Genomic DNA, 57,453 nt, shown 5'->3' with positions numbered 1-57,453 from the left:
CAAGGGCAGGTGCGCTTCGGTCCACTTGCAGGGTCCGAATGGTTCGCTGCGGAAGTCCGCCGCCAGCTGACATCCCTCTATAATGAGGAACAGACAACGGAAGGCGGGCTGGACGTCCATACCAGCCTCGACCCGCACCTCCAGCAGGTCAGCACGAAACTGCTGCGGGAAGGGCTGATGGCCTATGCCCGCACCCATGAGGGCTGGCACGGGGCTGTCGGCCATCTGGACGGTGACGCCATGGCAGACTGGCAGGGCAGCATGGCCCGGCAGAAAAATCCGGCTGGCATGCTGTCCACATGGCGTCTGGCCGTCGTCCTCTCCACAACACCAGCACCCCGTGTCGGCTGGGTGAAGGCGCATGAGGCCCACACTGCCACGCTTCGCAAGACAGACGAAACATGGAGCCGCCGCACCCATCCGCTTCAGACGGGTGACCTCGTGATGATCGAGCCGCAGGATGACGGCTCCGCCGCCCTGGAGCAGATTCCGCAGGTGGAAGGGGCGACCGTTACGCTGGATGCCCATACGGGGCGTGTCCTGGCCCTCGTGGGGGGCTGGTCCTTCCAGCAGAGCCAGTTCAACCGTGTCACGCAGGCGCAGCGCCAGCCGGGGTCTTCTTTCAAGCCGCTGGTCTATCTGGCAGCGATGGAACGGGACATTTCCCCCTCCGAAACATTCGATGATTCTCCCATCAGTTTCGGAGACTGGAAGCCACAGAATTACGAACACGACAACTGGGGCCCCACCACCCTGCATGATGCCCTGCGGGAAAGCCGCAACCTCGTGACCATCCGTGTGGCGGCCCATCTGGGCATGAAGGCCGTCAGCGACATGGCCGTACGGTCCGGCATGGTGGACAACATGCCACCCTACCTGCCCGCTGCCCTCGGAGCCGTGGAGACCACCGTCCTGCGGGAGGCCGGGGCCTATGCGGCCATCGCCAATGGTGGCCACAGCATCACCCCCAGCCTGATCGACTACATCCAGAATCCTGATGGCACCATCATCTGGCGCAACCAGGCCAACCGGCGTACCGTGACAACAGAAAACGGGATGCCCGTCATCCATGATGGCCGTCCGGTCCTGGCCTCGCCGCAGAGTGCCTTCCAGATCACCACCATGATGCGGGATGTCATCGCCCGAGGCACGGGCGTACGGGCTGGCGTGGGAATCGACCGCCCCATCGCCGGGAAGACCGGTACCAGTCAGGACTATCATGATGCCTGGTTCGCCGGGTTCTCTCCCGACACCGTCACCGTGGTGTGGATCGGCTATGATGCGCCCCGCAGCCTGGGCAAGAATGAAACAGGCGGCCATCTGGCCGGGCCGATCTGGAACGGCATCATGAAGGCCGTCTTCGCCACCCGGCCCCGGCTGGAGTTCCCCGCACCGGACGGCATCACGCTGGCGGAATATGATACAGGGCGCATCCGTGCCACGGATGCCTTCAAACCGAACCAGATTCCGGGAGCCTCCGTGCCGCTGCATGGTTTCGGAGCCGGGACACAGGCCCTTACCGCTGCTGACACCGGTGCGGACATGATTCCTGATTCCGAGACGGACATGCCCAGCTCCAGCCCGTCCAGCAGTGGTACCATCACCGACCCGCTGGATGGAACCATGCCCTCACATGCCCCTGCTTCCCTGCCTGCGGCACTGCCCCAGGAGAAAGCAAACCCGGCAGAGGGAGGTGACATTGGCGTCGGTGGTCTATACTAAGGCAGCAACATCAACCTGAAGAAAGCAGGAGAACGCCTGATGTCGGCTGAGACCGAAGCCCTCTCCGAACAGATCAAGCAGTCGGTGGCACTGCTGAGGAGGCATCTTTGACTGGGATGTCGCCAAAACACGCCTTGCCGAACTGAACCATCTCTCTGAAGACCCGGACCTCTGGAACAACCCGGACGCCGCCCAGAAACTGATGCGTGAGCGCACGATGCTCGCCAACCAGATCGAAGGGGTCGAGGCTCTGGAAGCCGACGTGCAGGACACGCTGGACCTTGTCGAGCTGGCCGAGATGGAAAATGACGACACCGTGGTGCAGGAAGGCCTCGCCACCCTGCGCAGCCTCGCCGCCCAGGCCCAGCAGCGTGAGACGGAAAGCCTCCTCTCCGGTGAAGCCGATAGCAATGACTGCTATCTTGAGGTCAATGCCGGTGCTGGCGGTACGGAAGCGCAGGACTGGGCCGAGATGCTGCTGCGGATGTATACCCGCTGGTCCGAAAAGCATGGCTACAAGGTCTCTCTGATGGAAAGCAGTGAAGGGGAACAGGCCGGGCTGAAATCCGCCACGATCCTCGTCAGCGGTCCCAATGCCTATGGCTGGCTGAAGACGGAAGCCGGGGTGCATCGCCTCGTGCGCATCTCCCCCTTCGACTCCGCTGCACGGCGGCAGACCTCCTTTGCCTCCATCTACATCTCACCTGTTGTGGATGATTCCATCGAAATCGAGATCATCGATTCCGACCTCCGTGTGGATACGTTCCGGGCCTCCGGGGCTGGTGGGCAGCACGTCAACAAGACGGACTCCGCCATCCGCATCACCCACATCCCGACAGGTATCGTCGTGGCCTGCCAGACGGACCGGTCCCAGCACCGCAACCGGGCTACGGCCATGGAAATGCTGAAGGCCCGCCTCTATGAGGCCGAACTTCAGAAGCGGGAGGCCGAGGCCTCCGCCGCCGAGGCCGCCAAGACGGACATCGGCTGGGGGCACCAGATACGGTCCTACGTTCTGGCGCCGTATCAGCTCGTCAAGGACCTGCGGACCAACATCGAGAAGGGCAACCCTGATGCTGTTCTCGATGGCGATCTGGATGAGTTCATGGCAGCATCTCTGGCCCAGCGTGTGAGCGCCACACGCTCCGAGGCCAGCGCCACGGCACAGTAAACCCGTCTGACACGGGGGTACTCACCCGGAACAGACCGCAAGAGAGGGGGCATGACATTCTGGTTCATGTCCCCTCTCTTAATGGTAGCTTTTTCCGCCAATAAAACGATTAAATATCGTATTTAATGTCAATCATCAAAAAAAATCTGTTTTTTTCATAAGAAGGACCAACCAAAACAATTCACAGGCCGGGCATCATCCCAGCCACGAAAAACCTTTCAAAATCGTCCATAAACTGCCGTTTTTCCGATTTCCTCAAAAAATATCCACAGATATGCCCCTGTTTATGCACAGGCGATCCTGCGAAAGAGTCGCATGAGAGCCCTTGCATCAAAGGGGCGGCTTGGGCCATTGGTAAAGGAACCGATACGGGAACGTTCCCGTGCTGCTTTGCTGTCTCCCCTTACCGGGCAGGGCCTGACCGCCAGGGACGAGGAGAAGGAATCGGCATGGGGCCGTGCCCGTGATGCGGCACAAGGTTTTTCCCCTCCCCCGTACGGGCACGTCCCGTCTTGTGAGGGTACCAGTCATGCTGGCAGGCCTGCCCTGCCGGGAAGAAGCGCCGGACCTGCGGCGTGGAAAAGGGTAAGAAGGTTTTGGAATGAGAAGCTATGCCGCCCAGCAACGCAAACCGACGGATTACATCGTCGCTGTTGTCGTGGCTTTTCTGGCCATCGGGCTGGTGGTCTATGCCTTGACACTTACCAGGATGGAAAAGCAGGAACCCTCGCATCCTCCCATCCAGACACGTGTCATTGCGGAGGCTCCCCCACCACCACCGCCTCCACCACCACCACAGCCGGTGATGGTGCAACCGCCGCCACCTTATATCCCCCCTCCCAAGATCAGGGTGGCCCCCCCCCCCAAACCGCCGATCCAGCACAGCCACCAGAAGGCCCCCAAACCGAAGGCGGCGGCACCCCAGCCTGCACCATCGGCCCCGGCCCAGTCTTCAGCAGCGGCACCGTCGGCAAGCTCCAGCAACAGCTCGTCTGAAAGTGACCACTCCGCTGGTGCCATGCCCATCAACAATGTGCGGCCGGAATATCCAGAGGAAGCACAGGAGGAAAACCGTGAAGGCTCCGTGACGGCCTCCTGCGACATCCTCACCAACGGCAAACCGGCCAACTGCAAGCTGCTGAGCGTCAAGGGCGGGCACGATTTTGCCGAAAGTGCACTGGACTTCCTCGAGCGTTCACCAGTCCGCTACCAGCCAGCCGTGGTGGGTGGGCAGCCAGTCGTGGAACACAACCACGTCCTGCATGTGGACTTTACCCTTGGTGATGAATGAAGCCATTCTGAGCCAGCACAGACCAGCATGAAGCTGCCCTGCCCCAAACGGGCCACCCCTGCGGGGGCAGGGTAGCAGACGTTTTCACATTGTCCCGACCTGCCATGGATGGCAGGAATGACAGGGAGACCGATACGGGAGGTTTCTCCCACCGGTGCAGCACCTACAGACTGGTGCTTTTTTAGACAAGGATATGGGATTCATGACCAGACTGTTCCGCCTCCCCGTAACTGTTGCTGCGCCCCGGGCGCACGCTGTCTATGGCACGGCCCTGGCCCTGACTCTGGCTGCCATGCCGCTGGCCTCCACCGCTTTTGCGCAGGACGCTGCCCCGGCCGCTCCGCCCGCCGGGACCACGATGACAGCCCAGCCTCCCGCAGGCACCACACCCGCTGCTCCGCCAGCTGGTGCTGAAAGCGGCACCCCGGTCACCGCTACGCCGGTCAGTGAAAAACCGACCGAGGAAGCACCGAAGGAAAACCCCTACGGGCTGGGTGCACTCTGGAAAAACGGTGACATCATCGCCCGTGGCGTCCTGCTCATCATGGCCATCATGTCTCTGGGGACATGGATCATCATGATCAGCAAATTCCTTGAACAATCCCGCCTCTTCCGGGCCTCCAGGGCCGTCAACCAGACCTTCTGGACACAGAAGACCATCCAGGAAGGGGCACAGACACTGAAGGCGGATTCCCCCTTCCGCTACATTGCCGAGACCGGCATCGTGGCAGCACGCCATCATGAAGGCTCCATGCGGGATTCCATCGACCTCCAGTCATGGACGAGCATGTCCATCCAGCGGGCGCTGGAGACCATCAACACACGTCTTCAGGGCGGGCTGGCCTTCCTTGGTACGGTCGGCTCCACCTCCCCCTTTATCGGGCTGTTCGGTACGGTCTGGGGTATCTATCATGCCCTGACAGCCATTGGCATTGCCGGCCAGGCCTCCATCGACAAGGTGGCCGGTCCTGTCGGTGAATCCCTGATCATGACAGCCATCGGTCTGGCCACGGCCGTGCCGGCCGTGCTGGGCTACAACCTGCTCGTCCGTCGCAACAAGGGTGCGATGGACCGTGTCCGCAACTTCGGGTCCGACCTTCATTCCGTCCTGATCGGCGGTTACCGTCATGACGCCGTGTTCAACAGCACGAAGGATAACAGCCCGACCACGACAACCACGAACGAGCGGATCTGAACCATGGCATTCAACACCGGAGACATGGGTGATGATGGCGAGGTGGTATCAGCCATCAACACGACACCGCTGGTTGACGTCATGCTGGTGCTGCTCATCATCTTCCTCATCACCATCCCGGTGGCCACGCACACCGTAAAGGTCAAGCTGCCGGTAGACCGCAACCAGCCAACCCAGACCAAGCCTGGCAACATCGTGCTGGCTGTCACGGCGGATGGGCAGACCTACTGGAACACACAGCCCATCGGGGACCACAAGGTGCTTGTCGGCCGTCTCATGGAAGCAGCACGCCAGCAGCCCCAGCCGCAGATACAGATCCGCGGGGACGGTTCGGCCCAGTACATGCCCATTGGCAAGATCGTGGCGGCCTGCCAGGAGGCAGGCATCCAGCACGTTGACTTCATCACAGAGCAGCCGCACGACTGACCTGTGGTCTTTCCGGCCCCTGCCCTGCCGGGTGGGGCCCTTCCTGCCGGTTCTCCCCGGCCCGGTTCACCGGGGCATGACGCCCGAGGCAGACAGTTTTTGGAGATTCCTCATGGCCATGAACGTTGGTACGGGCAGCACTCATGAAGATGAAGCCATTGTCGACATCAACACGACACCGTTGATCGACGTGATGCTGGTGCTGCTCATCATGCTCATCATCACCATCCCGCTTCAGACCCATTCCGTAGCGATCGACCTCCCCCAGGGCGATCCACCACCCTCTGCAATACAGCCACAGGTTGCAACAATTGGCATCAGCTATGACAATACGCTGAGCTGGAATGACACGCCCATCACCTCGGAGGAGGACCTTCAGGCCCATCTGAACGGGGCCGTCCATCCCGTGACAGGTGAGCAGCCGGAGATCCATATCCGTCCCGACCGTCTTGCCACCTACAAGACCGTGGCCCATGTGATGGCGGACGCCCAGCGCCTTGGCGTGACGAAGCTGGGCATTGTTGGTCTGGACCAGTTTGTGGAAGGACAGTAACCCATGAGCCTGCCAAACCCGAAACACCCGCACGGCTGGCTGCTGGCTGGCATGTTTGGCCTGTCTGCCCTCTCCTGCCTGTCCCCCATCTCCGGGCATGCTCCCACCCGCCTGCTCATCGGGGCAGCGCAGGCAGAGGATGAGCTGGGCCGGGAGGTCGGCACGCAGCTCCAGAATGCACAGTCGGCTCTGTCCAGCCATCAGCCAGCCAAAGCCCTGGAGTTCGTCAATGCTGCTGATGCCGTGGCAGGAAAGAGCGACTATGAAAGCTACGTCATCGCCCAGATGCGGGCAGCGGCGGCCAGCCAGGCGGGCAATGTCCCTGTCGCACTGAAGGCCTATGAAACCCTCATCAGGAACAGCCGCACCACTCCGGCCGCACGGCAGCAGATGCTCATGGCGCAGGCCAGTCTGGCCTATGGAGCCCGTGACTATGCCAGTGCCGCCAACGCAGCCAGCCGTTATCTGAAGGAAGTCGGCCCGAACCAGCAGATGCAGACCCTTCTCCTCCAGTGCCACTATCTCCAGCAGGACTGGAAGGGCACGGTGGAGGCAGGCCGGGCCATGCTGGCCGCCGACCGGAAGGCTGGACAGATTCCGGCGGAAAACCAGCTCCAGATGCTCGCCGCCGCTTACGACCAGCTGCATGACACGTCGGGCAAGACAGGCATCTATGTCAAACTGGTGAAATATCATGCCCGACCCCAGTACTGGCAGATGCTGATCCATGACCTGACAACCGACCATTCCCTCACGCCACGCATGGTCTTCAATCTCCAGCGTCTGCGCCTGGCCACTGGCCTGCTGACCAGCCCGGCCGAGTTTCAGGACATGGCAGAGCGGGCCGTGCAGATAGAGCTGCCCCAGCTGGCCCTGAACCTTCTGGATGAAGGCTATGCCCGCCACCTGCTGGGAACTGGCACCGGGGCAGAAGCCCAGGCGCATTTCCGGGCTTTCGTGGCTCAACGTGCCGCAGAAGCCCGCACCAGCCTCCCCGCCATGGTAGAAAAAGCCAAAACCTCCACCGAGGCGGGCCCCTCCCTGACAGCCGGATACAACCTTGTCCTCAACGGACAGGTGGATCAGGGTCTGGCCCTCATGCAGCAGGGGCTGGGAAAACAGCCCCACCAGCCGGACCTCGCCCGCCTCTCCCTGGGCATGGCCATGATGGACGCCGGACGCCGGACAGAAGCCCTCCAGCTCTTCAGCAGCATGGATGGCGAGGGGACTGCCAACAATCTGGCCCAGCTATGGGCCGTTCAGCTCTCCGCACGTCCATCCCACTGAAAAACGGGCCATAAGGCCTTGCATACTCCGCCATTCCATCTCCGATACCGGGACGGGATGGCGGTACCCCTCCTGCCTGAAACAGGGGATTTCAGAAAATTAATCCTCCTTTCACCAGAGCGTGCCTTAAAATCCTGACACTGTTCTGCGAAAACGGCCCGGACAGAAGGCATGCTGCCGCCTCACACCAAAAAAGGAGATGCGTATCTACATGACTGACAGAATACCGCACCCCAACACGGGGGCCGCTCCGTACCGGCATTTTACCGGTCTGTTCGTACGCAGCCTGTTGCCAGCCCTGCTGGTGGCCTGTCTGGCCCTGTTCGGGTCCCTGCCCGCCCGGGCACTGGCCGCAGACGCCCCGGCACCAGCCACCACGACAGGTCTCTCCGCTGACCAGGCCCGCCAGCTCATTTCTGTCCTGAGCGATGATGCCCAGCGTCAGAAATTCCTGACGACCCTCCAGAACCTGACCCAGGCCGCGCCACAGGCGAAACATGCCTCCGTCATTGATCTGGCCCGGGAAAACATTGCCCTTTTCGGTGACCGTGCCCTCCAGCAGCTGCACATCCTGCATCAGAGCATCATCGATTTCGGCGCCATTGCCCCGTGGGTTCAGGCCCTTGTGCATGACCCGGCCCTACAGGCCCGTGTCGGCCACATCGCCCTGCGTGTGGTCATCATGCTGGTGTGCAGCTACCTGCTTTTCTTCGGCGTGCGCATCATCCTGCGCCCTCTCTACCGGCGCATCAGCAGCATGGCGAAAAAGCACGACCACATGGTTTTCCAGCAGGAAGCTGAAAAACTGCACAAGACCCGTGCCGAAGCAACGGAAGCCGCCACGGATACAGCCCGCACGGCAGCCACCCATAATGAGCAGACCAAAGAGGAGGCCGCCGCCACCCAGGCCAGCCTTGAGGACAGTCTCCGCCATCAGGGGGCACTGACACAGCTCATGCTCTGCCTGCGCCGCGCTCCCTATACGCTGGCCTGCGCCCTGCTGGAGCTGATCACCATCTGCACCTTTCCCCTGATCGCCCTGCTGATGGGCGTGCTGGACCCTGCCCCTTCCACCGAAGCGGCCCATGCAATCTGGAGCATCTCCTGGCTGATCGGCATCGGGCTGGGCGTGTGGACCCTGGTCCTGCGCATCTTCCTCGCCCCACAGACCCCATGGCTGCGGCTGAGCATCCTGCGGGACAGTTCCTCAACCTTCATCTTCCGCTATTTCCGCCAGATTGGTGTCATTCTGGCCTGGGGCTTCTCACTGCTGGCCATGCTGCACGCCATGGCCATGCCTATAGCTGTTTCCAGCGGTCTCCAGAAGCTCCTGCTGCTGGCCGTCCACCTCTTCCTCGCCGTCATGATCATCCGCTCCCGCAAGCGGGTGCAGCATGCCTGCCAGCATATCGGTGCAGCCAACCGCCGCCTCCAGTCCATCATGGCGCTGGTCTCCGGCAGCTGGTGGATTGTGGCCCTTTTCTTCGACTTCGCCCTGTGGCTTGTCTGGGCAGCCGACATTGATGGCGGATACCAGCTCATCCTCCAGATATTCGTCCGTACCCTGGTGGCGCTGGTGGCTGTCCGCATTGTCAGCATTCTGGCCTATGGCGGGCTGGAGCGCTTTATGCGGGCACTGGACAGCTGGAATCTCAATGAAGAGACGCTGTTCCGCATCCGCCGTTACTACCCGGCTGCCACGACGGTCATCCGTCTCGTCATGGCCGTCCTGACCATTCTGGCCCTTGCTCTGGCGTGGGGCGCTCCGGTTTACATCCTGCTCGGCCATGACACGCTTGGTCCCCGCATCTTCCAGGCAGCCTTGACCATTCTGGTGGCTCTGGTCATCGGGATTCTGGCTTGGGAGGTCGCCAATGTGACCATCGAGCATCATATCCGCCGTCTGGGCGAACAGGACAGCCGGGATGTGCAGATCCGCATTGCCCGCCTGCAGACACTGACACCGATGTTCCGCATCCTGTTCCTGCTGGTTCTGGCTGTCATCATCGGGCTGACGGTCCTCTCCCAGCTTGGAATTGATACAGGCCCGCTCATCGCCAGTGCTTCCATCTTTGGTGTGGCGCTGGGTTTCGGCTCCCAGAAGCTGGTGCAGGACTTCATCAGCGGAATTTTCCTCCTGCTGGAAAATGCCCTGACTGTCGGCGACTCCGTAACGCTGAACGGCACCTATGGCGTGATCGAACGGCTCTCCCTGCGCTCCGTTCATGTCCGGGCCAATGACGGGTCGATGAACATTTTCTCGTTCAGCTCGCTCAGCCAGGTGACCAACTACAACCGTGACTTCTCCCGTGCGATGATTCTCGCCACGGTGGACATCGACAGCGATACGGACCAGGTCGCTGCCATCCTTGTGGAAATTGGCAAGGAAATGCGGAATGAAGAGGCCTACAGAGACCTCATCCTGGCAGATTTCGACCTTTGGGGCGTGTCTGCCATCGGCACATCCTCCGTCTCCGTGAAGGGTGTCTATCCCACCACGAATGCCGGACGCTGGACGGTGGAATGGGAATTCAACCGCCGCATGAAAAAACGGTTCGAACAGGCGGGTATCCAGTACCCCCGTGATGTGGTGGACATCCAGGGCCCGGCGCTGGAACATTTCATCAACAGCAGGGGCGTGCCCGATACAACCACCGGGCAGAACAAGGCCTGACCGGCCTCTGCCCTTCCCCCCCTTCTGCCATGACAGGCAAGGGGGGCTGATACAGAAAAGCCCCTGCCTTTACGGACAGGGGCTTTTTTCCGGCCAGACTGAAAGCTCAACGAGCCTCATCATAGGAGCGCAGAGCCAGAAGCGCCCAGATGGTTGCCGGAATCCAGCCCAGAAGGGTGACCTGCAACACCAGGCAGATGATCCCTGCAATCGGACGGCCAATGGTAAAGAACGTCAGCCAGGGGACGAAAAAGGCGATCAGAATACGAATCATGGCTATTCCTCCATGCAATACAGGTATGACTGCAAAAACAGTGGGTTCCCAGTACGGAAAACCATCTCCTTCATCCTTAAAAAAAATGCCATTATTATGAAAGTGTTATTCTGTCCGCTGGAATGACACTGCCAGAAAACCGGAACTTCCACCCGCCCCGGGGGCTCCTCTCCCCCAAAACGGCACCATGAATCAGAAGAGTGTCTGCCATGATCATCGCCTCAGTGTCCTATCTCGCCTCCCCGGATGAGGTTCAGGCCCAACGCCCTGCACACCGTGCCTTCCTTGCAACGCTTTTCGAGCGGCGCATCCTGCTGGCATCCGGCCCCAAACTATCGGGGGATGGGGGCATTCTCATTGTCCGGGATGGGATCACCAGAGAGGAAATTGAAACCCTTCTGGCGGAAGACCCTTTCATCACCTCTGGCGTGGGGCAATACGACTTCACCGAGTTCAGAACGGCGCAACTTGCCCCCGAACTGACAGAGACCCGCTGACCATGAGCCCGGCAGGCCACGCCACAAGGAGCATGGCCTGCCAGATGACGTCTCCGTTATCCAAAGATGATCGCAGCAGGCGACACGTAATGATAAAGTAAATGTTAGCCATTCATTCAATAAGATGAGCCGTGAGGTCTGGCCCCCGCCAGCCCCTTTCAGCAAAGGAACATGCCATGGCAGATTTTCTGACGGAAAAGGTGCCTGAACGCCCTGCCGCCATCCTTGGCGCTGGCACGATGGGCTCCCGTATCGCCCTGATGCTGGCAACACGCGGCGGCACCGTCCGCCTTTTTGACAGGCAGGAAGAAACCACCCGGAAGGCCATCGCCTATGTCGGGCAGCACCTGCCTGACGTTGTCGCCTCTGTCGAAGGTGGAAAAGCCGGCCATGTGGACATCGCCACCACACTGGAAGACGCCGTGAAAGACGCCTGGCTTGTCATCGAGGCCCTGCCCGAAAAGCAGGACCTCAAGACGGACATCTTTGGCCAGCTGGACCAGCTGGCACCTGCCGATGCCATCCTCGCCACCAACTCCTCCTCATTCCCTTCCAGCCAGATCGTCGGCAAGGTGACGAAGAAGAACCGGGTCCTCAACACCCACTTCATGATGCCACCTGAAAAACGGGCCGTGGAACTCATGTCCTGTGGAGAGACTGACACGGCCCTCATGGAGGATCTGGCCCGCTATTTCAGCGAGGTGGGACTGTCCCCCTACATTGCCCGGAAAGAGAGCATCGGATTCATCGAGAACCGCATCTGGGCCGCCATCAAGCGTGAAGCCCTCTGTGTCGCCGCAGAAGGTGTGGCCGACCCCGAAACCATAGACCGCCTCTACTGCGAGACACAGGGCACGACTGCCGGGCCATTCCGCCTCATGGACCAGGTCGGACTCGATATCGTCCTCCAGATCGAGGAACATTATGCCGCAGCCTTCCCCCACCTGCCCGAAGCGCCCCGCACGCTGCTCCGCAGGATGATTGCCGAACACAGGCTGGGCGTGAAAAGCGGGCGTGGTTTCTATGATTACAGCAAGGCCACCTCATGACCCGAAACATCATTCTTCATTCACTCGAGATCGAACCTGCCCGGATCACTGCCCTCTCCGTACAGGATGGCTGCCCACTGTCCCATATCGACATCGGCTGGGGCTGCCCGGACGGGGTGTGGATCGACCCCACGGAAGGCCGGATATACTGGACGAACATGGGCGCCAACCCCAGTGATGCCGATGGCACCATCGAATCCGCCCGACTGGATGGCAGCGACCACAAGGTGCTTGTGGCCAACGGACTGGTCGTCACCCCCAAACAGCTGACATCCACCCCGGGAGGCGAGCATCTCTACTGGTGCGACCGTGAAGGAATGCGCATCATGCGGTGCCGCCGTGATGGCTCCGACGTGGAGGTGCTTCTTCAGACCGGCACCTACCCGGAGCACATGAAGGATGCCACACGCCACTGTGTAGGCATCACCCTTGATACCAGCAACGGCCATCTCTACTGGTCGCAGAAAGGCCCTCCCAAAGGGGGGCGTGGCCGCATTTTCCGCATGTCTCTGGACCTCCCTGCCGGTACGGACCCCGCAGACCGTCATGACATCGAGCTTCTGGCCGACCATCTGCCAGAGCCGATCGACCTGCATGTCTCGCCTGCTCTGGGCAAGCTCTGGTGGACGGACCGTGGCGCTGCGCCCGATGGCAACAGCCTCAATGTCGCCCGGGTGGATGAACACGGGCTGCATGACCAGCAGGTCATCCTGCGGGACCTGGATGAGGCCATCGGTCTGGCGGTCGATGCCGAAGGTACCCTGGCCTTTGTCAGTGACCTTGGCGGATCCATCCGGGAAGTCATTCTCGAAACCGGACAGGCCAGACTCATCACCAAACAGGCACCAACAACAGGTCTCTGTTTGGTGGTACAGGAAGACTGACCTCCTCTACAGGGGGCAGGAACACCTGCCCCCGAACAGACACGGTGAAAGGCCTTTCATAAAGTCCCGCACATATTCATCAGGCTTTATATTCCTTTATCATTAACTGTTCATATGGTCATCTCTTTACCTTGACAGAATAGAGCGACCCGCTAAAAACACTCTCTACGCACGGCCTTCCCCGGCCAGAAAAATCATTCCGCACAAGCGGGATGTAATGGTGCAGCCTTGGCAAGACTTTTCCACCTCTGTGGAACTGTCCATGATACCGTACTGATCCACCCCTTAATGTTGAAAGGTACCACCATGTCCCGGTTTTCCCACCTTCCCCGGCGCCGTTTTCTTGGCCTTTCAGCAGGGCTGGCTGGTGCTGCCGCCCTTGGCCTGGCCCATCCGGGAATCGCCCGTGCCGATGGCCGTACGCTGAAAATCGGCATCATGTCTGGCGAGGACGAGGATATCTGGCGGCTCGTCAGCCAGAATGCTGCCCAGCGTGGCCTGACGCTGAAGATCATCCCATTCTCCGACTACAACACGCCCAATGAGGCCCTGTCCGAGCATGACGTGGACGCCAATGCCTTCCAGCACCGGCCCTTCCTCGATGCCCAGATCAAGGCCCACGGCTACAGGATCGTCCCTGTCGGCGACACATACTTCCAGCCGATTGGCCTGTATTCCCACAAATGGCACTCCGTGGCCGAAATTCCGCAGAATGCCCGTATTGGCATCCCCAACGACCCCAGCAACGAGGGTCGTGCCCTCCATGTGCTGGAAACACTGGGGCTGATCCGTCTGCCTGCTGATTCCGGCCTTTTCCCCACGGCGCTGGATGTCACCGACAACCCCCGCAACATCTCCATCGAAGAGCTGGATGCCGGTGTGGTTGGCCGCTCCCTGCCTGATCTGGATGCTGCCGTTGTCAACATGGACTGGGCCCGCAAGGCAGGCATCACCGAGCAGGAACGCATTGGCGTGGAGGGGCTGAAGAACAACCCGTACGTCAATTTCATCTCCGTCAATGAGGGTGATGCCAACGCTGAATGGGTCAAGCCGCTGGTGGAAAGCTATCACCAGCCGAATGTCCACAAGCTCATTCTGGACATCTATCACGGCACAGTCACACCTGCGTGGCCATGAAGCCCATTCTCGACATCCAGCACGTCACCCACAGTTTTGGGCAGCATACGGCTCTTCAGGACATCTCCTTCTCGGTAAAGCAGGGGGAGGTCGTGGGGCTGATCGGCCGCTCTGGAGCAGGGAAGTCCACCCTGCTCCGCTGCCTCTGTGCGCTGGAACGCCCCCAGCAGGGCCACATCCTGCTGGATGGTGTGGACCTCACCACACAACCAGAGCGGCAGCTTGTCCGCATCCGCCGCAAGATCGGTCTGGTCTTCCAGCATTTCAACCTGCTGACCTCCCGCACCGTGGCAGGCAACATTGCCCTGCCCCTCCAGATCGCCGGGTGCCCCCGCAAAGAACAGGCCAACCGCATTGCGGAACTGCTGGAGCTTGTCGGGCTGAAGGGCTTTGAAAAGAAATACCCCTCCCAGCTTTCCGGCGGGCAGAAACAGCGTGTCGGCATTGCCCGTGCTCTGGCAGCCAACCCGACGCTGCTCCTCTGCGATGAAGCCACCTCTGCTCTGGACCCGGAATCCACCAGCTCCATCCTCAACCTGCTGGCCGACATCAACAGGAAGCTGGGGCTGACCATCGTTCTCATCACCCATGAGATGGATGTGGTCCGCCGCTTTGCCCAGCGGATCCTGGTCCTCGATCATGGCCGCCTCGTCGAAGATGGAACCCTGCTGGACTTCCTCCGGGATGGACAGAACAACCGGACCCTCCAGACCCTTCTGGCAGATATCCGTCCGTCCCTCCCTGCCTTTCTGGCACAGACAATGGCTGCCACACCGTCAGCAGGACCACACAAGGCCATCGTACGGCTCGTCCTCAGCGGGACTGATGCCAGCGAGCCGCTCTTCAGTGCACTGCATGAACGGTTCGGCGTGCAGACGGCCCTGCTACAGGGCGGCGTGACCACCGTCGGGGACCATCTGAGTGGTGACATGATCCTCAGCCTTGAAGGAGACAGGACGGAACAGGCTCTGAATCACCTGAAGACGGCAGCGCAGAACATGGAGGTCCTGGGATATGTCCCCTCTCATTCTTAAGCTGATCCTCCATTCCACATGGCAGACGCTGGAAATGGTCGTGGCCTCCACGGCCCTTTCCGTCCTGTTCGGACTGCCGCTGGCCCTGTTCATGATCGCCACCGGCCCGCAGGGGCTGTACCGGCTGCCTTTTGCCGCCCGACTGATGGGCATGGTGGTGGATGCCGTCCGTGCCGTGCCATTCATCATCCTGCTGGTGCTGCTCATCCCTGTCACGCGCTTCATCGCCGGGACGTCTCTGGGGACGGAAGCGGCCATCGTGCCGCTATCCATCGCCGGGATTCCCTATTTTGCCCGCATTGCCGAAATGGCCCTGCGGGAGGTTGATTCCGGCCTTGTGGATGCCGTCCGGGCCATGGGTGGCACACGCATGACCATCATCCGCTCCGTCCTGATTGCCGAGGCCCTGCCGGGACTTGTCACCGGCGTGACGGTCACGCTCATCACCATGGTCGGGGCCTCTGCCATGGCGGGCGTCATCGGGGCGGGGGGCCTGGGTGACCTTGCCATCCGTTACGGGTATCAGCGTTTCAACACCACCGTCATGTTCGGGGTGGTGGTGGTTCTCATCATCATGGTCAGCCTGATGCAGCTCATCGGCAACAGTCTGGCCCGCTGGCTGAAACACTGAAGCATCCGCCTTCTTTCTATCGCCACTAAAAAAAGCCCGCCCCTTCAGAGAGGCGGGCTTTTCCGTATCAGGGCTGACACCGTGACCTTCAGGCGGCGTCCAGCGCCTGCTTCACGTCCACCAGCAGATCATCCACATGCTCCACACCGATGGAGAGCCGCACGGTGGATGACGTGACGCCAATGCGCTCCCGTACCTCTTTCGGCACGCCGGAATGTGTCATCGTCGCCGGATGGCTGGCCAGAGACTCCGTGCCTCCCAGGCTGACAGCCAGCTTCATGATCTTCAGCGCATTAAGGAAGCGGAAAGCCGCAGCCTCACCCCCTTCAATATCAAAGGAGAAGGTCGAGCCGGCACCACTGCACTGGCGGGCATAGACTTTCCCCTCCGCCGAATCAGCCTCGTAGAACGGTGGGAAATGCACCTTGTTCACCTTGGCATGATCCCGCAGCAGCTCCGCCACACGCTGGGCATTGAGGGTGGCACGCTCCATGCGCAGCCCCAGCGTCTCCAGAGAGCGGCCCAGCATCCAGCAGCTATGCGGGTCCAGATGGGTTCCAATGGCCCCACGGAGCTGACGCACCGGGCGTGTCATGGCATCACTGCCCAGAACGGCCCCGGCCACGAGATCGGAATGGCCGCCGACATATTTTGTCAGGGAATACAGTGACAGATCGGCCCCATGCTTCAGCGGATGCTGATAAAGCGGCCCGAGCAGCGTGTTGTCACAGACGATGATGGGACGGCTGCCCTGTCTGGCCTCGATCTCCTCGGCAATGCGGCGCACCAGCTTCAGGTCCACCAGACCATTGGTCGGATTGGCCGGTGTCTCGATCAGGATCAGGGAGACACGCCCTTCTGCGATGGCCTTTTCGGCAGCCTCACGCATGATGGCCTCATCCACTCCGCAGCTTCCCAGCCCCACGGACTTGATTCCCAAGGAAGCCATGGTCTTGGTCAGCAGGGTTTCCGTCCCACCATAGAGCGGCTGGGAATGAAGAATCACATCACCGGGGCGGGCATAGGCCAGCAGAGTGGTGGCAATGGCCGACATGCCAGAAGAAAACAGCACCCCACGCTCTGCTTCTTCGTAAACAGCCAGACGGTCTTCAACAATCTCACTGTTCGGATGGTTGAAGCGGGAATAGACCAGCCCCTGCCCCTTGCCTTCCGGCGGTTCTTTCCGGCCGGAAACATAATCAAAAAAATCCCGGCCATCTTCTGCCGTGGGAAAAACGAAGGTCGACGTCAGAAACACGGGCGGTTTCACGGCTCCTTCCGAAAGGGCCGGGTCATAACCGTAATTGAGCATCTGTGTCTCGGGATGCAGCTTATGGCTGCCAATATGGGTCTTCTTGTGATCTGACGCCATTGGGAATTTCCTTCAGCAGGTACCTAGCCTGTATATGATCCATCACCCAGCTTCAGGACTGCCGGACGGTGCCAATACGGCACCAGGGCAGCCAGTCTGGAAAGCAGAACAAGGATATGTTGTTTTCCTTATATCCTGCCTGATCCATCGACTGATACCACATCCCCCAGACTGGATAAAGCTGTGCCCCCCATTGGCAGCCAACATAAAAAAACACCCCCATCAAACCGATGAGGGTGCTTGCTGGCTGACCCGGCAAAAAGGAACCGCTTACCGTCCCCCCCCATGGCGGGGCAGGATGCGGTCCACCACCTGATCTTTCCGGATGAAACGGTGATAAAGAGCTGCCAGCACATGCAGGACTATGAATCCACCGAAAGTCCATGCAAGCCAGTTATGAACATCTGGCATGATTTCCGCCAGATAGCCGCTATCCATCACGCTCTGCGGCAGAGGGATCAGCGGCCACGATACCAGCCCGAACAGCACGATCGGCATGGCCATGGCAGAGACCATGAGCCAGCCCGTCACGGGCAGGATGATCTGATACAGGTAGAGGAGCCCTTCCATCCCACCTGCCACCACACGCTGCCCTGCCGACAGGTCCTGCGGCAAGGCCGGGGCCCTGTGTGTCAGGCGCCAGAGGACACGCACCACGATCAGCAGCATGGTCACGATGCCGACAGACTTGTGCAGCTGATGCAGGGGTGTCGGATCATTGAGGGGTACATGATCCATATACAGCCCCAGGCCGATCATAAAGAGGATCAATACCGCAATCACCCAATGCAGGATGATGGCCACCAAACCATAGCGTTCCGGTCTGCCGGTTCCTGTTTCCACTTTCTCTGACACACTCTGCCTCCATAGACCATGGAATAAAAAAACGGCCCCTCCGTTCCTGAGAACGGAAACAGGGCCGACCCAGCAGTAAACAGTCTCCAGCCCTCGGGCCAGACCCCTCTTACTTGCCGTTCTTGCTGTCCACATCCTGGAACAGCTCATTGAAGCGACGCTTGGCAGCGCCATAAAGCGGCGCCTTGCGGGCCTCTGCTTCATTGTTGGCATTATCGACAACAACCAGCCCTACCATGCCCAGCGCAAAATGGGGCAGGCACTTATAGCCATACAGACCCGGCTTGGTGAACTGTATCGTCTTTTCCTGGCTGAAAGGAACATTGATGGGCTGTGCGCCATCAGGTGTCATGCCAGGGATGGACTGGGCGTTATGACCCTTGTCCGTCGGAATGAAATGAACACTGTCACCAGAATGGATGTAAACGACAGCTGGCTCAAAAGAGAAACCGTGACTGCCATGGCTCAGCATCTGCACATCAACCGTAGCCGCCGTGGCAGAAAAGGCTGTTGCCATAAACAGGGCGAGTGCACCACCAGCAAATTTCAACATGCTATCCTCCACGTTTGGACAGACCGCCGGGGAGATGTCTCCCCGACGGAATGTATCGTCTGATCTTCCCGCAGGAAGAGACGGATCTTAGCGCTGCAGGTCGAAGCGGTCGAGGTTCATCACCTTCGTCCAGACCTTCACGAAGTCATTGTAGAACTTCGCCTTGCCATCGTTGGAGGCGTAAACCTCAGCAACGGCACGCAGCTCGGGGTTGGCACCGAAGACCAGGTCCACGTCCGTGGCTGTCCACTGCTTCTGCCCGGTTGCACGGTCAAAGCCCTCGTAAAGGTCTTCCTGACCCTCAACCTTCTGCCAGCGTGTGTCCATCGTCAGCACGTTGGTGAAGAAGTCCGTGCTCAGCACACCCGGGTTCTTCGTCAGCACACCGTTGGCGGAGTGACCCGTGTTGATGTCCAGAGTACGCAGACCACCCAGCAGGACTGTCATCTCAGGGATGGTCAGACCCAGCGTGTCAGCCTTGTCCACCAGAGCGTTCAGAGGCGGCGTGTTGTCCGCATCCGCACGGTAGTAGTTGCGGAAGGCATCAGCCGTCGGCTCCAGCAGGTTGAAGGAGTTGACGTCCGTCTGGTCCTGTGTGGCATCGCCACGGCCCGGAGCGAACGGCACCTGGATATTCACACCAGCCTTCTTGGCAGCATCCTCGATACCGACGCTACCGCCGAGAACGATGATGTCAGCCAGAGCAACCTTGCGGGCGCTGTGAGCGTTGAACTTGTCGCGGACCTGCTCCAGCTTCGGCAGGACGGTCTTCAGCTCTTCCGGATCGTTCACGGCCCAGCCGTTCTGCGGCATCAGGGCCAGACGGCCACCGTTGGCACCGCCACGGTGATCGGTCACGCGGTGGGAAGAAGCAGCAGCCCATGCTGTCTTGATCAGCTCACGGTCGGACAGACCGGTTGCAGCGATCAGCTTGCGCAGCTCACGGACGTCAGCCTGGTTGATCGGCTTGGCCGGCATGTTGACCGGGTCCTGCCACACGAAGGTTTCCTTCGGAACTTCGCTGCCGAAGTAGCGGCTCTTCGGACCCATGTCACGAACGACCAGCTTGAACCATGCACGGGCGAAGGCATCGGCGAACTCGTTCGGATGCTCGGCCCAGCGGGCAAGGATCTTGTGGTAGGCCGGATCGGTCTTCAGGGCGATGTCCGTGGTGAACATCATGATCGGACGCATCTTGGACGGATCGTTCGGGTTTGCCGGATCCGGAGCAATCTTGTCATCCGTCTTGGTGTGCCACTGGTGAGCACCGGTCGGGCTTGTGCCCAGCACCCAGTCATTGTTCAGCAGGTTGTCAATGTACTGCGTGGTGAAGTGGATCGGATCGGCAGACCAGGAGCCTTCCAGACCGCTGGTGGACGCATCGTCAGCCGTCTGCTTGCCCTTGATGCAGTGGTCGGCCCAGCCCAGACCCTGATGTTCCACACCGTTGGCAACCGGCGGGCCGCTCAGGCAGGAGTTCGGATGGGCACCATGAGCCTTGCCGAAGGTATGACCACCGGCGATCAGGGCCACGGTTTCTTCGTCATTCATGGCCATGCGGCCGAATGCCAGACGGATCATGGCAGCGGACTTGACCGGATCAGGATCGCCGTTCGGCCCTTCCGGGTTCACGTAGATCAGGCCCATGTGCGTGGCAGCCAGCGGGTGCTTCAGAGTACCGTTCTGACCGACCTGGAAGGAGCTCTTGTTCGGGAAGAACGTCGTGCCCGGACCCCAGTAGATCAGCTCGGACTGCCAGTCATCCGGACGACCACCGACGAAGCCGAGGGTCTTAAAGCCCATCTGGTTCAGGGCAACGTCACCGGTCAGGACGATAAGGTCACCCCAAGAGAGCTTCTCACCGTACTTCTTCTTGACGGGCCACAGGAGGCGCTTGGCCTTGTCGAGGCTGGCATTGTCCGGCCAGTCGTTCAGCTGGGCGAAACGCTGCTGGGCACCCTCTTCACCACCACGGCCATCGATGGCACGGTACGTACCGGCATTGTGCCAGGCCATACGGATGAAGAACGGACCATAGTTGCCGTAGTCAGCCGGCCACCAGGGCTGAGAGGTCAGCATGACCTTCTCGATGTCCTTGCGGACTTCCTGAAGGTTCAGCTGCTCAAACTTCTTGTGATAGTTCGTATAATAATCCGCACCGTACGGATCAGACTCTGAATCGTGAGCACGCAGCTTGGCCAGGTTCATGCCCTTCGGCCAGTAGTACTGGTTCGGGCTCGGAACATCGGCAGCCATGGCTGCAGAGGCGAAAGATGTCAGGGTCGTGCTGGCGATCAGCAGAGCAGCCCCGAAATTCTTCAGTTTCATCCTGATCAGTTCCCCATTCATGGATAAGATCTCGACAGATTGTATAGCAACAACGAGCCGGAGCACGATTGGAGCCGTCCCACACGCCACTACTACACATCGCAGGAGTTATATTATCGATGGGGGGTAAAACAAGTAAATCGTTATTTTTAATAACTCTTATAAGTTAACTCTTTTCAGAGAAACCCTTCCTCATAAAGGAAACCTAGCATATATACAAGGAAAACTATTATTGCAAGCCCCTCACGATACCTTTATTATCTTTTTTTGCCAGTTTCCTGCCATTTTCGGGCCATCTCTTACAATGTGGAACCTGGCCTGACAGCTTGTGTTTCCGCCCCACACGCTACCAGCACACAGGCAGGGGCATGAAATAAAGGGGCCGCTCTTTTATCAGCTGTTAAATATTCACAACAGCCCACACCAGTAATTCTGCTTCATATCAAGCACTCTGTTACCGGATATTATATTTTCTGGAAAAAAGACTGGTGCCCAGAAGAAGACTCGAACTTCCACGTCCTTGCGGACACAGGCACCTGAAGCCTGCGCGTCTACCAATTCCGCCATCTGGGCACACTCTTTTGCGAGCATGGTGAACCGGCTGGGACTCGAACCCAGGACCATTCGATTAAAAGTCGAATGCTCTACCAACTGAGCTACCGGTTCACTTGAGGAGGCTATCTACCTGCTCCCCCGGGGAGCGTCAACCCCGGAGGCCGCAGAAAACACCACCCTCACGATTTTCTTCATCCGCCGGACGGCACGCCACCATGCGGACGGAGAATCATCAGGTTTCAGACAGTTATGTCAGTTCTCGATGTAAGCCTTGATGATATGATCCGGATTCTGGACCATGCCAGAAGCCCCGGAGCCACGCTTGATCTTGTCCACATGCTCCATGCCCTCGATCACCTGACCGGCAATGGTGTACTGGCCATCCAGGGACGGCACACGGTCGAACATGATGAAGAACTGGCTGTTGGCGGAGTTCGGGTCCATCGTGCGGGCCATGCCCAGCGTGCCACGGTCGAAGGTGGCCGTCTGGCTGAACTCGGCCGGCAGGTCAGGATAGGAGCTGCCGCCCGTCCCCGTGCCTGTCGGGTCACCACCCTGTGCCATGAAGCCCTCGATCACACGATGGAACTTCACGCCGTTATAGAAACCCTCATTGGCCAGCGTCTCCAGACGCTCGACAGCCTTGGGGGCCAGATCGGGACGCAGGGCGATGACCACCTTGCCATCCTTCAGCTCCAGAACCAGCTTCTTGCCTGTTGTCGTACCTGTCATTGTCGTGCTCTCCCTGAGCTGATCGTTACCATCCTGACCACCGGCCCATGCCTGTGTCAGGGTTCCACCGGTCAAGGCAGAAACTGCTGCAAGACCGGCCATGAAATGTCGCCGTCTCATGTCTGTTCTCCTGTCAGTTTTGCCCGCACGAGACGGGCAGTCATGGGGCTGACAAATGGGGAAATATCCCCCCCAAGACGGGCAATTTCCTTCACGATCCGGCTCGCCGTCGTACGGTGGCTCTCGGATGCCAGAAGAAAAACCGTTTCAATCTCCGGGGCCAGACGCCGCAGCGCACCGGAAAGCTGGGTCTCGAAATCGAAATCCCCGGCAGAACGCAGACCACGGATCACCGTGCCCGCCCCGGCCTGCCTCACGGCATCCACCAGAAGCGTGTCAAACCCGGTGACGGAAATGCGGTCCTTATGCGGCAGGGCGGCCACTTCCTGCTCCAGCAGCTCCCGTCGCTCCTCGAAACCCAGAAGGGGCCCCTTGGCATCATTGATCGCCACACCGACCACGACATGGTCGAACAGGGCCGCCGCCCGGTCGATCACGTCCAGATGACCGAACGTGACCGGGTCGAACGTGCCAGGATAGAAGCCGATGCGCCGGTCAGTCATCCGTCCCACCGGCATCAGCCGCCGGGGCAGCTCCGGTGTCTCCACCGTCCGCCCCATCAGCCTCGGTCTCACCCTCGGCGGTATCGTCCGCATCATCTTCCATCACGGGGAAGACGCTGATGATGCGCTCGTCACCATCCACACGGAAGAGCGTCACACCCCCTGCCTGACGGGACATCACACGCACCTGCTCGACCGGCAGACGGATGAGACGGCCCGTATCCGTCACCATCATCACGTCCGTGCCATCCAGCGTCACGAGCGTACCCACGACCTCACGCCCACGGCGGGCGTTGGAGAAGGTCATGTTGTTGATGCCCTGCCCGCCACGGCCGGAGACACGATAGTCATAGGCAGAGGACCGCCGCCCGAAGCCCGTGTCCGTCACGGTGAGCAGGATCTGCTCCTGCGCCTCAAGCTCGGCATAACGGTCTTCGCTCAGCGGGCTGTCAGCCAGAATCTCCTCAAGCCCTTCCTCATCGGAAGCCAGCTCGCTGCCATCCTCGATCTCTTCCTCCAGACCCTCATCCCCGGGCTGGGCCGCCAGAACACGGCGATGGGCATTGGCAGCCCGGAGGTAAGCAGCCCGCTCCTCCACGCTGGCCTCGACATGGTTCAGCACGGCTAGGGAAACGACCCGGTCACCATCAGCAAGGCGGATGCCCCGCACACCGGTGCTGCCACGGCCAGCGAAAACACGCAGCACGTCATCCGTGATCTGGAAGCGGATGGCCCGGGCATTACGGGTGGCGAGGAACACGTCCTGCCCCTCCCGGCATGTTGCCACGCCGATCAGCTGGTCATTCTCATCCAGCTTCATGGCGATCAGACCGGAAGAACGGATGTTGCGGAAGTCGCTCAGGCGGTTGCGCCGCACGTTCCCGCTCGCCGTGGCAAAGACGAGATGCAGGTCATCCCACAGCTCCTCATCCTGCGGCAGCGGCAGAACGGCCGTGATGGTATCCTCGCCCAGCTCCGGCAGCAGGTTGACCAGTGCCCGCCCCTTGGCCGTCGGGGCCGCCTCCGGCAGGTGCCAGACCTTCATGCGGTAGGCCTTCCCGCCCGAGGAGAAGAACAGCACCCACTGGTGGGTATGGGCATTGAAGCTGCGGATGACGATGTCATCGCCTCGCCGCCCCGCTGCCGTGCGGCCACGGCCACCACGGTTCTGCGAACGGAACAGCTCCAGCGGCGTCCGCTTGATGAAACCGTCCCGTGTGATGGTCACCACCATCTGTCCCGGCTCGATCAGGCTCTCATCGGACTGGTCACCCAGCGCATCGGAGATTTCCGTGCAGCGTGGGTCAGCCAGAGCAGCACGGGCGGCCTGAAGCTCGTCCCGCATGACCTCCATGCGGCGCACATGGCTGCCAATGATCTCCAGAAGCTCCGTGATGCGGGCACTGACCTCTGCCAGCTCCGCCTGAATCTTCTCACGCTCCAGACCGGTCAGACGCTGGAGGCGCAGCTCCAGAATCCCACGGGCCTGCGCTTCTGTCAGATGGACACGGCCATCAACGATCACATTGCCTTCATCATGGATCAGCTCCAGCAGCGGCTCCACGTCGGCGGCAGGCCATGTGCGTGTCATGAGCTGCTCACGGGCCGTAGCGGCATCCGGGGCGGAACGGATGAGGGCGATCACCTCGTCAATGTTGGCCACGGCCAGCACCAGACCGACCAGCAGATGCCCCCGATCCCTCGCCTTATTCAGGTCGAAACGGGCACGGCGGAGAATCACATCCTCACGGAAGCGGATGAAGGCCTCCAGCACGTCCCGCAGCCCCATGGTGCGGGGGCGGCCTTCATCCAGTGCCAGCATGTTGACGCTGAAGCTCGTCTGAAGCTGGGTGAAACGGTAAAGCTGGTTCAGCACCACTTCCGGCGTGGCGTCACGCTTCAGCTCGATCACCACCCGCATGCCGGAACGGTCACTTTCATCCCGGATGTCGGAAATGCCCTCAATGTCCTTGGAGCGGACGAGATCGGCAATCTTCTCCTGCAGCGTGGCCTTGTTGACCTGATATGGAATCTCCGTCACCACGATGGCGAAGCGGTCCTTGCGGATCTCCTCGATCTCGGCACGGGCACGGACAGGGATGGAGCCACGGCCCGTCTCATAGGCCTGCCGGATGCCCCGACGGCCCATGATGATCCCGCCGGTCGGGAAATCCGGCCCCGGGACGATCTGCATCAGCTCTTCCAGCGTCATGTCCGGGTTGGCGATCAGGGCCAGAACGGCATCGATCACCTCGCCCGGATTGTGGGGCGGGATGTTGGTGGCCATGCCCACCGCAATGCCGGACGCCCCATTGACCAGAAGATTCGGGAAGGCAGCCGGAAGAACCTGCGGCTCCTGCTCGCTCTCGTCATAGTTGGGCTGGAAGGCGACCGTATCCCGGTCAATGTCATCCAGCAGGAAGGAGGCAGATTTGGCCAGCCGGGCCTCGGTGTAGCGCATGGCCGCCGGACTGTCGCCATCGACAGACCCGAAATTGCCCTGCCCATCCACCAGCCGCACACGCATGGACCAAGACTGCGCCATGCGCACCATGGCGTCGTAAATGGAACTGTCACCATGCGGGTGGTATTTACCCATCACGTCACCGACCGCACGGGCCGACTTGCGGTAGGGCTTGTCCGCCGTGAAACCACTCTCCCGCATGGCGTACAGGATACGCCGGTGCACGGGCTTGAGGCCGTCACGCACATCTGGCAGCGCACGGGAAACAATCACCGACATCGCATAGGCCAGATAGGAGGAACGCATTTCCTCTTCAATCGTCACCGGGAGGCGGTCGGAAGGCAAAATATCGTGCGGCTCGCTCAAGACAGGTCCACCAGTTTTCTGTAAATGGTCAGTGATCGAGCATAACCCATTCTACCTCAGGTGCCTAGTTCCTCCCCACCCGCCCTGCTGCAACGTGACCGGATACCCCGCCCCTCCCCCATGCCTTTTTCTCCTCCTCTTCCTGCCCCCCACATCACGGAACTGCCATGGTGCCCCCCGGAGCGGCTCTTCCCCCTCTGCCGGGAGGGAGGCGCATCCGTCTTTCTCGATAGCGGCGGCCCGGCGGAACAGGAACGGCATCGCTGGAGCTTCCTCTGTCCCCGTCCGGCCGGACGGCTCACCCTGCCCCTGGCGGAGATGCACCATCTCCCGCAGCATCTGCGGGCCTTTCTGGCCGCCCATGCACCGGCGGGCCGCCCTTCCCCCCATCTGCCGGAACTTCCCTTCACCGGCGGCGTGATCGGCCTGCTCAGCTATGAGGCCGGCATGGCCCGTGAGGGCCTCACCTCCCGCCACGCAACGGACTGCCCCGCCTTCACAGCACTGGCCTGCCGGGACCTGTTCATTTTCGACAGGCGGGAGCAAAGGCTCTGGTGGGCCAGTGCGGACGGCACCCCACCACCGGGCCAGCCCGCCACCACGGCCAGACCGGACCACCCGGGGCCGTCTCTCACCCCCGTGGCCGGACAGGATGCCGCCACGTGGCAGGCTGCCGTCCGGACCGTGCAGGAGTACATTGCGGCCGGAGACATCTTTCAGGCCAACCTGACAATGCGCTGGGTCGCCCCCCGCCCGGAGACGCTCGATCTGCACGCCCTCTACGATCAGCTCCGCACTCGCTGCCCGGCCCCCTTCGGGGCCTGGTTCCACACGCCGGACTTCACGCTGCTCAGTGCCTCGGTCGAACGCTTTCTTTCACTGGACCGTCAGGGACGCATCGAGACACGGCCCATCAAGGGCACCTGCCCCGTCAGTGATGATCCCCAGCAGAATGGCGCCCTGAAAGAGGCCCTCCACAGGGATGAGAAAGAGCTGGCCGAGAACCTGATGATCACCGACCTCATGCGCCACGACATCGGCAGGGTCTGTCAGCTGGGCAGTGTGGATGTTCCGCAGCTTTTTGCCGTGGAACGGTTCGCTCACGTTCACCATCTCGTCTCCAGCGTGACGGGGCAGCTTCAAAGGGACCATGATGCCACCGACCTTCTGGCAGCCACGATTCCCCCCGGTTCCGTCACCGGAGCCCCGAAATACCGGGCCATGCAGATCATTGATGAGGTCGAGTCTTCTGCCAGAGGAGCCTATTGCGGCACGCTTTTCCGGCTGGGCTGGGATGGTGCGCTGGACAGTTCCGTCATCATCCGCAGCATCAGCGCCACAGCCAGCCATTTGCAGGTAGGAGCCGGTGGGGGCATCACCTACCCTTCACATCCAGAGCGGGAATATGAGGAAATGTGCCTCAAGGCCGCTCCCCTGCTGGCCGTCCTGCGTGACCATGGAGCCTGATGCATGGCACCCACACCCTGCCCCTTTCTCTGGCTCAATGACCAGCTGCTCCCGGCGGACAGTCCAGCCATCATGGCACAGGACCGTGGTTTTCTGCTGGGTGATGGGCTTTTTGAAACCATGCAGCTTCGCCACGGGGCTGCCCCCCGGCTGGAAGCCCATCTGGCACGGCTGGAAGATGGCTGCCATACCCTGCGCCTGCCCTTTCCCGGACGGGACACGATCCGGCAGGCCCTGCCCCACCTGATGGCTGCCAACAGCCTGACGGATGGTTCCGCCCGCCTGACCCTCACACGAGGCCCCGGCCCAAGAGGGCTGGCTCCGCCTTTCAGACCACACACCACACTGCTCATCACGACAGCCCCGCCGTCAGAACAGTCCGCCACCCCCGTCCGGCTGCATGTCAGCACGCAGCGACGGGACAGGCAAGCCGTGCTGAACCGGGTGAAGTCCCTCAACGCCCTGCCCGCCATCCTTGCCCGCATGGAAGCACGGGAAAAAGGGGCCGATGATGCCCTCTGGCTCACCCACGAGGGTGAGATTGCCGAAGCCACAGCCGCCAGCTTTCTGGCCCTGCTGGATAGGCAGATCGTCACGCCACCCCTCTCCGCCGGAATCCTGCCCGGAATCTCCCGGGGCCGCCTGCTCTCTGCCGGTCTCTGCACGGAACGCCTCCTGACGGAAGCCGACATTCCCAAGTTCCAGGGGGCCTGGCTCATCACGGCCCTGAGCCTGACCCCGGTCGCCGCCATAGGGACGCAGGCGCTGCCACTTCAGCCGGAACAGACGGGCCGGCTGCGGCATTTTCTTTATGACGCCTCATGACGTCTCCATCTGGACCATTGAATCCCTCCCGATCAACCGCCACATCTCCCCCATGACTGCTGACAAACACACCACTCCCGCCCTGCCCAAGGCCCCCGTGGCCCGGCGCAATCCCGTCGTGCTGGAACAGCTCGGCCGCACCCGTACGGATTCCTACGCATGGATGAAGGACGAAAACTGGCAGAAGGTCCTGCGGGACCCGTCCGTCCTGCGGGATGACATACGCTCCCATCTGAAACAGGAAAACGCCTATACGGAGGCCGTCCTCGCCGGAACGGTGCCGCTTCAGGAAGACCTCTTCAAGGAGATGGTCGGCCGCATTCCTCCGGCAGAAGAGTCCGTGCCGCTGCCTGACGGGCCGTGGCTGTACGGCCTGCGCTTCGAGAAGGATGCCCAGTACCCGCTCCATGTCCGCCGCCCCCGCAAGGCCGGGGCCAGCGAGGCCGACGGACCGGAAGAAATCCTGCTGGACGTGAACGAACTGGCCGCCCGGCACAGCTTCTACAGCCTCGCCCAGGCCGCCCACACGGAAGACCACCGTTATTACGTCTATGCCGAGGACGTGCAGGGGTCGGAAGTCTACCGGATTCAGGTCAGGGACCTTGCCACGGGTGAACTCTGCGCCCCCGCCGTGGAAAGCAGCACGGGCAGCTTCACCCTCTCCCCGGACAGCCAGCATCTCTTCTGGATCTACCGGGACGACAATGGTCGCCCCTCCCGCATCTATCGCCGCCCGCTTCTGGGTGGTGAGGACACGCTCATCTTTGACGAAACCGACCCCGGCTTCTTCCTCAGCATCGGTGTCAGTGCCTCCCGGAAATGGATCGCCATTGAAAGGGGTGACCATGACACGAACGAGACCCTGCTCATCCCCGCCTCAGACCCGACGGCCATGCCCAAAGTCGCTGCACCGCTGGTGCGGGGGGAACGCTACAGCCTGACCCACTGGCAGGACCGCTTCATCGTCCTGACCAACGCAGGCGGGGCCGTGGACTTCAAGCTGATGACGGCCCCGGAAGCCACGCCGGACCGTGCCCACTGGCGGGAGTTCCTGCCCCATGAGGAAGGCCATTTCCTCCTCGGTGTCAGTGCCGGGAAGGACCATCTGGCCTGGCTGGAGCGGCGCAACGGCAATACGGAAATCTTCACCCTCAGCCGTGAGGACGCCGACAGGGGCGACATCCGCCGCCATGCCCGCCATATCAGCATGGACGAACCCGCCTATACGCTCAGCCTGCTGGGCGTGCTGGAATATGACCAGCCCTTCCTGCGCTACATCTACCAGTCCCCCACGACCCCGGCGCACTGGTATGATTATGACATGCGGACAGGGGAGAAAAACCTCCGCAAGATACGGGAGGTTCCCTCGGGCCACGACCCTGCCGCCTATGAGACACGCCGCCTGTTCGCCCGGGCTGATGATGGCGCCATGGTGCCCGTCACCCTCCTGATGAAGAAGGGGACGAAGCTGGATGGGCAGAATCCCATGCTGCTGTACGGCTATGGTTCCTACGGCATCTCCATGGAGGCCAGCTTCTCCACCACCGCCCTCAGCCTCGTGGACCGTGGCGTGATCCATGCCACGGCCCACGTGCGGGGTGGCAGTGAAAAGGGCTGGAACTGGTTCCTTGAAGGGCGGGCAACCAAAAAGACCAACAGCTTCACCGACTTCATCAGCTGTGCCCGGCACCTGATTGCCGAAGGCTACACCGCCCCCCGCCGCATCGTGGCGCATGGGGGCTCGGCAGGCGGGCTGCTGATGGGAGCCGTTGCCAACATGGCACCGGAGCTGTTTGCCGGTATCGCCGCACAGGTACCGTTCGTGGACATGCTGAACACCATGTCGGACGTCTCCCTGCCGCTTACGCCGCCGGAATGGCCGGAATGGGGTAACCCGCTGACGGACCCGGAGGCTTACGACCTCATCGCCAGCTATTCTCCCTATGACAATATCCGCCCCGTCTCCTACCCGGCCATTCTGGCCCTGGGAGGGTTGTCCGACCCACGGGTAACCTACTGGGAGCCTGCCAAATGGATCGCCCGCCTGCGGGAAGAGGCACGGGGGGGGCCCTTCCTCTGCCAGATCAACATGGAGGCAGGGCATGGTGGGTCTTCGGGGCGCTTTGCCCGCCTGAAGGAAGTGGCTCTCGTGCAGGCTTTCGCCCTCTGGAGCCTGAAACAGGCAGAAAACTGACCTCCTGAAAGAAAAGCCCCTGCTCCTTTTACGGAACAGGGGCTTTTTCTGGCGGTCCCGCCCACTTACTGGAGATCGTCGCCCTGATCTTCCGAATCGAGTTCAGAGAGCTGGTTACATATCTTGCCCAGCCGTGCATTCTGCCCGGCAACCCCACCCCCACAGGCCGTGCGTGCATCCCGGCCGCAGCTGGCAATCACGCTCTCCATGTCCGATTCCAACACATCCCGTAGAAGACCGACATCGAAGCTGCGCTGGGCCGTTTCCTCGTCATCCAGCTGCTTCTGCACCTTGCGCATCTCATCCAGGGTCTTCAGGCACTGGATGCCCGCCGAATTCGGGCTGACCCGCAGAACAGCAAGGATATTGTTCACCTCGACGCCCTTGGCATTCACGGCTGGATCGTCATCATCCGTTCGGGCCGCACCCCCTGCCCAGGCCTGGCTGGCCAGACAGAGGCTCCCTAGGAAAAGAACCGGCACGAGCTTGCGGAAACATGAAGGACGAAAAGATGGAAACTGGCTCATGCCGGGCAGCATAATCTGAAAAGGATCAGGAAGAAATGGGGTTTTGGCCGCCACAACCTTGACTCACCCCCAAAGGACAGGGTATGCGGACGCCAAGTTTCGCGGGCGTCTCAGCCCTGCATTATGAGAGCCGCTGTCCGGAAGGGCAGGCAGGCCTGTCTTTTCTGTCGGGGAGCCTGAACATCATGAAGATCCGTAACAGCCTGAAGTCCGCCAAGGTTCGTGACAAGAACTGCCGTGTCGTGCGTCGTCGCGGCCGCGTGTATGTCATCAACAAGCAGAACCCGCGCATGAAGGCCCGTCAGGGCTGAGCTGACAGACGGATGGGACGGTGCGGCATGTCCACGGCTCCGCTGCGCCACCCTGTCTTTCATGCTCTGAAGCGTGAAGCCCCCTCCGGGGGGCTGAAGCCTCCCGCTTTTCGGCTGGGGGCTTTTTTTATGGCGGCGGCCTGTCTGTTCTACAGTGCAGGGCCAGCGGCCATGGCAGCCACCGCTCCGGCCCACAAGCCAGTGCAGGGCCAGCCCCATGCAGCAATACCCGCACCCGACTCCAAAAACAGCCTTCATGTTCCACCGCCCCCAAAGCCGCACAGCCCGAGCCTGAAAGAAAAGCTGGAACAGACCGAGCAGGCCATTGCCAGCGAACAGGATGACCAGAAGGCCCACAGCCTGATGAAAAAGGCTGACACGCTGCGCCTCTACAGTGTCAAGAACAGTGGCCGCATCCTGCTCAGCGAGGCACAGGCTGAACTCAAACAGGGCCATACAGGTGACGCTGAAAAAGACCTCTCCGCGGCTCTGACCCTCCAGCCTGACAACGCCTTCCTCCGCCGCCAGCGGGCTGCCGTCCGCTTTCTCGGCAATGATCTGACAGGAGCCGTGCAGGACCTTCAGGTGGCGCTGGTGCATGACCCTGGCGATGCCCAGAGCTGGGACATTCTGGCCCACACGCAGGAACATCTCCATCATCCCCATCAGGCCCTCCATGCCTATACCGAGGCCCTGACACACGCCCCCCTGCTCCCGGACGGACAGAAACGCTACCGGCAGCTGGAACAGCAGGCCAACGGCATCCCGGACTGACCTTTCCCGGTTACATGAAAGACACCGGGTCCACGTCCACGTCGATGCGGGCATCATTCTTGCGGGGCGCACCGTCCAGCCACCGCCTCAGCAGGGGCTGAAGGGCGATGTCCCGCCGGGTCCGCAGGAGAAGACGGTACCGGTAGCGGTCCCGCAACAGGGCCAGAGGGGCCGGAGCCGGCCCCAGAACCTGAATCCCCTCCCCCCGTGGGGCGTGCATGGCCAGCAGGCGGGCCAGCTCCTCCGCCTGCCGCTCCTTCGGGGCACTGACAATCACCGCCGCCAGCCGCCCATAAGGTGGCCAGAAACCGGGGCGTCTCTGGGCGGCTTCCTGTTCCATGAAGCTAATGAAGTCGTTAGCCAAAAGGGCCTTCATCACCGGATGATCGCCCGCATAGCTCTGCAACATAACCTGCCCCGGCTTTGTCCCACGCCCTGCACGCCCCGCCACCTGATGCAGCAGCTGCATGGTCCGTTCCGCTGCCCGCAGGTCACCTCCACCCAGTCCGAGGTCCGCATCCACCACCCCAACCAGCGTCAGGTCCGGGAAGTGCCAGCCCTTGGCCACGACCTGCGTGCCGATGATGAGGTCCACCTCCCGGCTGGCGATTTTCCGCACGGCCTCTTCCATGGCCGTGGGTGAGGTCAGCGTATCGGAGGCCATGCTCAGCAGCCGGGCATCCGGGAAGCGGGCCTGCGCCTCCTCATGGATGCGCTCCACCCCCGGGCCGATCGGCACGAGACTGTCCTGCGCCCCGCAGGATGGACAGGCACTGACAAGTGGCTGGGTGTATTCACAGTGATGACAGGCCAGAATCCGGCGGCGCCTGTGCTCCACCATCCACGCTGAACAGTGAGGGCATTGCAGGCGGTGCCCACAGGCCCGGCACAGCGTCATCGGTGCATAACCACGCCGGTTCAGAAACAGCATGCTCTGCTCTCCGGCCTTCATCCGCTCTTCAATGCTCTCACAGAGCAGAGGGGATAGAAACTGCCCCCGCTCCGGGCCATGCTCCTTCATGTCGATCAGGGTGATCTCCGGCATCTGGGCCGTTCCATGCCGGGCCTCCAGCACCTCATGACGGAAGCGCCCCTTCTGCACATTGACGAGCGTCTCCATGGACGGTGTGGCGGAGACGAGAATGACCGCCCCCTGCACCAGCCTCGCCCGCACGATGGCCATGTCCCGCCCGTGATAGAGAACACCTTCTTCCTGCTTGTAGGTGTTCTCGTGTTCCTCATCGACCACCACAAGCCCGAGACGGGCAAAAGGCAGGAACAGGGCAGAGCGTGCCCCCACGACAACCTGCTGCCGCCCCTCGGCAATGGCGCACCATGTCTCCCGCCGTGTCTTCTGCCCCAGCTCGGAATGCCAGACGGCAGGCCGGATGCCGAAGCGCCGTTCAAAACGGTCCGTCCACTGGGCCGTCAGGACGATCTCCGGCAGCAGCACCAGTACCTGCCTGCCCTGCCTCAGGCACGCTGCCACAGCCTCGAAATAGACCTCCGTCTTGCCGGACCCCGTCACCCCCTCCAGCAGCGTGACATTGAAGGTCCGCTCCTCCACGCCGGCCACCAGAGCCTCCGCCGCCTCGGCCTGCTCTGCGGAAAGGGTCGGCGGGGCATGGTCCGGGTCCGCCTGTCCGGCAGGGGATGGTACCTCCATGAAGCACTCTTCCAGCACCCCTGCATTGGCCAGACCCCGGATCACCGCCGCACTGGCCCCGCTCTGCGCCGCCAGCATCGCCGTGGTGCCGGGACCACCCTGTTCCAGAGCCTCCAGAACGGCCCTGCGGGCCGGGGTCAGACGCAGCGTGTCCGGCAGGGGGCCGGGTTTCCGCATCCAGCCCATGAGGGGTTTCATACTGCCCGCCTGCGCCGGAACCCGCAGGGCAATGGCCAGCACCATGCCCGGCGCACTCAGGCCATAGGCCGCCACCCAGTCGATGAACTGGCGGAGATCATCCGGAAGGGGCGGTACATGTTCCAGCACGGCCGAGATGGGACGCAGTTTTGCAAAAGCGAACGTTTTCCCTCTGGAGACCGGACGGAAATCGACAGGAAGATGGGCTGGCTCGCCGTCCCACACACAACCTGTCAGCTCCTGCCGCCCCAGCGGCACACGCACCAGCGTTCCCGGTGCCAGAAGCCTGTCGGACCGATAATCCAGCGGGCCATCGAAGGGACGGGGCACCAGAACGGAAAGACGATGACCGGCTTCCATTCTCCTGCTATGGGGAGGGAGGCTGTTTTCTGCCATGTCTTCATCCTAACCTCTCCGGCAGGGAAATACCATGCGCCTTCCATTTGGAAGCCCCCCCTCCAGCGCCATGACCATTCATACGGCCCATGAGGCCCTCACGGCCTGGCAGGACTGGCTGACCCATGAGAAAAGAGCCAGCAAGGCCACACGGACAGCCTATCTGCACGATGTCTCCCTCGCTCTCGGTTTCTTCAGCCGCCACTTTGGTGGGGACCTGCCGCTGGAAGCGCTGGGCAAGCTGACACTGGCTGATTTCCGCTCATGGCTGGCCCATGAAACGAACCGGGCCGAAAAGATGGCCCGCCTCCATCCCGGCAGCCGTCACACGCCAGATGGCCACGCCCGCAGCCGGGCCCGCCGCATCTCCGCTCTGCGGGCCTTTTACCGCTATCTGGAAAAAGAACACCGCATCACCAATCCGGCCCTCACCCTCCTGCGCAGCCCCCGGCTGAAAACCCGCCTCCCCCGCCCTCTGACGCCGGAAACCGCACGCACGGCCCCGGACGGTATTGCCGACCAGACAGCCGATGGCCATTTTGCCCTGCGGGATGCCGCCCTGTTCACCCTGCTATATGGCACGGGCCTGCGCATCAGCGAGGGACTGTCCCTCAATGTCGGTGACGTGGAGCGGATCAGCGATGACATTCTGTTTGTCACAGGCAAGGGAGGGAAGGAAAGAGCCGTGCCTGTCCTGCCCGCCGTCCGGGATGCTCTGGGACGCTGGCTGGCCGTCCATCCCTCACCCCATGCCAGTGCACCGCTTTTCTGCGGCGTACGGGGTGGACGCCTCAATCCGGGGGTGGCCCAACGGGCCATGCGGCAATGGCGCCTGATGGAAGGACTGCCCGATTCTGCCACCCCCCACGCCCTGCGCCATGCCTTCGCCTCCCACCTGCTCCAGAATGGAGCAGACCTGCGGGCGATTCAGGAACTTCTGGGTCATGCCAGCCTGTCCAGCACACAGATATACACGCTGGCAGACGAACATCACCTCATGGAGGTCTGGCAGAAGGCCCATCCCCGGGCCGACCGTTGACAGCTCCTTCCTGATCCAGACTGACCTTTCATTGCCGACCTCTTCGGACAGACCCATCATCCCATGACGACGCACGCTTCCCGTTTCCTCCCTTTCCTCACCGGCATCATTCTGGCATTTGGCAGTTCCTTCATGGCGTCTTCTGCGGCTCTGGCCTCCAGCCCCGAACCGGCCTGCCGCCAGACCCACATCACCACGCTGCCCCTCAAGGAAACAGGCTATTACCTGACGACCGTGGCGCAGATTCATGGCCATTCCCTCTCCATGATCGTGGATACAGGGTCCGAGGGCAGCCTGCTGACACCAGATGCCATCACCCACCTGCATCTCACCCCCAATGAGGAAGATGCCACCATCATCTCCGGGCCGGACGGACGGGGGCATGTAGTGCCGACCATCCAGCTGGCGACCATCACGCTTGGACAGCTCACCTATCACCATCCTGTCCTGCCTTTGGGCACCCTGCCGGGATTCCCCGCCATACAGCCCCCCGTGCTGGGGCTGATCGGCATGGACCTGCTCGGCCATTATGATCTGGACCTCGACCTGCCCCATCACCGGCTCAGCCTGTGGGACATCCATACCGGGTCCCTCCTCTGCCGCCAGCCGCCTTTCTGGTCCACACCGGGGCAGCGGCTTGTCGCCCAACGCATCCGCAACCGGTTCTTCATCCCCTTCACGCTGGATGGTCAGAAAGGGCTGGCGCTGATCGACAGCGGGGCCCGCTCCCACATCATCAGCCGGGACTTCGTCCACAGGCTCGGCATCACGAAAGAGCAGCTGGACCGGGACCCCGGCGGGACCAGCGCAGGCATTGGCGACAGGGAACACCGCTATCACTGGCACCGTTTCAACCGCCTCACCCTTGGCGGGCAGACCCAGCTGCACCCGGTCCTCACCGTCACTTCCCTGCATGAACAGGCCGACATGCTCCTCGGAGCCGACTGGCTGATCCATCATCAGCTCTGGCTCTCGGCAGGGCCGGAGGGGGCCGTTTTCATACACGCCCCCTGAAATGGAATTTTCATGAAGAAAAACGTAAAAAAGTGATATTTCTCTATTGCCAACAACACCGTATCCCGCTAGATAGACGCCATCCCAAGGGAACGATGCTTTTCCAGAAAAGCTGAAGACTGCGGGTGTAGCTCAGTTGGTTAGAGCGCCGGCCTGTCACGCCGGAGGTCGCGGGTTCGAGCCCCGTCACTCGCGCCACTCTTTTTCAAAAGGGTGGCGTTTTTTATTCCCTCCTCTCCTCCTTGATATCATGATCCGCCTTCTGCTGCGGAAAGATCGTTTCGGCCCTTTCAGGCAAGAAAATCCTTGCATCCTGAACGCAGCTGCCCGACATCTCTGCCCATGCCTTATATCGTCAAGGAACTATTCGCCACATTGCAGGGTGAGGGTGCCCATTCCGGGCGTGCGGCCATATTCTGCCGGTTCACCGGCTGCAATCTCTGGTCCGGCCGGGAAGAGGACCGCCACAAGGCCCAGTGCACCTTCTGCGACACGAACTTCATCGGGACGGACGGCCCCGGCGGAGGCCGCTTTGCCACGGCTGAAGCTCTGGCCGCTGCGCTGGATGACTGCTGGCAGGCCCACACCGCGGACGTGACCCGGCGTTATGTCGTCTTCACCGGTGGGGAACCCCTGCTCCAGCTTGATGCAGCCCTGATCGCCGCCACAAGGGCCCGTGGTTTCACCATCGCCGTGGAAACCAATGGCAGTCTTCCCGCTCCTGAAGGAATCGACTGGGTCTGCGTCAGCCCCAAACCCGGCCAGCCGCTGAAACAGACACATGGCCATGAGCTGAAGCTCGTCTATCCACAGGACACCCTGACGCCGGAACAGTTTGCGGCGTGCGACTTCCAGCATTTCTGGCTACAACCCATGGATGGACCGGACCGCCCTGCCAATACGGAAAAGGCCGTGCGCTACTGCCAGACCCACCCGCAATGGCGGCTGAGCCTGCAAACCCACAAACTGATCGGAATCCCCTGATGACGACACCCGCCTCCCCCTCCGCCAGCCATCAGGCCGCCCGGAACCGCCGTGCGCTCGTCCTCTTCTCCGGTGGGCAGGATTCCGCCACCTGTCTGGCCTGGGCCCTGCATCATTTCGACCATGTGGAGACGGTCGGCTTCGCCTACGGGCAGCGTCACGCCGTGGAGCTGGAGTGCCGCACCACCCTGCGGCAGAGCATCAGTGCCCAGAATCCCGCATGGGCAAAAAAGCTGGGAGAGGATCACACGATCGACCTGGCCAGCCTCGGCGCCCTCTCTGATACCGCCCTGACACGGGATGCCGAGATCAGCATGGGGGAGAACGGGCTGCCCAACACCTTCGTGCCGGGCCGGAACCTGATCTTCCTGACCTTCGCCGCTGCCCTCGCCTTCCGCCGCAGCATCCGCCACATCATCACCGGTGTGTGCGAGACGGACTATTCCGGCTATCCCGACTGCCGGGATGACACCATCAAGGCCCTTCAGGTTGCCCTCAATCTGGGCATGGAGCAGCGTTTCGTCCTCCACACGCCGCTCATGTGGATCAACAAGGCACAGACATGGCAGCTCTGCCACGATCTGGGCGGAGCTGACCTGACAGAAACCATCCGCCATGAGAGCCATTCCTGCTATAAGGGAGACCGTACCCATGAGCATGCATGGGGATTCGGCTGCGGAGACTGCCCCGCCTGCGCCCTACGTGCCGAAGGGTGGCGGCAGTATCAGGAGGGGGCATGAGCGACATCACCCGGACAGAACTGGTTTTCACACGGCGTTTCTGCATGGGGCACCGGCTCATCTCAGGCAGCAGCGAGCGTTGTGCCATCCCGCACGGGCATAATGAATATGTCACCGTCACGCTGGTGCCCGGCCCCAACGCTCCGCAGGACCGGCGGCTGGATGGGCACAGCAACATGCTGCTGCCCTTTGCCGAGGCCAAGGGTCGTTGGCACCGCTTCATCGACGAACGGATGGACCACAGTTTCCAGCTTTCCGAGTCCGACCCGCTTCTGGGCTGGTTTGCCGAGCATGAACCCCAGCGGCTGGACCGCCTTGTCGTCACGCCCGGCGACCCGACGACGGAACTGCTCGCCGCCCTGCTGATGAGCAAACTTCAGGCGTTCCTGACCGCCCAAGGCGGGCTGCTGTCCCCCGCCTCGCTCGAGATCAAGGAGACGCCCACCAACACGGTGCGCCTGCATGGCGACCCGTCCCTCTATCTCCCGCTGGTGGACCGCCCGGCAGACCGATGCTGGTGGCACCGGGCCGACGATACCACACGGGACTGACACCGCCCCGCAAAGCGATCTCAGTCCCGCATCAGGGCCATGACTTCCTGCCGGGCCTGAGCATCATCGGCCCAGAGACCGTAAGAACCTGTCGTCACGGTCGTGGCACCGGGGCTGCGGACGCCCCGCAGGCTCATGCACATGTGCTCGGCCTCCACCACGACCAGAACGGCTTTCGGCTCCAGCACCTCCACCATCGCCTGCACGATCTGGTCTGTCAAACGTTCCTGAAGCTGCGGGCGGCGGGCATAGCCTTCCACGACACGGGCCAGCTTGCTCAGCCCCGTCAGGCGGCCACCTTCCGGCAGATAGGCCACATGGGCACGCCCCAGAACCGGCAGGAGATGATGCTCGCAGGTGGACTGGAAGCGTATGTCCTTCACCAGCACCATGCCGCCATGCTGGTCGGCACTGAACTGCTTTTTCAGGTGGCCCCGCGGGTCCTCATACAGGCCGGAGAAAATCTCCAGATACATCTTGGCCACACGGTCCGGCGTATCCCGCAACCCTTCACGGGAGGGGTCTTCCCCTATGGCCAGCAGAAGCTCCCGCACGCCTCCGGCAATGCGGCTGATGGCGTCCTCCGGCCGGGTGATCGCTCCGGCGGCACCCTCCGGTGTCGGGGCCTGTTTCCCCGGAATCCCTGTCTCATTGGCTGACATTCAGCATCCCCCAAAGTTCATCCACCCTGCCCCGGCCTGCGCCGTGTGACATCCCCAGCTATACGATCCAACCCTGCTAACGCTTCCTTCACGGAACGTCCAGCGATCTCAAGCTCCGGCTCCAGCTCGGCAAGGGGTTCCAGCACGAAGGCACGGTCAAAAAGATGACGATGGGGGAGCGTCAGAAGAGGGTGGCACACGGTGCCGTCCCCATGAAAAAGCAGGTCCACATCCACCGACCGCTCGCCCCAGCGTCGCCCGGGCACACGGCCCAGCGACCGCTCGATCTCCTTGCACAGCCCCAGAACGGCCTGCGGGGGCAGGACCGTCCGCCCCAGGGCGGCGATGTTCACGAAGGGAGGCTGATCTTCCACACCCCACGGAGCACTGTCGTAAAAAGAGGAAACCGCCTCTATCTCCAGCCCCGACTGATGGCCCAGAGCCTCCACGGCAGCCCGCAGCACGGCCTCCCGCTCGCCCAGATTGGCCCCGAGCGAAAAACCGACCCGGTATTCCCGCTGCTGCGTCACCGTGACGGATACATCCTCCACCGCATGGGGCACAGGGGCTGAAGGCTTGCGCACCGTAACGGACACATCCTGCACGGCGGGGCAGTCCGCCAGCACGGCAGTGCCTATCCGCCCGGCCAGAGTTTCGATCAGCTTGCAGGGACCAGCCTGAAAGACCCGCTCGGCACTCTGGCAGAGCTGCCCGTAACAGACGGCCTGTGTATAATCATCCCCCGCAATCGCTGCCGACAGGTCAGCCCGAACCTCCAACGACACATAGAAACGCTGACCGAGACGGGTTTCTTCCTCATGTACGCCATGATGCCCGAACAGGCAGAGATCATGCACCCGCACATGGGTCAGGGACGGAATGATCACTCGACATCTCCCTTCACCATTCCATTCACGGCCAGCAGGGCGGTCATGTCCAGCACGTCCCTGTGTGCCTGCACGTCATGCACCCGCACCATGCAGGCCCCCTGCGTCGCCCCGTAAAGATTGACCGCCAGCGTCGCTGGCAAACGGTCATGCACTTCCCGCCCCAGCAGCCTGCCGAACATGGATTTGCGGGACACGCCCAGCAGCACGGGCAGGCCGTAATAGGCCTCCAGCCGCCGCATGTTCTGCACGGCCCAGAGATTCTGCATCACCGTCTTGCCGAACCCGACGCCGGGGTCCAGAAGGATGGTCTCACGGGCGATGCCTGCCCGGTCGGCCAGCTTCAGGGACCTGTCAAAGAAACGCCGCCAGTCATCCCAGAGATCAACGCTGGCATCAACCACCTCACGATTGTGCATGATGGCCACCACGGCACCGGCGGAGGCCACGACGGAAGCCATGTCCGGGTCGGCCTGCAACCCCCACACGTCATTGACCATCTGCACGCCAGCCACCAGGGCCTTCCGGGCCACGGAGGCCTTCGTGGTATCGACGGACAGGACCGCCCCCTCCCGGGCCAGAGGCGTCAGGACCGGTTCCAGACGCCGCCATTCCTCTTCCGCATCCACGGGCGTGAAACCCGGCCTCGTGGATTCCGCACCGACATCCAGCAGGTCCGCCCCCTCGGCCAGAAGGGCATGGGCCTGCTTCAGGGCGGCCTCCGGCGTAAAGAACTGCCCGCCATCCGAGAAGGAATCCGGCGTGACATTGACGATCCCCATCAGCAGGGGCTGCCTCCATGAAGGGGAAGGACGTGCTGCCAGCCAGGCGGCCATCTGCTCCGCAAGGGTCATCATCTCAGCCTTTCACCAGCAGGGGGAGGATCACCCCTTGCGGGCTGCCTCGAGAAACTGCTCCATCTGCTCCATGCCCAGCGCACCGGGTGCCACGGCAGCCTGACCGAACAGGAAGGTCGGCGTCCCCTGCACGCCCACACTCTGGGCCTGACCAAGGTTGGCTGTCAGCAGCCCCATGACGGCCTGCCCCTTCATGTCCTTCTCGAAGCGGGCCACGTCCAGCTTCAGGCTCTTTGCCACATCACGGAGATGCTCCATGCCGGGTTTGGCCGTCTCCTCCATCAGGCGGCGGCGCATGGCGTCATACTGCCCCTGGAAGGCTGCCGCATAGATGGCCTGTGCATCCAGCAGGCTGGCATCACCCAGAACGGGAATGACCTTCTCCACCAGCCGGACATCCGGGTGTCTGGCAAGGAACTGGTCCACCACCGGGGCCATGTGGCGGCAGTAGGTGCAGCGCGGGTCCAGAAATTCCACGACCGTGACCTGCCCCTGCGGGTTGCCGCGTACGGCGTAGGATGGCGCCGTGGAAAGAGCCTGCCAGTTGGCCCGCACGGCCGCCTTCACGTGGGCTTCCTGCTGGGAACTGGCCTGCTGCTGGATGGACCGGATGGCATCGGACAGGATGCTCGGATCATTCTTCAGGGCCTCACGGACAATCTGCACGATCGCCGCCCGCTGCTTTGCGGTAAAAACCGCTTCATCCGCCGCATGGGACGTCCCCGCAAGGGACAGCCCCATGAGAGGGAGGCCAGCCAGCAGGGCCAGGGAAAATGACTTCACACGCTGTTTCATGGTCGTGCCCTCCATGGGGTTATGCAGCATTTCATGGGCGCTTGAGAAAGAGAGGGGCCCCTCCACCTGACCATGCAGGTAGAACCGCCCCGATGACCAGCCCTGTTAAACAGCAAACCGGTCTGTTTTTGAAGCCCCATCCCTTCATGAGGAACGATGATGCTGCTCCCCAGCCTACAGCCGAAGCATGTAAGACCCGTTAAAACCACCCCCTGCGGGGTTGCCCTCCCAATCCCGGCAGTTTAACGCTATCATACCTCAATCCGGGACCGCCATGATGGCAGACAGTCCCTGCAAACAGCCCTGATCGTGACCCGCAACACTGGAGAGCCGCCACCGTGGTAAAGCCTGACAGCCGGACCCCTCATCCCCCCTGCCTGTCTGACCGTCCCACTCCCCGGTGGGCGCGCGGGCTTGGTCTGCTGGCCTGCCTGAGCCTTCTGGGCAGCAGCCTTGTCGCCTGTTCTGGTGGCAGGAGCCTCAAGCATCATCTCTTCGGCCATACAGCCCCATCCGCCAGAGCCAACACAGGCATTGTGGTAGCTGATGAACCGCAGGCAGCACTGGTCGGCCGTGATGTCCTCGCCCGTGGGGGCAATGCCGCCGATGCTGCCACGGCAACGGCCTTCGCTCTGTCCGTCACACTCCCCTCCCGTGCCTCTCTGGGAGGTGGCGGGGCCTGCCTGGTTGCCCGCCCGGGCCAGCCCGCCGAGAGCATTTCCTTCCTGCCTGTTGACGGCACCGGCACGGGCGGAGACCGCCCCGCTGCCGTACCCATGATGGCCCGTGGACTGTTCCTGCTGAATCTCCGGTACGGGTCAGTCCAGCTGGGTGATACGATCGACCCGGCCATAACACTTGGCCAGCAGGGCATCACGGTCAGCCGCCAGCTGGCCAGTGACATCGCCGCCGTGCAGGGGCCTCTCCTTTCCAACGAAGGAATGAAGGCCCTCTTCAGCCGGGGGGATTCCGGTGTGGCCATCCGGGAAGGGGACCAACTGACCCAGCCCCGCCTGACGTCATTCCTCTCCCGCCTGAAACTGGTTGGGGTGGGAGACCTCTATACCGGTGCCCTGTCCGATGTTTTTGTCACACAGGCCAACAAGGCTGGTGCGGGCCTGACACGCGACGACCTGCGCCGCTCCCTGCCCGGACAGACATCTGCCCTGCATTTTACCAGCGGGCCGTATCGCCTCAGCTTCCTTGCGCCACCAGCTGATGGTGGACTGGGCAGTGCTGCAGCCTTCCGCCAGAACCTGCGGGCTGAAAATGTCATCAGCGCATGGCGCCGTTCCGGCCGGACAAGCCTCCAGGAAGGCCAGATATTCATGGCCTCTGGCCAGAGCGATGCCACCGGCCTGCCCCCTCTGCCGGCCTCCACCTCCTTTGTCGTACGGGATGGCCATGGCCTGAGCGTTGGCTGCGTGCTGACAGACAACAACCTGTTTGGCACGGGGCGTCTGGCCGGCAGTACGGGGGTTGTCCTCGCTGGAGCCCCGCATGACTACCCCCGCCCGCTCCTCAGCGCTGCCATACTGGAAGCCCCCCACAAACGGATGCAGGCCGTCCTTGCAGCCTCGGGGCAGAACGACGCCGCCCAGAGCGTTGCTGATGCGCTGCGGCAGCTCGCACAGGGGCAGGCCATTGCTCCCTCTACAGGGACAGGGCAGCTCAACAGCATCGTCTGCTCCGGTGATGACTGTGTCGGACAGGCCGCCCCCAACGGGAACGGTCTGACCGCCCATACCATCACCCACTGAACCAGCAGGGAACACCACTCTGGACAGATACGCCCCAAGGGCTTGTCCAGAGCCCTTCTGAACGCCATCTGATGGGGCAGGCACATGCCCCGCCACCACTCCCTGCCCCATCATCCGGGGCCTGTCAGTCACGAGGTCTTCATGTCAGCAGACAAGAACGCAGAAAGAAGCAAAGCGCTGGATGGCGCTCTCAGCCAGATCGAACGCTCCTTCGGCAAGGGGTCCATCATGCGGCTGGGCCAGCGGCCCAAGGAGCAGGTGGATGTCATTTCCACCGGGTCGCTGGGACTGGATATCGGGCTGGGCATCGGTGGGCTGCCACGGGGCCGCATCATCGAGATTTATGGCCCGGAGAGCTCCGGCAAGACCACGCTGGCTCTCCACGCCGTGGCTGAGGCGCAAAAAAAGGGCGGTACGGCTGCCTTCATTGATGCTGAACATGCGCTGGACCCCATTTATGCCCGCAAGCTGGGGGTGGACATCGACAATCTGCTGCTCAGCCAGCCAGATGCCGGGGAACAGGCTCTGGAAATTGCTGATACGCTCGTCCGCTCCGGGGCCATCGACATTCTGGTCGTGGACTCTGTCGCTGCCCTCGTGCCCAAGGCCGAGCTGGAAGGGGAAATGGGGGACAGCCATGTCGGCCTCCATGCCCGCCTGATGAGCCAGGCCCTGCGCAAGCTGACAGGCTCCGTTTCCCGCTCCAACACCACCATCATCTTCCTGAACCAGATCCGCATGAAGATTGGCGTGATGTTCGGCAATCCGGAAACCACGACAGGCGGCAACGCCCTGAAATTCTATTCCTCCATCCGCCTGGACATCCGCCGCATCGGCTCCGTGAAGGACAAGGACGAGGTCGTGGGCAACCAGACACGGGTGAAGGTCGTCAAGAACAAGATGGCCCCCCCTTTCCGGCAGGTGGAATTCGACATCATGTATGGCGAGGGCGTCAGCAAAATGGGCGAGCTGCTGGACCTTGGCGTAAAGGCCAATGTGGTGGAGAAATCTGGCGCCTGGTTCTCTTACGACAGCACCCGCATCGGCCAGGGCCGGGAAAATGCAAAGCAGTATCTGCGTGAGCATCCTGAAATGGCTGCGGAAATTGAAAAACGGGTCCGGCAGGATGCTGGCATCATCGCTGAAGACATGATGGTTGGTGAGTCGGCAGAGGATGATACGGATTCATCCAATGAGCTGCCGCTGGACAGCACCAGCACCGGCAACCGCCGCAAAAGCTGACGGAAGGTCCTTTTGTCCCCCAGCAGCGGGGGACAAAAGAACGCCTCATGCAAAAAGCCCCGCTCCAGCATATTGGAGCAGGGCTTTTTTTCCATCCAGTCCCAAGAACTGGCACTACCCCTCAGGCAGCCTGATGGGCATCACCATCCTTCTGACCACGCAGGCGACGCCACAGCTTGACACCGCACAGGGCCATGCGGGCCGCAAACGGTGCCATCTGCGGGCGCAGCAGGCGAGGGTCATACCCTGCAAAGCGGCGCTCGTTCTCCTTGAGGCACAGCTCCATCAGCTCAACAAAATCCACCTTCTTGTCCGTCATGCTCTGGGCACCGGTCACGGTGAAATTGTTGTCCTGCGTATGCTCCACGCCATCATCATCAAAGCTGCGGACGAGGCTCAGACGCTCATAAAGCAGGAAGAACAGCACACCGATCACCCGCATCTCGAACCACGGACGGCGCCAGAGCGGCATGACGGCACGATGGTAAGCCAGCCAGTTGGCAAACAGCAGGATGTGGCGACACTCCTCCTGCATGACAGGCTCGAATGTCTCGATCAGCTCCATCGGGAACAGGCCGGCCTTCTCGGCCAGAGAAAACAGACCGAAGGCGAAGAAGCTGTCCCAGCACTCGGAGAAACCCGTCACCAGATAGGCCCATTCCGTATCCCGCGGCTCGATGTAGGGGTCTTCCGGGGCAAGCGGAATACCGTAATGCTCCACCATGCGGGCCAGAACCTCCTTGTGGCGGTTCTCTTCCCATGCATTACGGGCAATGGCGTCCTTCACATCCGGGTCGTCCAGCATGTCGGCATAGGCAGCCATGCGTAGGCGGGCCTTGCCTTCGGTCTGCACGGCGATATCCCAGATCGGCAGGGAGGTGATGCGGTGCAGCGTCTCCGGGTCCAGCTTCGGCCAGGGGATGACTGACGGCTTGTAGGGGTTGAACGTCTCCCGGAACATGTCGGCCATGGCCTTCTTGTGCTCCGGGGTACCCGGCTTCAGCGGCCCTTTGACCGGGCTGCTCCAGTGGCGGGCATCGTAGTCCACCTGCTCCAGCGTTTTTTCGGATGGGCTGTCCGGCAGATGGGAATAAATATCCGCCAGAGAGCTCTTCCCGTCCGCTTTATATGCATCGCTCACGATAAGGCTCCTTTCCTTGCTGGGACTCAGGCCTGTTCGAGATCGGCTGCCGAAGAAATGATGCGGCCAACAAGCCCGTACTCAACCGCCTCCTTCGCCGACATCCAGTAATTGCGGTCCGTATCACGGGCCACTTTCTCGTAGGGCTGTCCCGTTTCACGCGCGAAAAGCCTGTTCAGACGTTCACGCATCTTGATGATCTCGCGGGCCTCGATATCAATATCGGTCGCCGGGCCCCGCACGCCGCCCATCGGCTGGTGCAGCAGGAACCGGGTATTGGGAAGACACAGACGCCGCTCCGGACGCCCCGCCGCAAAAATCAGCGCACCGGCAGACGCCACCCAGCCCGTACCGATGATGTTGACCGGAGCAACAGAATCCACAAAGCGGATCATGTCATGGATGGTATCGCCGCTCTCCACGTGGCCGCCGGGAGAATTGACGTAAACATCAATCGGCCTGTCCGATTCCCCAGCCAGAGCCAGCAGCCTGCCCGTAATGTCACGGGCCATGCGGTCATTCACTCCACCGAAGATCAGCACCTTGCGCTGCTCGAAGAGGTGGCGCTCCACCTCCGGGGCCGGGCCGGACTTTTTCTCGTCCTCCGGAGGCCCATCCGGCTCGTCCTCCATGCGGGGACGCACCGTGGCGGTGCCATGGCGGACATCCTCTCCAGAAGAGGCAGAAGCCCGCAGGCGGGCAACATCATGGGTGTGGCATTCATCATATGTCATCATGCCGCTATCCTGCCCCTGCTTGACCTCTCTGCCAAGCCTTAAAACGACGCTTTCTTGCAGCTTTTTCATTATTTCCCATGATCGAATCAGGACCCTTTTTCTCCCTTTCTTCCCCAGTAAGGAATTGCGTCCGAGGGAAGAGACACATATCCTGCCTCCCCACCCTTTCATTCCGGGGCTTTCCTGTTTTGGCCCTGCCCCTTCCGCCCTGTTGCACGCCGGACCATGACACCCAGCCTTTTCACCCGTTCTTTCCGTTCCATTTCCACCACCCTCACACGGGGTGCCGGCCTCTTCCAGTTCGGGCTCTGCCTGCTAGCCCTGCCTGCCTTCACCGCAGGCTGCCAGCACCGTGATGCCATCGACACCACACGGGACATCGCACACGACATCATGGGCGGGGAGATCAGACGGCTGCGCCCCCCCACGCCGGGTTATGACAGGCCCGCCCCCAACATCGCCCTCATCCCCACCACCCGGCCGGAATTCCCAAGTGCCGATGCCCGGGCGATGATCACGACTCGTCTGGAGCGGGATCGCAACTACTCCCAGCGCATTTCCGCTGCTGGCGGAGCCCTGCCCATCGGCATGATGAACCCGCCACCACCCCAGCCCCAGAATGGCGGTTCCATGACGCTGGAAAGCCAGAGCAACGGGCCTGCTGCCAGCCATCCGGCCATCATCCGTCAGGACAGGTCCACCGGCCCGGCAGGCAGTGGCTCCAGCCTGATCTACCAGCCCGTCACCCATGCGCTGCCCATCCACCTGCCGGACCCCGGCCAGCCGCCAAAGCCTCTGCTTTTCCCCGGCTTTTCACTCCCCAGCACGGTTCTGCCCGTCATACCGGATTTCGATACCGCCACACCGGTCGGGGCTCTGGTGCGTTTCCAGGCCGATACCGACCATCTGGATGGAGACCAGACAGACACCTTCAACCAGATCGTAGCCCAGCGACACCGTCATCTCCTGCTCATCCGGGGCTTCGGCACGACCCTGAGCGCCCAAAGCGGCCTTTCTCCTGATGAACAGACGCATGAAATCGGTCTGGCCCTGCTCCGGGCCCGGGCCGTTGCCCAGCGTCTGGCCAGCCTCGGCGTGCCGCATGACGACATGCGCCTGACAGGGGAGGCCATCGGCGATGGCGTGCGTGTCTCTTACGAAAAGAACATCAGGGCCGGAACTGCCCCCGCCCACTGAAGGCCGCAGGACCATAGAGGCACGAACCAGGTAAAAATTCCGTCTTTTCTGCTGGTCCCCCCTTGCCGGACTGACCAGCCTCATGAAACATGGGATGCCCGTTTCCCGGGAGCCAGCCCGGCTCCCTTCCATCTGACTGATTGAGTATCATGACCGAAGAGTTCCACAAGATCCGCCGCCTGCCGCCTTATGTCTTTGCCGAAGTCAACAAGGCCAAGGCCGCCGCGCGTGCCGCCGGAGAGGATATTGTGGACCTCGGCATGGGCAACCCGGACAGCCCGCCCCCCCAGCATGTCATCGACAAGCTGGCAGAAACGCTGCGCAATCCCCGTGTGCATGGCTACTCCGTCAGCCGTGGGATTCCCGGCCTCCGAAAAGCGCAGGCCGCCTATTACGAACGCCGCTTTGGCGTGAAGCTGGACCCGGAAACGGAAATCATCGCCACGCTCGGCTCCAAGGAAGGGCTGGCCAATCTGGCCTCCGCCATCACGAGCCCCGGCGATACCATTCTGGTCCCCAACCCGTCCTACCCCATCCACCAGTTCGGCTTCATCATTGCCGGGGCCTCTGTCCGCTCCGTTCCGGCCTCGCCAGATGATGCCATGCTGGAGGCCCTGTACCGGGCCGTGCGCCACTCTGTCCCCAAGCCGACGGCGCTCATCATCAATTTCCCCTCCAACCCGACGGCCTATCTCGCCTCGAAGGAGTTCTACAGGGAGATTGTCAAATTCGCCCGGAGAGAAAACATCTGGGTCTTGTCCGATCTCGCCTATTCAGAGCTCTACTTCGGGGATGAGCCCCCGCCCTCCATTCTCTCCATTGAAGGGGCCAAGGACATTGCCGTGGAGTTCACCTCCATGTCCAAGACCTATTCCATGGCGGGGTGGCGAATCGGCTTTGCGGCTGGCAATCCCCGCCTCATCCAGGCGCTGACACGCATCAAGTCCTATCTGGATTATGGAGCGTTCACACCGGTGCAGGTTGCAGCCACCGCCGCACTAAACGGTCCGCAGGATTATGTGGAGAACATGCGTCTGCTCTACAAGGACCGGCGTGACGTGCTCATCCGTGGCCTCCATGCAGCAGGGTGGAATGTTCCGACACCGGAAGGCTCCATGTTCGCCTGGGCTCCGATTCCTCCCCAGTTCGCCCACATGGGCAGCGTGGAATTTTCCAAGCTCCTTCTGAAGGAAGCCAAGGTTGCCGTGGCGCCGGGGCTGGGCTTCGGGGAACACGGGGATGGCTTTGTCCGTATCGGGCTGGTGGAGAACAACCAGCGCCTCCGCCAGGCCACACGGTCCATCAAAAACTTCATGAACCAGCACAGCGCCCTCAAACCATAATGCCACACCCGGCCCTGCCTCCATGCAGGGCCACAGCCTGACAGGAAACCGCCTCTCATGACTTCCGTACATCGCAACACTGCCTCATCCTCCGTCACATCCCCGCTCCGGCTGGGCATTGCCGGCCTCGGGACAGTGGGTACGGGCGTCATCCGTCTGCTGCGTGAACATGCAGACCTGCTGCGCCACCGCACCGGCCGCAGCATCGAGGTCGTGGCCGTCAGCGCCCGTAACCGTACGCGGGACCGTGGGATCGACCTTTCCGGCCTCCACTGGCATGACGACCCCGTGGCTCTGGCCAATGACCCGAATGTGGACGTCGTTGTCGAACTGATGGGCGGGGCCGAAGGAACAGCCCACACGCTGGTGACAGAAGCCCTGAAGGCAGGCAAGGCCGTCGTGACGGCCAACAAGGCGCTGGTCGCCCGCCATGCAGAAGAGCTGGCCCATCTCAGCCACCAGCATGGAGCTCCTCTCCTGTTCGAGGCCGCCGTGGCAGGTGGCATCCCGGCCATCAAGGTAGTCCGGGAAGGTGTGGCGGCTGATGCCCTGACCCGTCTGGGCGGTATCCTCAATGGGACAAGCAACTTCATCCTCACCGAAATGGCCGAAACAGGCCGTGCCTTCGAGGATGTGCTGCAAGAGGCCCAGGACAAGGGTTATGCCGAGGCCGATCCCTCTGCCGACATTGATGGCTGGGACGCCGCCCACAAGCTGAGCATCCTGACAGCCATCGCCTTCCGCCCGATCGTTTTTGACAGTCTGGCTGTCAGCGGGATGCGGCGCATCACCACAGATGACATCCATCAGGCCCGCAAGCTGGGCTATGCCATCAAGATGCTGGGCGTGGCCCGACGCCTGCCGGAAGACCGTGTGGAAGCCTGGGTGCAGCCCTGCCTCATCCCGGCACGGTCCGGGCTGGCGCAGGTCAATGGCGTTTATAACGCCCTGACGACAGAAGGCCCCTTCAGCGGTCCCATCACCATCTCCGGGCAGGGTGCCGGGGAAGGCCCCACGGCCGATGCCGTCATGGCCGACGTGATCGACCTGGCCCGTGGTCATGGCCTGCCTCTCTGGGGCCGGGTGGATGAACAGGCTCCCATTCCCTGCGAACCGGTGGAGGGCCTGGTCAGCCGCTTCTATCTCCGCATCACGCTGAAGGGCTCCGTGGAGGCAGAAACGGCTCTGGAAGACATCCGCACCGTCCTCGGCAATGAAGATGTTGCCGTGGAGAAAGGACACCATCACACATCACAGAAGGGCGACGCACAGCTCATCCTGCTGACAGGGCCTGTCACGCTGGGCGGGATCAACCGCATCCTGCCCCTCCTTGAGGAAATGCCCCTGATAAAAGGCACTCCACTGGCCCTGAAAGTGGAAGACCTGCCATGACAGCCAAACAGCCCCATCACGTTCCCCATGAATATCGGGTCACGGGCCGCAATCTGGGGCTGGACCTGGCCCGTGTGACCGAGGCCGCCGCCATTGCCTCCGCCCGCTGGACCGGTCGTGGCGACAAGAATGCGGCAGATGGTGCCGCTGTTGAGGCCATGCGGAAAGCCTTTGATACGGTTGCCATCGATGGCACCGTCACCATTGGCGAGGGGGAAATGGATGAAGCCCCCATGCTGTATATCGGTGAAAAAGTGGGCTGTGGCGGACCGGAAATGGACATTGCCGTGGATCCACTGGAGGGCACCAACCTCTGCGCCCGCAGTCTGCCCAATGCCATCACGGTGGTGGCTCTGGCACAAAAAGGCTGCTTCCTCCATGCTCCTGACATCTACATGCAGAAAATTGCCGTAGGTCCCGGCCTGCCAGAAGGCGTGGTGGATATTGACGCCTTTATAGGCCAGAATCTTGCCAGCCTTGCGCAGGCAAAAAAATGTGATGTCAGCGATCTGGTCCTCTGTGCGCTGGAACGTGAGCGCCATGAGGAGCTCGTTGCCAAGGCACGGGAAGCCGGTGCCCGTGTCCGCCTGCTCAGCGATGGTGACGTGGCCGCCGTGATTGCCACCTGCCTGCCTGGCAGTGGCGTGGACATCTACGCCGGTAGCGGAGGCGCACCGGAAGGCGTTCTGGCCGCTGCCGCCATACGCTGCATGAACGGACAGATGCAGGGCCGTCTGCTCTTCGAGAATGAAGCGCAGATTACCCGCACCCGCCGCATGATCCGCCCCGACCTCGACCCCACACAGGCCCTCAGCCTGACAGACATGGCGGCCGGACCGGTCTTCTTCTGCGCTACGGGCGTGACAGCAGGCGACCTGCTACGGGGCATTGAATATCCCTCCGACAATTACATCCGTACCCATTCCGTCATGATGCGCTCAGAAAGCGGTACAATCCGTTACATGGAGACTTACCACCATTTCGACCCCCACAAGGTTTGAGCCACTCCTCCGCCCTTATGCTCCAGACGACGTCCCAGCCAGAACCTGATACCCGGGTCACTCCCGCCCTTGTCCTGAATGTCCAGCGCAGTGCGGGGCTGCGCCGCTGGGTCTGGCGGCATCCTGTCCTGGCTGAAACGGACAACCGGCTTGCGCTGGCCCTCGCCCAGAAGATGGACATCTCCGAACTGGCTGCCCGCATTCTGGCCGGGCGGGGCATTTCGGCTGGAATGGTGGAATCCTATCTGCGGCCCCGCCTGCGTGATGCCTTACCCAACCCCTCCATCCTGCGGGACATGGATGCCACAGCCCTGCGGCTGGCAGCTGCCGTACAGGCTCGGGCAACCATAGGCATTCTGGGCGATTATGACGTGGATGGGGCCTGTGGTACGGCGCTGCTCAGCTCCACACTCACGGCTCTGGGCTGCCATGTCGTCACCCACATCCCCGACCGGCTGGCTGAAGGGTATGGCCCCAATATTCCGGCGCTGCAATCCCTGCTGGATCAAGGCGCCAGCCTGCTTGTCTGCGTGGACTGCGGCACAGCGGCCATTGATGTTCTGGACCATTTTGAAGGGCAGGCCGACCGGATCGTTCTGGATCATCACAAACCGGATGGACGGCGCCTGCCCAAAGGACTGGTCGTGAATCCGAACCGGCTGGACTGCGAGTCCGGTCTGGGCCATCTCTGCGCCACGGCCGTTGCCTTCCTGACAGTCGTGGCCCTCCAGCGCACCCTGCGCCAGCAGGGATGGTTTGAAACCCATCACGCCCCAGACCCCATGGCCCTGCTGGACCTCACTGCTCTGGCCACCATCTGCGATGTCATGCCGTTGCAGGGCCTCAACCGTGCTCTTGTGGCACAGGGGCTGAAGGTCATGAACCGCCGTGAACGGATCGGGCTGGCCGCCCTGGCCAATGTGGCCGGGGTCAAGGCCAATGCCAGCGCCATGAGCTGCGGCTTCGCCCTTGGGCCGCGCATCAATGCTGGTGGACGCATTGCCAGGGCTGACCAGGGCCTGCGGCTGCTCCTCAGCCAGTCCGAGCATGAAGCACAGGCCATTGCTGAAGAACTGGATGACATCAACCGCAAACGCCAGACCGTGGAAAGCCACATTCTGGATGCCGCTGTCGAGCAGGCCCGGGAACAGGTTGAGGCCGGTCATGCGGTCATTTTCCTGCATGGTGATGACTGGCACCCCGGTGTGGTTGGCATCGTGGCCGGGCGGCTGAAGGAACGATTCAACCGTCCTGCTCTGGTCGGTGCCCTGAAGGATGGTGTGGTGAAAGGCTCTGCCCGTTCCGTCACGGGTCTGGATATCGGAGCAGCCATCATCCAGGCCCATCAGTCCGGCCTGCTCCTGACGGGGGGAGGACACGCCATGGCGGCAGGATTCTCCGTAAAAGAAGAAAACTGCGCCGCCCTCCATGCCCGACTGGATGAAGCCCTTGATGAGGCCCGTCACCTCCCCCCCCAGGATGACCTGCTGCTGGATGGTGTCGTCACCATCAGGGGGGCTACCCCCACACTGGCCCAACAGATCGCCCTGCTGGCCCCCTTTGGGCCGGGCAATGAGGAACCCCTGCTGGCCATACGGGATGTCCGCTGCGTGAAGGCCGATCGGATCGGGCAGGATGGCAACACACTGCGTGTCATTCTTCAGGATGCTGATGGCTACAGCCGGATCAAGGGGCTGGTCTTTCGGGCTGGGGACAAACACTTCACCGATCTTCTGGAAGATCGCAGCCGCCCCCTGCTGCATGTAGCCGGGCAGCTGCGTCTGGAAACATGGCAGGAGCGGGAAAATCTTACTTTTTTCATTTTTGATGCCGCACGGGCTTGACGCCACCCCCGTTCCTGCCTATTAACCGCCTCACGCCTTTAGTCCCGTTCGTCTAGAGGCCTAGGACACCGCCCTTTCACGGCGGCAACACGGGTTCGAATCCCGTACGGGACGCCACATCTTCTTCCACATGAGAAGAGAACAATGTGGCCTTTCATGGGCTATCTCCCATAAAGAACGGATTGCGTTGCCAGGGGCCAAGCTCTCCGGCCCAGTTGTGCCCCATGAGGCGGGGACACCCCCCATCAGCCCTTGTGCCGATACGGATCAGCCGTCCCCCTCACCCCAGAAACACCCCCTCGACCTCCAGCAACAGCTCTGCCCGGCAGATGTCGGCAATGAAGAGCGGGGACTTCTCCAGCGGGCACTGGAAGGCCCGTGAAATACCCTCCCGCACGAGCGCTGCATCTTCAGAATGACGGACATAGAGCTTCATGCTCTCAAAGCGCCCTGCTTCAAGACGGGGAAAACGTTTCCGGGCCGCATCAAGCAATGAATTGATTGTTTCAATCGTGACAGAGAGCTGCTCCTCCACCGTCGTCCCGACGGATTCATGTCCCCGGATGCTCGCCGTGCCGGAGAGATACAGAGCTGTCCGATCTGGGCCTTCCATGACGGTGGCACGGGCAAAGGACGGTGAACGCCGCCCATAACGGGGCGGGTAATGATAGGCAGGAAGCTGGCTGGGATTCTCCAGATTGACACCACCCACATGACGATGGGCGATCAGGAAGACAGCCACACCACCGGAAGAGAGGCCAATGCCCGTTGCCGCAGGCAGCTCACCCAAACCGATGCTCATGGCTTCAAACGCCTGGGAACGACCACTACAGAAATCCCGATACCGTTCCTCACCCCGGGCATTGTCCTGATTGATGGCCCCCAGATAATTCCACATCCGATAGATGTGGCCAAAACCCTTGCCCTGCGCCAGGCCGATCAGCCGTTCGTAACTGGTCTGCACCGCCTCGCAGAGCTCCGGCTGGTCTTCCACCCAGAAGGCAGCGAAAAGCAGATCACCTTCTGCACTCCAGCCGATCCCCTGTTCCAGCCCTGCCTGCCGGCCTCTGGCAGCCTGTTCGTGCCGGGTCTCACCCGATAGGGATGCTGGACACCACTGTTCGCAGGTCGCCGGCAAAGACCCGGGCAATGTCATGTAGACACGACCATTCCGCACATCCAGCCCACCACTGGCCCCTCCATAGCAGATCGTGGCCAAGGGGGATGGCCCCGCTCTCTCTGGTTCAGAATGATAGACTGGCAGCAATACCATCATGTTTCAGGCCATCCCCTGCAAATTCACCCATCTGCCCGTGTCTTAAGCGAAAGCCCAGCCAGATGACAGGCCTTAATGGCCAGCCAGAAACCTGCCATTCATTTCAGGTCCTTCCGCATGAAAACGGCACGGCCAGCCATGAAATTCTGCTTCAGGGTGGAATGGTCATAATGCCGGATGACGAGACGGCGGATGATCATCTCCACAGCAAAGAAAACGACCGCCGCAAGGCCTGTTCCTCCCTCAAGAGGCCAACGCCATGCCCTCTCATGTGGTGCCCAGAGCCACAACATGAGAGGGGCCAGCAGGGCAAGAGTGAAAAAAATGCTCCATGCCCATGTCACACCCACCGTATAACGCTGCACATCCGCCCGCAGGGGAGTCCCATGCACGGCCCCGGCCAGCCGGGTCACCAATGGGACCTGCCCCCGCCTGAGAGAGCGGACAAACAGCCACAGCATCCCCCACAGCATCAACCCGTAAATGGCCAGCTGGTCACACACTCTGGACAGGGCCGGAGCATACCACCCCAGTACCCCTGCAACAGGTACGAACACGAACCAGCCCGGATGCCGTCCGGACAGCAGAGCGGCCAGCTGCATCATCAGGCCAAGACAGACACAGCCTGCGGACCAGTCAGCACTTTCCGGCACCAGACTGACCAGCCCAACACCCCCGAGCAGCAGGACCAGCCGCCATGACCGGGTTGCCCACCTCTTGCTGAAGGATAAACCCGATGCTAAACTGTGATAGACCTTCCCTATCATCAATGGATTAACCTCTTAGTGACGACAGTTTCCGCTTCTCACGATCAGACGCCTCTGGAACGTGAATTGGCTGCCCATTTGACAGAGGCCGTCCAGCTGGACATGGATCCCCTGGACATTGATCCCGAAATGCCCCTCTTTGGTGAAGGGCTGGGGCTGGATTCCATCGATGTGCTGGAAATAGCCCTCATGGTCAACACACAATACGGGATCAAGCTGGAATCACATGATGATGACAACCGCAAGATCTTTCACTCCCTCCGGTCTCTTGCACACCATATCAGCACACACCGTCCGGGCTGATGCCTGCCCTGCCTGATCTGTCCCTCATCACGACGCCGGGCCGCCCCGTCTTCCATACGGCTGCGGGGCCTCTGTGCGGCACGCAGCTTCTGTCCCATGCCTGGGCATTGGCCGAGCGGCTGCCAGAGCGCCCCATCATCAACCTGCACACCAATCTGGTCCAGTTCACGCTCGTCTTTCTGGCCGCCATGATGAAGGGGCAGTATTGCCTGCTCTCCAGCAATCATGCCGTTTCCCAGCTCATGGCCCTGCAACAGGCCCATGGAGCCCTCTGCACGGGGCCGTCCCTGCCTGAATCCCTGGCCAGCCTGACCCTGCCCCCCCTTGCCGAACTGACATCATCCCGTCAGGACAACATCCAGCTGCCTGCGGGGCACGAAGCAGCGCATGTCTTTACATCCGGCAGTACCGGGCAGGCCAAAGTCCATAAAAAACGCTGGGGAGAACTGGTTGCCCGCAGCCATGCTGCCCTGCCCCTTCTGGCACCGTCCCGTCCAGACGGGACAACCCTGCTGGGTACCGTACCCCCCTACCACATGTACGGTTTTGAGACACTCATCCTGCAAAGCCTGCATACACCAACCGCCACAGCCAGCGGCCCCTGCTTCTTCCCCGGGGATGTGGAAAAGCTGCTGGACAGCACGCCATCTCCCCACACGCTCATCACCACCCCCATCCATCTGCGCTCTCTCACGACGGCCAGAGCCAGACTGCCTGGGCTGGAACGCATCATCTCGGCATCTGCTCCACTCCCCCGGGAACTGGCTCTGGAGGCTGAAGAACGCTTCCATGCGCCAGTCATGGAAATTTATGGTGCCACCGAGACTGGTTCCATCGCCAGCCGCCGGACTGTCAGCCCCGATCCGTGGCAGCTCTATGACGGGCTGACCCTGACAGCCGACCCGACTGATGACCAGACCCATATCTGCATGGCTCCCCATGCCACGCCACATCCTCTGAATGATGTCATCACCATGCAGGGGGACCGCCATTTCCATCTGGTCGACCGCAAGGGGGACCTGCTCAAGATCGCTGGCAAACGAACCTCCTACGGAGCACTCAACAAGGCCCTGCTCCAGACGGATGGCCTCCTGGACGGCTGCTTTGCTCCCCTGTTCAGCGAGGAAGACCTGAAGGAAGACCAGCCCGAACCGACACGCCTGCAGGCCTTCATCGTTGCGGGAACCGAGGTGACCACCACAGCCATCATGCGGGCCCTCCGCCAGCATGTGGACCCGGTCTTCATGCCACGACGGCTTGTCCGCCTCTCCCGCCTGCCCCGCAACCCTGTCGGCAAACTGACACGACAGGCACTGGAAGGTCTCATCCGGGACCATGCGGAGAAACGGGCCCATCCACCTTTTTCCATCCCGGCCAGCCATCCGGCCCTGCCCGGCCATTTTCCCGGTAACCCCACCGTACCGGGCATTACCCTGCTGGAACGGATATTCACCCTGCTGGAGCTGGACGTCCGTACGATCAGCACCGTGAAATTTCTCTCCGTCGTCCGGCCGGGCGACCCCATGCAGCTGCTTTCCAGCGCTCTGGGCAATGGACAGATACGCTTCACCCTCCATCACCTTTCCGGCCCCCTGAAAGGAACTGTCATTCTCCGGGGGCAGGCCGGGAGCCAGCCCTGATGCAGCGCAACACATGGCTCCGCCCGGAGAAAGGCAACAGCCTGACCATCCGGCTGCTGATATGGGTTGCCCTGAATCTGGGATACCGGGTCACCGCCCTGCTACGCTGGCCAGCCACACTCTATTATGCAGCTGTCTATTCCTCGGTCCGCCGGGCCTCGTGGCAGTACCTGTCCCACCTGCACCGTGCCGGCGCACTGCGCCGTCCTCACTGGGGCATGGTGCTGCGCCATATCCACGCTTACAGCAC

At 61.7% G+C, this 57,453-nt stretch carries 52 protein-coding genes and 4 tRNA genes (2 of these 56 running past the window's edge); 36 read left to right on the top strand and 20 right to left on the bottom strand.

The genetic code is table 11. The annotated features are described in order from the left end of the window. From DTQ13_RS05475 to DTQ13_RS05440, 8 genes are all read left to right on the top strand, one after another. Positions 1–1,722, top strand: the 3' portion of a protein-coding gene (locus DTQ13_RS05475; RefSeq protein ID WP_248460287.1) for a penicillin-binding protein 1A. It extends 837 nt beyond the left edge of the window; 1,722 of the gene's 2,559 nt are visible here — the last part of the coding sequence; its start codon lies beyond the left edge, outside the window; it ends in the stop codon at positions 1,720–1,722. 39 nt (positions 1,723–1,761) lie between these two features. Beyond that, positions 1,762–2,893 (top strand): peptide chain release factor 2 gene (prfB, locus tag DTQ13_RS05470; RefSeq protein WP_103765750.1). Its coding sequence is split into 2 segments (ribosomal slippage): positions 1,762–1,830 and positions 1,832–2,893, totalling 1,131 coding nucleotides; the frame shifts between segments, so codons are not numbered across the junction. 601 nt (positions 2,894–3,494) lie between these two features. Then, complete coding sequence (locus DTQ13_RS05465; RefSeq protein ID WP_248460286.1) at positions 3,495–4,184, top strand: energy transducer TonB; 690 nt, start codon at positions 3,495–3,497, stop codon at positions 4,182–4,184. A gap of 202 nt (positions 4,185–4,386) precedes the next feature. After that, complete coding sequence (locus DTQ13_RS05460; protein WP_248460285.1) at positions 4,387–5,379, top strand: MotA/TolQ/ExbB proton channel family protein; 993 nt, start codon at positions 4,387–4,389, stop codon at positions 5,377–5,379. Positions 5,380–5,382: 3 nt separating this feature from the next. Further along, on the top strand, positions 5,383–5,805 hold the full coding sequence (locus DTQ13_RS05455; RefSeq protein WP_248460284.1) for a biopolymer transporter ExbD: 423 nt from the start codon (positions 5,383–5,385) through the stop codon (positions 5,803–5,805). A gap of 112 nt (positions 5,806–5,917) precedes the next feature. Further along, positions 5,918–6,358 (top strand): biopolymer transporter ExbD, encoded by a 441-nt coding sequence (locus DTQ13_RS05450; protein WP_043558836.1) that lies wholly within the window; start codon positions 5,918–5,920, stop codon positions 6,356–6,358. 3 nt (positions 6,359–6,361) lie between these two features. Further along, the gene (locus DTQ13_RS05445) at positions 6,362–7,645 is read left to right on the top strand and encodes a tetratricopeptide repeat protein (protein ID WP_248460283.1); all 1,284 of its coding nucleotides are present in this window, start codon (positions 6,362–6,364) and stop codon (positions 7,643–7,645) included. Between the two features lie 211 nt (positions 7,646–7,856). Beyond that, positions 7,857–10,319, top strand: a complete 2,463-nt coding sequence (locus tag DTQ13_RS05440) for a mechanosensitive ion channel domain-containing protein (protein WP_248460282.1) — start codon at positions 7,857–7,859, stop codon at positions 10,317–10,319. A gap of 106 nt (positions 10,320–10,425) precedes the next feature. Here the strand turns inward: DTQ13_RS05440 and DTQ13_RS05435 are convergent, their stop codons facing one another. Then, the gene (locus DTQ13_RS05435; RefSeq protein WP_086441572.1) at positions 10,426–10,590 is read right to left on the bottom strand and encodes a YqaE/Pmp3 family membrane protein; all 165 of its coding nucleotides are present in this window, start codon (positions 10,588–10,590) and stop codon (positions 10,426–10,428) included. A gap of 212 nt (positions 10,591–10,802) precedes the next feature. Between DTQ13_RS05435 and DTQ13_RS05430 the strand changes: the two genes are divergently transcribed. The 6 genes from DTQ13_RS05430 (at position 10,803) to DTQ13_RS05405 (ending at position 15,825) form a co-directional block, all read left to right on the top strand. Then, positions 10,803–11,090, top strand: a complete 288-nt coding sequence (locus DTQ13_RS05430; RefSeq protein ID WP_043561763.1) for a YciI family protein — start codon at positions 10,803–10,805, stop codon at positions 11,088–11,090. 176 nt (positions 11,091–11,266) lie between these two features. Then, positions 11,267–12,139 (top strand): 3-hydroxyacyl-CoA dehydrogenase family protein, encoded by an 873-nt coding sequence (locus DTQ13_RS05425; protein ID WP_043561766.1) that lies wholly within the window; start codon positions 11,267–11,269, stop codon positions 12,137–12,139. Next, positions 12,136–13,023, top strand: a complete 888-nt coding sequence (locus DTQ13_RS05420) for a hypothetical protein (protein WP_086431702.1) — start codon at positions 12,136–12,138, stop codon at positions 13,021–13,023. The genes DTQ13_RS05425 and DTQ13_RS05420 overlap by 4 nt, the downstream gene beginning before the upstream one ends. Positions 13,024–13,329: 306 nt before the next feature. Then, entirely contained in the window at positions 13,330–14,160 is an 831-nt protein-coding gene (locus tag DTQ13_RS05415; RefSeq protein ID WP_081562507.1) for a MetQ/NlpA family ABC transporter substrate-binding protein, read from the top strand. Next, positions 14,157–15,194 carry a methionine ABC transporter ATP-binding protein gene (locus tag DTQ13_RS05410; protein ID WP_043561769.1) on the top strand — a complete coding sequence of 346 codons (1,038 nt, stop codon included), beginning with the start codon at positions 14,157–14,159 and terminating at the stop codon, positions 15,192–15,194. The genes DTQ13_RS05415 and DTQ13_RS05410 overlap by 4 nt, the downstream gene beginning before the upstream one ends. Next, the gene (locus tag DTQ13_RS05405) at positions 15,175–15,825 is read left to right on the top strand and encodes a methionine ABC transporter permease (RefSeq protein WP_043561771.1); all 651 of its coding nucleotides are present in this window, start codon (positions 15,175–15,177) and stop codon (positions 15,823–15,825) included. Before DTQ13_RS05410 ends, DTQ13_RS05405 begins: the two co-directional genes overlap by 20 nt. A gap of 88 nt (positions 15,826–15,913) precedes the next feature. Here the strand turns inward: DTQ13_RS05405 and DTQ13_RS05400 are convergent, their stop codons facing one another. The 9 genes from DTQ13_RS05400 to gyrA all read right to left on the bottom strand — a co-directional run bounded on the left by DTQ13_RS05400 (position 15,914) and on the right by gyrA (position 25,613). After that, positions 15,914–17,197, bottom strand: a complete 1,284-nt coding sequence (locus tag DTQ13_RS05400) for a cystathionine gamma-synthase family protein (RefSeq protein WP_043561774.1) — start codon at positions 17,195–17,197, stop codon at positions 15,914–15,916. A 270-nt stretch (positions 17,198–17,467) separates the two neighbouring features. Continuing rightward, complete coding sequence (locus DTQ13_RS05395) at positions 17,468–18,052, bottom strand: cytochrome b (protein ID WP_248460281.1); 585 nt, start codon at positions 18,050–18,052, stop codon at positions 17,468–17,470. 109 nt (positions 18,053–18,161) lie between these two features. Further along, positions 18,162–18,605 (bottom strand): pseudoazurin, encoded by a 444-nt coding sequence (locus tag DTQ13_RS05390; RefSeq protein ID WP_248460280.1) that lies wholly within the window; start codon positions 18,603–18,605, stop codon positions 18,162–18,164. An 87-nt stretch (positions 18,606–18,692) separates the two neighbouring features. Further along, a complete protein-coding gene (katG, locus tag DTQ13_RS05385; protein ID WP_043561779.1) occupies positions 18,693–20,933 on the bottom strand; it encodes a catalase/peroxidase HPI in 2,241 nt (746 codons plus the stop codon). Between the two features lie 486 nt (positions 20,934–21,419). Next, a tRNA-Leu gene (locus DTQ13_RS05380) sits at positions 21,420–21,506 on the bottom strand. A gap of 17 nt (positions 21,507–21,523) precedes the next feature. Then, positions 21,524–21,599 (bottom strand) — tRNA-Lys (locus tag DTQ13_RS05375). 141 nt (positions 21,600–21,740) lie between these two features. After that, positions 21,741–22,220, bottom strand: coding sequence for a peptidylprolyl isomerase (locus DTQ13_RS05370; protein WP_043561902.1), 480 nt, complete (start codon positions 22,218–22,220; stop codon positions 21,741–21,743). Positions 22,221–22,336: 116 nt separating this feature from the next. Next, complete coding sequence (gene coaD / locus DTQ13_RS05365) at positions 22,337–22,843, bottom strand: pantetheine-phosphate adenylyltransferase (RefSeq protein ID WP_373364577.1); 507 nt, start codon at positions 22,841–22,843, stop codon at positions 22,337–22,339. Next, positions 22,836–25,613: a DNA gyrase subunit A gene (gyrA, locus tag DTQ13_RS05360; RefSeq protein WP_081562510.1), complete on the bottom strand. Its 2,778-nt coding sequence runs from the start codon at positions 25,611–25,613 to the stop codon at positions 22,836–22,838. The genes coaD and gyrA overlap by 8 nt, the downstream gene beginning before the upstream one ends. A 120-nt stretch (positions 25,614–25,733) precedes the next feature. On the opposite strand from gyrA, the gene DTQ13_RS05355 reads away from it, so the two are divergent. The 3 genes from DTQ13_RS05355 to DTQ13_RS05345 are packed head-to-tail and all read left to right on the top strand — an operon-like array spanning position 25,734 to position 30,159. Then, on the top strand, positions 25,734–27,140 hold the full coding sequence (locus DTQ13_RS05355) for an anthranilate synthase component I family protein (protein ID WP_248460279.1): 1,407 nt from the start codon (positions 25,734–25,736) through the stop codon (positions 27,138–27,140). Between the two features lie 3 nt (positions 27,141–27,143). Then, positions 27,144–27,965 (top strand): aminotransferase class IV, encoded by an 822-nt coding sequence (locus DTQ13_RS05350; protein ID WP_248460278.1) that lies wholly within the window; start codon positions 27,144–27,146, stop codon positions 27,963–27,965. Positions 27,966–28,017: 52 nt separating this feature from the next. Then, positions 28,018–30,159: a S9 family peptidase gene (locus DTQ13_RS05345; RefSeq protein WP_248461229.1), complete on the top strand. Its 2,142-nt coding sequence runs from the start codon at positions 28,018–28,020 to the stop codon at positions 30,157–30,159. Between the two features lie 65 nt (positions 30,160–30,224). Here the strand turns inward: DTQ13_RS05345 and DTQ13_RS05340 are convergent, their stop codons facing one another. Next, positions 30,225–30,686 (bottom strand): hypothetical protein, encoded by a 462-nt coding sequence (locus DTQ13_RS05340; RefSeq protein ID WP_248460277.1) that lies wholly within the window; start codon positions 30,684–30,686, stop codon positions 30,225–30,227. 185 nt (positions 30,687–30,871) lie between these two features. Here DTQ13_RS05340 and ykgO point away from each other — a divergent pair, with 185 nt between their 5' ends. Further along, positions 30,872–30,997: a type B 50S ribosomal protein L36 gene (ykgO, locus tag DTQ13_RS05335; RefSeq protein ID WP_043561915.1), complete on the top strand. Its 126-nt coding sequence runs from the start codon at positions 30,872–30,874 to the stop codon at positions 30,995–30,997. A 27-nt stretch (positions 30,998–31,024) separates the two neighbouring features. Next, positions 31,025–31,771, top strand: a complete 747-nt coding sequence (locus tag DTQ13_RS05330) for a M48 family metallopeptidase (protein ID WP_248460276.1) — start codon at positions 31,025–31,027, stop codon at positions 31,769–31,771. A gap of 10 nt (positions 31,772–31,781) precedes the next feature. Here DTQ13_RS05330 and DTQ13_RS05325 read toward each other — a convergent pair whose 3' ends face one another. Next, complete coding sequence (locus DTQ13_RS05325) at positions 31,782–34,031, bottom strand: primosomal protein N' (RefSeq protein ID WP_248460275.1); 2,250 nt, start codon at positions 34,029–34,031, stop codon at positions 31,782–31,784. Positions 34,032–34,065: 34 nt separating this feature from the next. Here DTQ13_RS05325 and DTQ13_RS05320 point away from each other — a divergent pair, with 34 nt between their 5' ends. The 6 genes from DTQ13_RS05320 (at position 34,066) to DTQ13_RS05295 (ending at position 38,359) form a co-directional block, all read left to right on the top strand. Then, positions 34,066–35,070: a tyrosine recombinase XerC gene (locus DTQ13_RS05320; RefSeq protein ID WP_232317260.1), complete on the top strand. Its 1,005-nt coding sequence runs from the start codon at positions 34,066–34,068 to the stop codon at positions 35,068–35,070. Positions 35,071–35,133: 63 nt separating this feature from the next. Continuing rightward, positions 35,134–36,084 carry a retroviral-like aspartic protease family protein gene (locus tag DTQ13_RS05315; RefSeq protein ID WP_052349223.1) on the top strand — a complete coding sequence of 317 codons (951 nt, stop codon included), beginning with the start codon at positions 35,134–35,136 and terminating at the stop codon, positions 36,082–36,084. A gap of 121 nt (positions 36,085–36,205) precedes the next feature. Next, positions 36,206–36,282 (top strand) — tRNA-Asp (locus DTQ13_RS05310). A 144-nt stretch (positions 36,283–36,426) separates the two neighbouring features. After that, positions 36,427–37,068, top strand: a complete 642-nt coding sequence (queE, locus tag DTQ13_RS05305) for a 7-carboxy-7-deazaguanine synthase (protein WP_248461228.1) — start codon at positions 36,427–36,429, stop codon at positions 37,066–37,068. Then, entirely contained in the window at positions 37,068–37,808 is a 741-nt protein-coding gene (gene queC, locus DTQ13_RS05300) for a 7-cyano-7-deazaguanine synthase QueC (protein ID WP_248460274.1), read from the top strand. The genes queE and queC overlap by 1 nt, the downstream gene beginning before the upstream one ends. After that, the gene (locus tag DTQ13_RS05295) at positions 37,805–38,359 is read left to right on the top strand and encodes a 6-carboxytetrahydropterin synthase (protein ID WP_081562517.1); all 555 of its coding nucleotides are present in this window, start codon (positions 37,805–37,807) and stop codon (positions 38,357–38,359) included. Before queC ends, DTQ13_RS05295 begins: the two co-directional genes overlap by 4 nt. A 20-nt stretch (positions 38,360–38,379) precedes the next feature. Here DTQ13_RS05295 and folE read toward each other — a convergent pair whose 3' ends face one another. From folE to DTQ13_RS05275, 4 genes are read right to left on the bottom strand one after another with little or no spacing between them, the layout of a single operon-like run. Further along, positions 38,380–39,021, bottom strand: coding sequence for a GTP cyclohydrolase I FolE (gene folE / locus DTQ13_RS05290; protein WP_248460273.1), 642 nt, complete (start codon positions 39,019–39,021; stop codon positions 38,380–38,382). A gap of 17 nt (positions 39,022–39,038) precedes the next feature. Next, positions 39,039–39,908 carry a 2-amino-4-hydroxy-6-hydroxymethyldihydropteridine diphosphokinase gene (gene folK / locus DTQ13_RS05285; protein WP_248460272.1) on the bottom strand — a complete coding sequence of 290 codons (870 nt, stop codon included), beginning with the start codon at positions 39,906–39,908 and terminating at the stop codon, positions 39,039–39,041. After that, positions 39,905–40,765: a dihydropteroate synthase gene (gene folP / locus DTQ13_RS05280; RefSeq protein ID WP_232086384.1), complete on the bottom strand. Its 861-nt coding sequence runs from the start codon at positions 40,763–40,765 to the stop codon at positions 39,905–39,907. Before folP ends, folK begins: the two co-directional genes overlap by 4 nt. Before the next feature lie 27 nt (positions 40,766–40,792). After that, positions 40,793–41,560, bottom strand: coding sequence for a DsbA family protein (locus DTQ13_RS05275; RefSeq protein WP_052349239.1), 768 nt, complete (start codon positions 41,558–41,560; stop codon positions 40,793–40,795). Between the two features lie 338 nt (positions 41,561–41,898). Between DTQ13_RS05275 and DTQ13_RS05270 the strand changes: the two genes are divergently transcribed. Both DTQ13_RS05270 and recA read left to right on the top strand, forming a co-directional pair. After that, positions 41,899–43,320, top strand: a complete 1,422-nt coding sequence (locus DTQ13_RS05270) for a gamma-glutamyltransferase (RefSeq protein WP_248460271.1) — start codon at positions 41,899–41,901, stop codon at positions 43,318–43,320. 141 nt (positions 43,321–43,461) lie between these two features. Further along, positions 43,462–44,562, top strand: a complete 1,101-nt coding sequence (gene recA, locus DTQ13_RS05265; protein WP_052349241.1) for a recombinase RecA — start codon at positions 43,462–43,464, stop codon at positions 44,560–44,562. Between the two features lie 121 nt (positions 44,563–44,683). Here the strand turns inward: recA and DTQ13_RS05260 are convergent, their stop codons facing one another. Beyond that, on the bottom strand, positions 44,684–45,703 hold the full coding sequence (locus DTQ13_RS05260; RefSeq protein WP_248460270.1) for a ferritin-like domain-containing protein: 1,020 nt from the start codon (positions 45,701–45,703) through the stop codon (positions 44,684–44,686). 26 nt (positions 45,704–45,729) lie between these two features. Continuing rightward, the gene (locus tag DTQ13_RS05255) at positions 45,730–46,335 is read right to left on the bottom strand and encodes an ATP-dependent Clp protease proteolytic subunit (RefSeq protein WP_181005240.1); all 606 of its coding nucleotides are present in this window, start codon (positions 46,333–46,335) and stop codon (positions 45,730–45,732) included. 330 nt (positions 46,336–46,665) lie between these two features. Between DTQ13_RS05255 and DTQ13_RS05250 the strand changes: the two genes are divergently transcribed. The 6 genes from DTQ13_RS05250 to DTQ13_RS05225 all read left to right on the top strand — a co-directional run bounded on the left by DTQ13_RS05250 (position 46,666) and on the right by DTQ13_RS05225 (position 53,334). Then, positions 46,666–47,637 carry a hypothetical protein gene (locus tag DTQ13_RS05250; RefSeq protein ID WP_081562521.1) on the top strand — a complete coding sequence of 324 codons (972 nt, stop codon included), beginning with the start codon at positions 46,666–46,668 and terminating at the stop codon, positions 47,635–47,637. A gap of 149 nt (positions 47,638–47,786) precedes the next feature. Next, positions 47,787–48,980 carry an LL-diaminopimelate aminotransferase gene (locus DTQ13_RS05245; RefSeq protein ID WP_043561808.1) on the top strand — a complete coding sequence of 398 codons (1,194 nt, stop codon included), beginning with the start codon at positions 47,787–47,789 and terminating at the stop codon, positions 48,978–48,980. 57 nt (positions 48,981–49,037) lie between these two features. Continuing rightward, positions 49,038–50,372, top strand: a complete 1,335-nt coding sequence (locus DTQ13_RS05240) for a homoserine dehydrogenase (protein ID WP_103765737.1) — start codon at positions 49,038–49,040, stop codon at positions 50,370–50,372. Beyond that, on the top strand, positions 50,369–51,373 hold the full coding sequence (gene glpX / locus DTQ13_RS05235; protein ID WP_248460269.1) for a class II fructose-bisphosphatase: 1,005 nt from the start codon (positions 50,369–50,371) through the stop codon (positions 51,371–51,373). Before DTQ13_RS05240 ends, glpX begins: the two co-directional genes overlap by 4 nt. A gap of 17 nt (positions 51,374–51,390) precedes the next feature. Continuing rightward, positions 51,391–53,217, top strand: coding sequence for a single-stranded-DNA-specific exonuclease RecJ (gene recJ, locus DTQ13_RS05230; RefSeq protein ID WP_248460268.1), 1,827 nt, complete (start codon positions 51,391–51,393; stop codon positions 53,215–53,217). 41 nt (positions 53,218–53,258) lie between these two features. Then, positions 53,259–53,334 (top strand) — tRNA-Glu (locus DTQ13_RS05225). Positions 53,335–53,497: 163 nt separating this feature from the next. Here the strand turns inward: DTQ13_RS05225 and DTQ13_RS05220 are convergent. Together DTQ13_RS05220 and DTQ13_RS05215 are read right to left on the bottom strand one after the other, a co-directional pair. Next, on the bottom strand, positions 53,498–54,493 hold the full coding sequence (locus tag DTQ13_RS05220; protein ID WP_248460267.1) for a hypothetical protein: 996 nt from the start codon (positions 54,491–54,493) through the stop codon (positions 53,498–53,500). Between the two features lie 98 nt (positions 54,494–54,591). Continuing rightward, the gene (locus DTQ13_RS05215) at positions 54,592–55,263 is read right to left on the bottom strand and encodes a hypothetical protein (protein ID WP_248460266.1); all 672 of its coding nucleotides are present in this window, start codon (positions 55,261–55,263) and stop codon (positions 54,592–54,594) included. Between the two features lie 15 nt (positions 55,264–55,278). Here DTQ13_RS05215 and DTQ13_RS05210 point away from each other — a divergent pair, with 15 nt between their 5' ends. The 3 genes in view from DTQ13_RS05210 to DTQ13_RS05200 are tightly spaced (each overlapping or abutting the next) and all read left to right on the top strand, a layout consistent with a single transcriptional unit that may run on beyond the window. Next, entirely contained in the window at positions 55,279–55,563 is a 285-nt protein-coding gene (locus tag DTQ13_RS05210; protein ID WP_043561817.1) for a phosphopantetheine-binding protein, read from the top strand. Continuing rightward, positions 55,563–57,203: an AMP-binding protein gene (locus tag DTQ13_RS05205; protein ID WP_052349227.1), complete on the top strand. Its 1,641-nt coding sequence runs from the start codon at positions 55,563–55,565 to the stop codon at positions 57,201–57,203. Before DTQ13_RS05210 ends, DTQ13_RS05205 begins: the two co-directional genes overlap by 1 nt. Beyond that, positions 57,203–57,453: the 5' portion of an acyltransferase gene (locus tag DTQ13_RS05200; RefSeq protein WP_248460265.1), read on the top strand. It continues 661 nt past the right edge of the window; the window shows 251 of its 912 coding nt (coding positions 1–251); its start codon is at positions 57,203–57,205; its stop codon lies off the right edge, out of view. Before DTQ13_RS05205 ends, DTQ13_RS05200 begins: the two co-directional genes overlap by 1 nt.

The organism is Parasaccharibacter sp. TMW 2.1888, from assembly GCF_023167265.1.
GTDB lineage: Bacteria > Pseudomonadota > Alphaproteobacteria > Acetobacterales > Acetobacteraceae > Bombella > Bombella apis.
Note: the sequence above shows the minus strand (reverse complement) of the source record. Positions and strands in the feature narration are given on the sequence as shown.

What these genes read in the sequence shown, in the direction of transcription:
- DTQ13_RS05255 (WP_181005240.1), bottom strand. Translation starts at nt 46,335, where the DNA reads ATGGAGGACGAGCCGGATGGGCCTCCGGAGGACGAGAAAAAGTCCGGC.
- DTQ13_RS05345 (WP_248461229.1), top strand. Translation starts at nt 28,018, where the DNA reads ATGACTGCTGACAAACACACCACTCCCGCCCTGCCCAAGGCCCCCGTG.
- DTQ13_RS05340 (WP_248460277.1), bottom strand. Translation starts at nt 30,686, where the DNA reads ATGAGCCAGTTTCCATCTTTTCGTCCTTCATGTTTCCGCAAGCTCGTG.
- DTQ13_RS05415 (WP_081562507.1), top strand. Translation starts at nt 13,330, where the DNA reads ATGTCCCGGTTTTCCCACCTTCCCCGGCGCCGTTTTCTTGGCCTTTCA.
- folE (WP_248460273.1), bottom strand. Translation starts at nt 39,021, where the DNA reads ATGTCAGCCAATGAGACAGGGATTCCGGGGAAACAGGCCCCGACACCG.
- DTQ13_RS05250 (WP_081562521.1), top strand. Translation starts at nt 46,666, where the DNA reads ATGACACCCAGCCTTTTCACCCGTTCTTTCCGTTCCATTTCCACCACC.
- DTQ13_RS05275 (WP_052349239.1), bottom strand. Translation starts at nt 41,560, where the DNA reads ATGAAACAGCGTGTGAAGTCATTTTCCCTGGCCCTGCTGGCTGGCCTC.
- DTQ13_RS05455 (WP_248460284.1), top strand. Translation starts at nt 5,383, where the DNA reads ATGGCATTCAACACCGGAGACATGGGTGATGATGGCGAGGTGGTATCA.
- recJ (WP_248460268.1), top strand. Translation starts at nt 51,391, where the DNA reads ATGCTCCAGACGACGTCCCAGCCAGAACCTGATACCCGGGTCACTCCC.
- DTQ13_RS05425 (WP_043561766.1), top strand. Translation starts at nt 11,267, where the DNA reads ATGGCAGATTTTCTGACGGAAAAGGTGCCTGAACGCCCTGCCGCCATC.
- DTQ13_RS05430 (WP_043561763.1), top strand. Translation starts at nt 10,803, where the DNA reads ATGATCATCGCCTCAGTGTCCTATCTCGCCTCCCCGGATGAGGTTCAG.
- DTQ13_RS05450 (WP_043558836.1), top strand. Translation starts at nt 5,918, where the DNA reads ATGGCCATGAACGTTGGTACGGGCAGCACTCATGAAGATGAAGCCATT.
- glpX (WP_248460269.1), top strand. Translation starts at nt 50,369, where the DNA reads ATGACAGCCAAACAGCCCCATCACGTTCCCCATGAATATCGGGTCACG.
- DTQ13_RS05420 (WP_086431702.1), top strand. Translation starts at nt 12,136, where the DNA reads ATGACCCGAAACATCATTCTTCATTCACTCGAGATCGAACCTGCCCGG.
- ykgO (WP_043561915.1), top strand. Translation starts at nt 30,872, where the DNA reads ATGAAGATCCGTAACAGCCTGAAGTCCGCCAAGGTTCGTGACAAGAAC.
- DTQ13_RS05410 (WP_043561769.1), top strand. Translation starts at nt 14,157, where the DNA reads ATGAAGCCCATTCTCGACATCCAGCACGTCACCCACAGTTTTGGGCAG.
- DTQ13_RS05445 (WP_248460283.1), top strand. Translation starts at nt 6,362, where the DNA reads ATGAGCCTGCCAAACCCGAAACACCCGCACGGCTGGCTGCTGGCTGGC.
- DTQ13_RS05205 (WP_052349227.1), top strand. Translation starts at nt 55,563, where the DNA reads ATGCCTGCCCTGCCTGATCTGTCCCTCATCACGACGCCGGGCCGCCCC.
- DTQ13_RS05315 (WP_052349223.1), top strand. Translation starts at nt 35,134, where the DNA reads ATGACGACGCACGCTTCCCGTTTCCTCCCTTTCCTCACCGGCATCATT.
- DTQ13_RS05320 (WP_232317260.1), top strand. Translation starts at nt 34,066, where the DNA reads ATGCGCCTTCCATTTGGAAGCCCCCCCTCCAGCGCCATGACCATTCAT.
- DTQ13_RS05370 (WP_043561902.1), bottom strand. Translation starts at nt 22,220, where the DNA reads ATGACAGGTACGACAACAGGCAAGAAGCTGGTTCTGGAGCTGAAGGAT.
- gyrA (WP_081562510.1), bottom strand. Translation starts at nt 25,613, where the DNA reads ATGCGTTCCTCCTATCTGGCCTATGCGATGTCGGTGATTGTTTCCCGT.
- DTQ13_RS05465 (WP_248460286.1), top strand. Translation starts at nt 3,495, where the DNA reads ATGAGAAGCTATGCCGCCCAGCAACGCAAACCGACGGATTACATCGTC.
- DTQ13_RS05460 (WP_248460285.1), top strand. Translation starts at nt 4,387, where the DNA reads ATGACCAGACTGTTCCGCCTCCCCGTAACTGTTGCTGCGCCCCGGGCG.
- katG (WP_043561779.1), bottom strand. Translation starts at nt 20,933, where the DNA reads ATGAAACTGAAGAATTTCGGGGCTGCTCTGCTGATCGCCAGCACGACC.
- DTQ13_RS05390 (WP_248460280.1), bottom strand. Translation starts at nt 18,605, where the DNA reads ATGTTGAAATTTGCTGGTGGTGCACTCGCCCTGTTTATGGCAACAGCC.
- recA (WP_052349241.1), top strand. Translation starts at nt 43,462, where the DNA reads ATGTCAGCAGACAAGAACGCAGAAAGAAGCAAAGCGCTGGATGGCGCT.
- DTQ13_RS05245 (WP_043561808.1), top strand. Translation starts at nt 47,787, where the DNA reads ATGACCGAAGAGTTCCACAAGATCCGCCGCCTGCCGCCTTATGTCTTT.
- queE (WP_248461228.1), top strand. Translation starts at nt 36,427, where the DNA reads ATGCCTTATATCGTCAAGGAACTATTCGCCACATTGCAGGGTGAGGGT.
- DTQ13_RS05405 (WP_043561771.1), top strand. Translation starts at nt 15,175, where the DNA reads ATGTCCCCTCTCATTCTTAAGCTGATCCTCCATTCCACATGGCAGACG.
- DTQ13_RS05220 (WP_248460267.1), bottom strand. Translation starts at nt 54,493, where the DNA reads ATGATGGTATTGCTGCCAGTCTATCATTCTGAACCAGAGAGAGCGGGG.
- queC (WP_248460274.1), top strand. Translation starts at nt 37,068, where the DNA reads ATGACGACACCCGCCTCCCCCTCCGCCAGCCATCAGGCCGCCCGGAAC.
- DTQ13_RS05350 (WP_248460278.1), top strand. Translation starts at nt 27,144, where the DNA reads ATGGCACCCACACCCTGCCCCTTTCTCTGGCTCAATGACCAGCTGCTC.
- DTQ13_RS05400 (WP_043561774.1), bottom strand. Translation starts at nt 17,197, where the DNA reads ATGGCGTCAGATCACAAGAAGACCCATATTGGCAGCCATAAGCTGCAT.
- DTQ13_RS05240 (WP_103765737.1), top strand. Translation starts at nt 49,038, where the DNA reads ATGACTTCCGTACATCGCAACACTGCCTCATCCTCCGTCACATCCCCG.
- DTQ13_RS05330 (WP_248460276.1), top strand. Translation starts at nt 31,025, where the DNA reads ATGTCCACGGCTCCGCTGCGCCACCCTGTCTTTCATGCTCTGAAGCGT.
- DTQ13_RS05325 (WP_248460275.1), bottom strand. Translation starts at nt 34,031, where the DNA reads ATGGCAGAAAACAGCCTCCCTCCCCATAGCAGGAGAATGGAAGCCGGT.
- folP (WP_232086384.1), bottom strand. Translation starts at nt 40,765, where the DNA reads ATGATGACCCTTGCGGAGCAGATGGCCGCCTGGCTGGCAGCACGTCCT.
- DTQ13_RS05440 (WP_248460282.1), top strand. Translation starts at nt 7,857, where the DNA reads ATGACTGACAGAATACCGCACCCCAACACGGGGGCCGCTCCGTACCGG.
- DTQ13_RS05295 (WP_081562517.1), top strand. Translation starts at nt 37,805, where the DNA reads ATGAGCGACATCACCCGGACAGAACTGGTTTTCACACGGCGTTTCTGC.
- coaD (WP_373364577.1), bottom strand. Translation starts at nt 22,843, where the DNA reads ATGACTGACCGGCGCATCGGCTTCTATCCTGGCACGTTCGACCCGGTC.